At 43.7% G+C, this 57,671-nt stretch carries 39 protein-coding genes (2 of these 39 only partly in view); 28 read left to right on the top strand and 11 right to left on the bottom strand.

The window, feature by feature from the left end; translation table 11 throughout:
- The 14 genes from BUB99_RS10145 to lysA all read left to right on the top strand — a co-directional run.
- Positions 1-1,120: the 3' end of a SusC/RagA family TonB-linked outer membrane protein gene (locus BUB99_RS10145; protein WP_170863775.1), read on the top strand. Its footprint begins 1,964 nt before the window's first position; 1,120 of the gene's 3,084 nt are visible here — the last part of the coding sequence; its start codon lies beyond the left edge, outside the window; it ends in the stop codon at positions 1,118-1,120.
- Positions 1,121-1,139: 19 nt separating this feature from the next.
- Positions 1,140-2,639: a SusD/RagB family nutrient-binding outer membrane lipoprotein gene (locus tag BUB99_RS10140; protein WP_073122137.1), complete on the top strand. Its 1,500-nt coding sequence runs from the start codon at positions 1,140-1,142 to the stop codon at positions 2,637-2,639.
- A 29-nt stretch (positions 2,640-2,668) separates the two neighbouring features.
- The gene (locus tag BUB99_RS10135) at positions 2,669-3,439 is read left to right on the top strand and encodes a hypothetical protein (protein ID WP_073122135.1); all 771 of its coding nucleotides are present in this window, start codon (positions 2,669-2,671) and stop codon (positions 3,437-3,439) included.
- 27 nt (positions 3,440-3,466) lie between these two features.
- Positions 3,467-5,116 carry a PKD domain-containing protein gene (locus tag BUB99_RS10130; RefSeq protein WP_084190492.1) on the top strand — a complete coding sequence of 550 codons (1,650 nt, stop codon included), beginning with the start codon at positions 3,467-3,469 and terminating at the stop codon, positions 5,114-5,116.
- Positions 5,117-5,244: 128 nt separating this feature from the next.
- Positions 5,245-8,007, top strand: a complete 2,763-nt coding sequence (locus tag BUB99_RS10125) for a family 10 glycosylhydrolase (RefSeq protein ID WP_084190491.1) — start codon at positions 5,245-5,247, stop codon at positions 8,005-8,007.
- A 246-nt stretch (positions 8,008-8,253) separates the two neighbouring features.
- The gene (gene nagB / locus BUB99_RS10120; RefSeq protein WP_073122129.1) at positions 8,254-10,161 is read left to right on the top strand and encodes a glucosamine-6-phosphate deaminase; all 1,908 of its coding nucleotides are present in this window, start codon (positions 8,254-8,256) and stop codon (positions 10,159-10,161) included.
- A 5-nt stretch (positions 10,162-10,166) separates the two neighbouring features.
- The gene (locus BUB99_RS10115; protein ID WP_139280964.1) at positions 10,167-11,039 is read left to right on the top strand and encodes a hypothetical protein; all 873 of its coding nucleotides are present in this window, start codon (positions 10,167-10,169) and stop codon (positions 11,037-11,039) included.
- 20 nt (positions 11,040-11,059) lie between these two features.
- Entirely contained in the window at positions 11,060-11,887 is an 828-nt protein-coding gene (gene murQ / locus BUB99_RS10110; RefSeq protein ID WP_073122124.1) for an N-acetylmuramic acid 6-phosphate etherase, read from the top strand.
- A 130-nt stretch (positions 11,888-12,017) separates the two neighbouring features.
- Positions 12,018-12,698 (top strand): N-acetylmuramoyl-L-alanine amidase, encoded by a 681-nt coding sequence (locus tag BUB99_RS10105; protein WP_073122122.1) that lies wholly within the window; start codon positions 12,018-12,020, stop codon positions 12,696-12,698.
- 12 nt (positions 12,699-12,710) lie between these two features.
- A complete protein-coding gene (locus BUB99_RS10100; protein WP_073122537.1) occupies positions 12,711-14,171 on the top strand; it encodes a M14 family zinc carboxypeptidase in 1,461 nt (486 codons plus the stop codon).
- Between the two features lie 10 nt (positions 14,172-14,181).
- A complete protein-coding gene (locus tag BUB99_RS10095) occupies positions 14,182-14,871 on the top strand; it encodes a M15 family metallopeptidase (RefSeq protein ID WP_084190490.1) in 690 nt (229 codons plus the stop codon).
- Between the two features lie 483 nt (positions 14,872-15,354).
- Positions 15,355-16,614 (top strand): NAD(P)/FAD-dependent oxidoreductase, encoded by a 1,260-nt coding sequence (locus tag BUB99_RS10090; RefSeq protein WP_073122119.1) that lies wholly within the window; start codon positions 15,355-15,357, stop codon positions 16,612-16,614.
- Positions 16,615-16,629: 15 nt separating this feature from the next.
- Positions 16,630-17,646: a dipeptide epimerase gene (locus BUB99_RS10085; protein WP_073122117.1), complete on the top strand. Its 1,017-nt coding sequence runs from the start codon at positions 16,630-16,632 to the stop codon at positions 17,644-17,646.
- A gap of 61 nt (positions 17,647-17,707) precedes the next feature.
- A complete protein-coding gene (lysA, locus tag BUB99_RS10080; RefSeq protein ID WP_073122115.1) occupies positions 17,708-18,871 on the top strand; it encodes a diaminopimelate decarboxylase in 1,164 nt (387 codons plus the stop codon).
- A gap of 6 nt (positions 18,872-18,877) precedes the next feature.
- Here the strand turns inward: lysA and BUB99_RS10075 are convergent, their stop codons facing one another.
- The 3 genes from BUB99_RS10075 to BUB99_RS10065 all read right to left on the bottom strand — a co-directional run bounded on the left by BUB99_RS10075 (position 18,878) and on the right by BUB99_RS10065 (position 21,695).
- Entirely contained in the window at positions 18,878-20,014 is a 1,137-nt protein-coding gene (locus tag BUB99_RS10075; protein ID WP_073122113.1) for an acyltransferase family protein, read from the bottom strand.
- Between the two features lie 243 nt (positions 20,015-20,257).
- Positions 20,258-20,758 carry a hypothetical protein gene (locus BUB99_RS10070; protein ID WP_073122111.1) on the bottom strand — a complete coding sequence of 167 codons (501 nt, stop codon included), beginning with the start codon at positions 20,756-20,758 and terminating at the stop codon, positions 20,258-20,260.
- Between the two features lie 7 nt (positions 20,759-20,765).
- The gene (locus tag BUB99_RS10065) at positions 20,766-21,695 is read right to left on the bottom strand and encodes a glycerophosphodiester phosphodiesterase (RefSeq protein WP_073122109.1); all 930 of its coding nucleotides are present in this window, start codon (positions 21,693-21,695) and stop codon (positions 20,766-20,768) included.
- Positions 21,696-21,862: 167 nt separating this feature from the next.
- Here BUB99_RS10065 and BUB99_RS10060 point away from each other — a divergent pair, with 167 nt between their 5' ends.
- Together BUB99_RS10060 and BUB99_RS10055 are read left to right on the top strand one after the other, a co-directional pair.
- Entirely contained in the window at positions 21,863-24,652 is a 2,790-nt protein-coding gene (locus BUB99_RS10060; RefSeq protein WP_073122107.1) for a FlgD immunoglobulin-like domain containing protein, read from the top strand.
- 69 nt (positions 24,653-24,721) lie between these two features.
- Positions 24,722-25,615, top strand: a complete 894-nt coding sequence (locus BUB99_RS10055; protein WP_073122106.1) for a DMT family transporter — start codon at positions 24,722-24,724, stop codon at positions 25,613-25,615.
- Positions 25,616-25,890: 275 nt separating this feature from the next.
- Here BUB99_RS10055 and BUB99_RS10050 read toward each other — a convergent pair whose 3' ends face one another.
- From BUB99_RS10050 to BUB99_RS10035, 4 genes are all read right to left on the bottom strand, one after another.
- A complete protein-coding gene (locus BUB99_RS10050) occupies positions 25,891-26,343 on the bottom strand; it encodes a DoxX family protein (protein ID WP_073122104.1) in 453 nt (150 codons plus the stop codon).
- 63 nt (positions 26,344-26,406) lie between these two features.
- The gene (locus BUB99_RS10045) at positions 26,407-26,973 is read right to left on the bottom strand and encodes a Crp/Fnr family transcriptional regulator (RefSeq protein ID WP_073122102.1); all 567 of its coding nucleotides are present in this window, start codon (positions 26,971-26,973) and stop codon (positions 26,407-26,409) included.
- 824 nt (positions 26,974-27,797) lie between these two features.
- Positions 27,798-28,535: a tetratricopeptide repeat protein gene (locus tag BUB99_RS10040; RefSeq protein WP_073122101.1), complete on the bottom strand. Its 738-nt coding sequence runs from the start codon at positions 28,533-28,535 to the stop codon at positions 27,798-27,800.
- Complete coding sequence (locus BUB99_RS10035; RefSeq protein WP_245816824.1) at positions 28,535-29,131, bottom strand: RNA polymerase sigma factor; 597 nt, start codon at positions 29,129-29,131, stop codon at positions 28,535-28,537. The genes BUB99_RS10040 and BUB99_RS10035 overlap by 1 nt, the downstream gene beginning before the upstream one ends.
- Positions 29,132-29,239: 108 nt before the next feature.
- On the opposite strand from BUB99_RS10035, the gene BUB99_RS10030 reads away from it, so the two are divergent.
- From BUB99_RS10030 to BUB99_RS10015, 4 genes are all read left to right on the top strand, one after another.
- Positions 29,240-30,268, top strand: a complete 1,029-nt coding sequence (locus BUB99_RS10030) for a hypothetical protein (RefSeq protein WP_073122097.1) — start codon at positions 29,240-29,242, stop codon at positions 30,266-30,268.
- 335 nt (positions 30,269-30,603) lie between these two features.
- Positions 30,604-32,598 (top strand): PKD domain-containing protein, encoded by a 1,995-nt coding sequence (locus tag BUB99_RS10025; protein WP_073122095.1) that lies wholly within the window; start codon positions 30,604-30,606, stop codon positions 32,596-32,598.
- A 38-nt stretch (positions 32,599-32,636) separates the two neighbouring features.
- Positions 32,637-35,192 (top strand): CHAT domain-containing protein, encoded by a 2,556-nt coding sequence (locus BUB99_RS10020; RefSeq protein ID WP_073122093.1) that lies wholly within the window; start codon positions 32,637-32,639, stop codon positions 35,190-35,192.
- A 105-nt stretch (positions 35,193-35,297) separates the two neighbouring features.
- On the top strand, positions 35,298-36,098 hold the full coding sequence (locus BUB99_RS10015; protein WP_245816823.1) for a ThuA domain-containing protein: 801 nt from the start codon (positions 35,298-35,300) through the stop codon (positions 36,096-36,098).
- Positions 36,099-36,211: 113 nt separating this feature from the next.
- Here the strand turns inward: BUB99_RS10015 and BUB99_RS10010 are convergent, their stop codons facing one another.
- The gene (locus BUB99_RS10010) at positions 36,212-37,207 is read right to left on the bottom strand and encodes a cadherin repeat domain-containing protein (RefSeq protein ID WP_073122092.1); all 996 of its coding nucleotides are present in this window, start codon (positions 37,205-37,207) and stop codon (positions 36,212-36,214) included.
- Positions 37,208-37,478: 271 nt separating this feature from the next.
- On the opposite strand from BUB99_RS10010, the gene BUB99_RS10005 reads away from it, so the two are divergent.
- From BUB99_RS10005 to BUB99_RS09995, 3 genes are all read left to right on the top strand, one after another.
- Positions 37,479-40,337, top strand: coding sequence for a M16 family metallopeptidase (locus tag BUB99_RS10005; RefSeq protein ID WP_073122090.1), 2,859 nt, complete (start codon positions 37,479-37,481; stop codon positions 40,335-40,337).
- Between the two features lie 236 nt (positions 40,338-40,573).
- A complete protein-coding gene (locus tag BUB99_RS10000; protein ID WP_170863774.1) occupies positions 40,574-40,834 on the top strand; it encodes a DUF4212 domain-containing protein in 261 nt (86 codons plus the stop codon).
- Between the two features lie 5 nt (positions 40,835-40,839).
- Complete coding sequence (locus BUB99_RS09995) at positions 40,840-42,534, top strand: sodium:solute symporter family protein (protein ID WP_073122087.1); 1,695 nt, start codon at positions 40,840-40,842, stop codon at positions 42,532-42,534.
- 326 nt (positions 42,535-42,860) lie between these two features.
- Here BUB99_RS09995 and BUB99_RS09990 read toward each other — a convergent pair whose 3' ends face one another.
- The 3 genes from BUB99_RS09990 to BUB99_RS09980 all read right to left on the bottom strand — a co-directional run bounded on the left by BUB99_RS09990 (position 42,861) and on the right by BUB99_RS09980 (position 49,960).
- Positions 42,861-44,249 (bottom strand): serine hydrolase, encoded by a 1,389-nt coding sequence (locus BUB99_RS09990; protein WP_073122085.1) that lies wholly within the window; start codon positions 44,247-44,249, stop codon positions 42,861-42,863.
- 132 nt (positions 44,250-44,381) lie between these two features.
- Positions 44,382-46,736: a beta-glucosidase BglX gene (gene bglX, locus BUB99_RS09985; RefSeq protein ID WP_084190487.1), complete on the bottom strand. Its 2,355-nt coding sequence runs from the start codon at positions 46,734-46,736 to the stop codon at positions 44,382-44,384.
- A gap of 296 nt (positions 46,737-47,032) precedes the next feature.
- Entirely contained in the window at positions 47,033-49,960 is a 2,928-nt protein-coding gene (locus tag BUB99_RS09980; protein ID WP_073122083.1) for a triple tyrosine motif-containing protein, read from the bottom strand.
- A 246-nt stretch (positions 49,961-50,206) separates the two neighbouring features.
- Between BUB99_RS09980 and BUB99_RS09975 the strand changes: the two genes are divergently transcribed.
- From BUB99_RS09975 to BUB99_RS09955, 5 genes are all read left to right on the top strand, one after another.
- Complete coding sequence (locus BUB99_RS09975; RefSeq protein ID WP_073122081.1) at positions 50,207-51,715, top strand: PKD domain-containing protein; 1,509 nt, start codon at positions 50,207-50,209, stop codon at positions 51,713-51,715.
- Between the two features lie 65 nt (positions 51,716-51,780).
- A complete protein-coding gene (locus tag BUB99_RS09970; RefSeq protein ID WP_073122079.1) occupies positions 51,781-52,890 on the top strand; it encodes a glycoside hydrolase family 16 protein in 1,110 nt (369 codons plus the stop codon).
- Positions 52,891-52,895: 5 nt separating this feature from the next.
- A complete protein-coding gene (locus BUB99_RS09965) occupies positions 52,896-53,708 on the top strand; it encodes a glycoside hydrolase family 16 protein (protein ID WP_073122077.1) in 813 nt (270 codons plus the stop codon).
- Between the two features lie 31 nt (positions 53,709-53,739).
- A complete protein-coding gene (locus BUB99_RS09960; RefSeq protein ID WP_170863773.1) occupies positions 53,740-56,832 on the top strand; it encodes a SusC/RagA family TonB-linked outer membrane protein in 3,093 nt (1,030 codons plus the stop codon).
- 19 nt (positions 56,833-56,851) lie between these two features.
- Positions 56,852-57,671 carry the 5' portion of a RagB/SusD family nutrient uptake outer membrane protein gene (locus BUB99_RS09955; RefSeq protein ID WP_073122073.1) on the top strand. Its footprint extends 731 nt past the window's final position, so the window shows 820 of its 1,551 coding nt (coding positions 1-820); the start codon lies at positions 56,852-56,854; the stop codon falls past the right edge of the window.

The following is a 57,671-nucleotide window of genomic DNA, read 5'->3' as shown; positions in this document are numbered from 1 at the left end:
GGGAGGGTATAAGCATGATTATTATGCGGGTAATCCCTACCTAAGACCAGAATCATTAAAAGCGCTAGAGCTGGGTGTTAATTTGGCTTTCTTTAAAGGGAGAGTTAACCTGGATGTGGCCTATTATGACCAGGGGTCGTATGATATGATCATCCAAAACAGAATCTCAACAGCTTCTGGCTGGGTTATTCAGACTTTCAATACGGGAGATATGAGTAACAAGGGTTGGGAAGTGGTTCTTGATGCGAACGTGTTGAATAACAATGGTCTGCGATGGGATGTCAAAGGTAACTTTTCTCGAAATAGATCGAAGCTATCTAATTTGCCTGGATACATATCTAGACTTCCAGTGACTACAGGGCAGATTATCAATGAAGCAAAGCCGATAGCATTGATAGGTCAACCACTATATGCAATAGAAGGTATTCCTTTCCTTCGCAATCAGGATGGTGATATCGTGATGGATGATAATGGGTACCCGAGATGGGGGACTTATGAAACGGATGAAAATGGAGATTATACCTATGACTCTGATGGCAATATCAATGTGTCACAGGAGAATGTCTTCCTAGGTAATCGTGAGCCTGATTGGTTATTGGGTATTACCAATACATTTAGCTATAAGCGATTTGGTCTGTCATTCCTATTTGATATTAAAAAAGGTGGAGATGTGATCAATGTTACTGCTAGCTCCATGATGAGCAATGGTACGCATGCAATGATCGATGAATATAGAAATATACCTTACCTCTTTAGTGGGGTAGTAGAGACACCTGAGGGGTTTGTAGCCAATGAAGAAGAGGTCGTTTTGGATGACTACTATTTCAGAAATGTCCACCGAAGAGTTGGTGAAAATTTTGTCGAGGATGGCTCATGGGTTAAGCTTAGATATGTCGCTTTGAGCTATGATATGGGTGCGATTGCTGAGCGAATCAAAATGCAAAAATTGAGTTTCTCGGTAACAGGTAGAAACCTATTTATGTGGACCAAGTATTCTGGAGGTGACCCTGAGAATGATTACAGTGGGTCGTCTGTAGGAGGTGCGGGTACTATAGGGGTAGATTATTACAATGTACCTACGACACAGGGGATTACCTTCAGCCTAAAAGGAACTTTTTAAATAAGTAATGCGAACAACGATGATGAAAAATATACTTACATATTTCATGGCTTTCACTTTGGTACTTAGCAGTGTCAGTTGTGAGGATTTCTTAGATGTTAATGTGGACGAAGATCAGCCAAGTTCGGCTACTCCAAACTTACTGATTTCGCCGATCATAGCGCTTATGTCAACGAACTGCTATGAGCAAGGGGAAACTACGGCATATTTTACACAGCAATTGACGACACTGAGCGGATTTAACTCTGTCAAAGATAGATGGGATTACTCTAGTGTGACTCGAGTAGGATTGTTTAGACGTCATTTTCATGATGTAGCTAGTAATGCTTGGAATTTGATTAGAACTTCTCAAGCGGAAGGGTCAGGAAACTATGAGGCTATAGGTCATATTATTATGGTTTTGTCGACGCAGACCGCTACTGATTTGTTTGGTGATATGCCTTATTCTGAGGCACTCAAAGGAAACCCTTCTCCTCCATATGACGATCAATCAGTTATATATGATGGTATGTTGGAGGAGATCGAACTGGCTATTGATCTGTTAGAATCACCAGATGAAACGGATAGAGCTTTGATTAATGATACAATGTTTGATGGAGATTTGTCTAATTGGTTGGCTTTTGCACATGCTATCAAGGCAAGGATTCTCCTTCATATGACACCAAATGTGAATCAAGACTACCAACCTATCATTGATGAGGTGGATTTAGCCTTGTCGGGTTGGGCTGACCCAGTGTTTGATCTTTATGATTCGTCGGCTAACCTTTACTTAGTTAATCAGTGGGGGCCGATGGCTGCTAACCCAGAATGGGATTATGTTCCAAATATCTTGAACTCCAGTGCGCCGACTACATTCTTTTTGGAGAGCGTGATGGGTTTTGACCCAATTACACAAACGATAAATGATCCACGGATGCCGTTATTGGTTAAGCCAAATGCGAGCGGGGAGTACCTTTCTATCATTGCATCTGAAGGGAAGAATGCTTTGCTAGAAGATGAAGATTACCCTGATCTTTTCGGGAGTTATATGACTAGAAACGATTCTGAGCAGCCTTTTATGACTATTGAAGAGTTATATTTTATCAAGGCAGAGGCTGCTTTTCAGTCAGGAGATAAAGGGATGGCTTTTACAGCTTTTCAGATGGGTGTAGAAGCACACATGAAAAGAGTAGGGGTGGATGCAGTAGATATTGCAGCTTTCATGTCCAGCAGTATGGTGCCTCAGTCAGTGGCCGAACTGCAATTGTCTGACGTCATGATGCAAAAATGGCTGGCTCTTTACTTGCAGGCAGAGGCTTGGGTGGATATGCGCAGGTATCAGTACGATGATCAGGTATACCCAGGTTTGACCAAGCCTGAAAACCTAGCAGTGTTTTGGTCTGATGATGATACAGAATGGATTCAAAGAATAGCTTATGATAATCAGACTGAAGAGATCTATAACAAACCTGAATTGGAACGCTTGGGAGCATTTCAAAACCCTGAGTGGTTAAAGGTGAAAATGTGGTGGGCTCAATAAAATTAATAAAGACAAGAAATACTTATAAGATGAAAAAATCAATAACGATACTTCTTTCTGTACTAGGTCTGATGACTTGGTCGAGTTGTGAAGAAAATAACGTTTTCGATGATCTGGGCGCTGCACAAGGTAGTACGCTTGCAGATGTGTATTTTGAACCGTTTGCCCCTAAGCTACAGGCGGGCGTTGAGGTCGAGAAGTTTGTTCAGTTCTGGTCTGTAGATGACTATTTCGAGTATACTGGATTATGGGAATATGTCTACCTATTTCAAGACATGACTGTGGAAGTAGAAGGCGTGATTTACGAGTCTAGTACGAGCGATGAGTTTGCTGATTGGACAGAGGTTCAGGCTTATCCATTTGACTATGCAGACTTTAATCCAGAGGAAAAAGCGTACGTCAAAACCATTACTTATCAGGTAGATAATGCTTATGATTTGGTGAGCTTGGATAAAGATGATTTGACGGTTACTGAATTTATAGAACAGACTCCAGAGGAGTATCAAGAAGATGTGTTCTCGTTTTACAGTGAAGAGTTAGGCAAGGATGCATTGCAGAACATCATAGTAGGTAATGGACTGATGACGCAGTCTGAATTTGATGCCTTGTATGATGAGAATGGTAATTTGACAGATGCTGGTCAGGCAGAAGTTATTGCCAGTTTTGAGCAACTCGGATTAGCATCTCTGATAGGCGATAGCTATACAGTTGAGAATGAATATCAAATCACCCTAGGCTACCGTGTGACCAATGGCAGTCAGAAGTTTAATGACGCTAGAAGGTCATTTTTAGTATTCTAAATTTTAAACAACTTAAATTTTATTTTTATGAAAAGTGTTTACACTCTATTGAATAAGGCAACCATTGTGTGTCTTGTATTAGGATTGGCGCTATTTAGTGCTTGTAAGGATGACGCAGAGTCAGTTCCTGATTACCGCGTAGCGTTCTCGGTTAGCAATGAAAACCCACAAGCGGGCGAGGAAGTTACTTTTACTAACGCCTCTACTGGTGGTGATAGTTTCGAATGGACTTTCGGGGATGGTGGAACGTCTGGCGATAAGAACCCAGTTTATACATATGAGGAGTCAGGAGCTTATACTGTTACGTTGATGGTAGATGGTTTTGAGGAATTGTCTGCTACTAAGGATATCACTGTAGGAGATCCTGTGCCTGTGATCATGATGTCTGTAGAGACTATCGAGGCAGGTGCTGAAGTGGTTTTTACTGCTGAAGTTTATAATCCAGATGGAGAAGAATTGACATATGCATGGGATTTTGGTGCAACTGCTACAGGTGCTGATCTAGTGGATGGTATGACTACTGTTGCTGCTCCAGCTGTTGCATTTACTGAAGCAGGTGCAGTTGAAGTGATGTTGACAGTGACATTAGCAGGTGAAGAATTATCTACTAGTGCAACGTTAGATGTTAAAGCTCAGTTGGCTAAGACACTTATCTTCACAGTAGTGGATTACGAATCTGGTGATGGTTCATTGTATTGGAAAAAACTATACACAGGAGATGCTGTTTCTGTAGCAGAGGATATGAATGTGCCTACTGCGTCTCACCCGTTGACGGTAAGAATCCATGACAACAGAGTGTATGTTTTTGATGCAGGTTTGGGTATTGCATTTTCTTCTGATGAAGCCGCTGAGGCTGATGGTACGATCTATAGTGTAGATTTGGACGACCCTACTGATTATGTGTCTATTATGGATTTTGCTGGTGGTTCTGGTGACTATACAACTGATCCGTTTTTCGGAGATGTGTCGGATACCAAAATTTACTTCGGAGACAGAAGAAATGGTATAACTGCTATCGATATTACTACTGAAAATGCAACTTATACTACAGCTGATTATCCATACTGGGTAGCGAATAACCAACTCGGATATTACTCAGCATACAGAACAGATGGTGGACCAACTTATGGATGGGGAGCACTCAATGGTTCTTTCTATGTTAGAGACAATGGAGGTAGCGAAGAATTCTGGTGGGCTAAAAACTCTAACCACAAAGGGTTGTGGAAGTTTGAAGCTGGTGATATCACTGATTTAGAATCTGCTACACCTGCTGTACCTGCATTGGGAGGTATTTTGACTAGCGAAGCAGTAAGAGCCTTTGAGGTAGATGAGACGAATCAGAAGGTTTACTTCTCTATTAATTTTGTAAACGGTACCAATGAAATGGGATTATATAGAGCTGATCTAGATGGCACGAACATTGAATTGATTGATGACACGAGATGGCATTCAGAAGGTGGTGACAGTGAGAGAACTGGTATCACTGGTATCGCTGTAGATGCTGAAGGTGGATATGTGTACTGGGGGTATAGAGCACCAGCAGATGCTGATCCTGAGGTTAATCCACTAGAAGTGAATAGTGTGAAAAGATGGAAAATCGATGGGTCAGGTGACGTTGAAATTTATGTTGCTGACGTATGGGTATATGGTCTAGCTATTGATCAAGTTAAAAAATAATGCTCATTAATATTAATGACAAGGTTACTGAATAATTAAATATAGAGTCGACCTGAGAGGGTCGACTCATTTTTTATCCTCCGATAATGCCAACTTTCCTTTCCAGCTAAAAAGAAAATAGTAATTAGATGAAAAAACACGCTTGCTTTCGACAAAGTATTACCCACTATAGTCTTTGTACTATAGCTATTCTATTGCTGATGATGTGCTCACTCGAGGCATCATGGGGGCAAACTTACAAGGCTGAATACCGTGCGGTGTGGGTAGCGTCAGTTAGTAATCTCGACTGGCCTAGTTCTGCCAATCGTACTAATATGGAAGCACAGAAGCAGGAATTAATTGATATCTTAGATTCGGCAGCTGCTTGGAATCTCAACGCAATATTTCTGCAAATAAGACCGCAGTCCGATGCATTTTATGAGTCAGCACTTGCCCCTTGGTCGGAGTATGTGTCAGGCGCTAGAGGGACTAGCCCAGGATATGATCCTTTGGCTTTTGCAATCGAAGAAGGCCACAAACGTGGTATAGAAATTCATGGATGGCTCAACCCTTATCGTTATGAAACCTCTCTTGGCAAGAATGACGGAAAACCAGGCGACTACAATGCGGATCATCCAGAGTGGATGCTTCGATACGAAACTTCTAGAATTTTCAATCCAGGTGTTCCAGAAGTAATGGAGCATCTCAAAGATGTTGTAGGAGAGATAGTGAATAACTATGACATAGACGGGATACACTTTGATGATTACTTCTACCCATACTCGGGCACGAGCAACGAAGATCAAGCTACCTACGAAACCTATGGAGGGGATTTTGATGATATAGGGGATTGGAGAAGAGATAATGTAAATACCATGATTGGAATGGTTAAGGATACCATCGAATCTCTAAAGCCTTATGTACGGTTTGGGATCAGTCCATTTGGTATCCATGGCAATGGCGAAAATCCTGAGGGAATCTCAGGTCTAGATGCATACAATGCAATCTATACCGATGCTGAGCAGTGGTTGAGTTCTGGCAATATTGACTATGTGTGTCCACAGCTATACTGGCCTACAGGTGGAGCACAAGACTTTGCGACATTGCTCCCGTGGTGGGCAGAGCTTGCTTATGAAAATGATCGTCACGTCATGGCAGGGCATGGAATATACAGGTATGCCAACAATCCAGATGTTTCGGCTCGTGGAAGAGCCACAATTCATGAAGATAAAAAATATTTTGATGTTGATGATCCGAACGGGCGTACTCTAGCGGATCCATGGACATTGGAGCAGATTTCGACACAGATCGATATCGTACGGGACAACAGGGATATCAATGCCTTGGGTGGATGTTTTTTTCGCTACCAAGATTTTATCCGTGTCAATGGAATCAAAGATCAGATAGTCGAAAATCACTATCAAGATGTAGCATTGATGCCATCTATGACGTGGAAGACAAGCGAAACCCTAACCGCTCCTGCTAACCTGCACTGGGATGAAGACGAATCAGGTATATACTTTTTGAGTTGGGATGAGGGGAATAGCGCAGATAGATATGTGTTGTACGCATCCTCTACTGACTCACCTACAGAAGCGTTTTTTGAAGACCCTGCAAATATTTTGCGAGTTGTATATGGTGACTATTACTATATAGAGGATGGGGATATGAATAGTGATGTACGTCCGTACTTGTTCATGTCAACCTACGACCGCTATGGCAATGAAAGTACTGAGCGATCGATGATTGAAGTAGATGCTCCTGTAGGTGTGCCGACATTGGCGAGTCCAGAGGATGAGAGTACTAGTCAGCCTACGGATTTTGATTTTGAGTGGACATCAGTCCCTAATACTCAGTCGTATTTGTTAGAACTATCTCTTTCAGAGGATTTTGCTCAGATTGATTTAACTCAGACGGTTTCAGGAACTTCTTTTAATGCTACAGGTATAGAGCTTTTGGGTGATACGCAGTATTATTGGAGGGTTTCTCCTGTCAATTTTGCAGGTACTGGATCGGCGAGTGTGGTCTACTCGTTTAGTACAGGGTTCCCTTCTATACCTAGTATCGTATCTCCTGTGACTGGTTCAGATTTGATCCCATTGAAACCACTGTTCGAATGGAGTCAAGATGATTTGGTTACAGGAGTCACTTTAGAGATAGCACGCGGGGGAAGCCAATTCGAAAGCTACAATGTGGTTTTCACTGAAACACTCGGAGGAGTGAGTGAGTATCAAATGACAGAGGAACTCGACGAATGGACAACCTATCATCTACGACTCAAGGTGTTTAATGATTTAGGAGAGAGTATTTGGGTCTACAGTAGTTTCAAAACATTGATCGTACTCCCTGAGCCTTCCGTGATTTATTCACCGCTCATGCAGAGTAATCTATTAGAGGGAGATGTTTTAGAGGTGGAATGGAGTAAATCTGATTTGGCTAAGGGATATAAGGTGACGATTTCATCGGACGCTGAGATGTCTACTGTTATTGACACTTTTGAGAGTTTTTCAGTGAATGATACTACCACGTCTTTTAGTGGTTTGATGGGAGGTGATTATTATGTATCGGTTCAGGGTAAAAATGTCGGTGGGTATGGACAACCTGCACAAGTATCCATTAGCATAGATAAAATCTTAGGGGTGTATGATGACTTGTCAGATGAAATAGCGCCAGCAATGCAGGCTATTTATAGCATGTCTGGTGATGTGAAAGTGGTATTTAGAGATGCCGATGTAAGCGTATCTAATCTGGAACTGTATAATGTGCTAGGGAGGAGGCTTTCGATCCCAGATCTGAACTATGATGTATCGAATGCCCCTGTGTTGAGGTTAGAAGGTCAAATGCCAGGCACTTTGATTTTAATACTGAGAACTGATAGTACCTATGAGAGAATTAAAGTGCTAATAAGGTAGTTCTAACGATTTGCATGCTTTGTTTTTGATTTGTTGCATGTTTTTGGTTTTAAACGTGCAATAAAAATGCAAATAGTGATTTTATTTTGCGTTAATTGTGTAAATTTGCATTAGTTAGTAATTGTTTTAGAACTGTGGTTTTTTATTCGCACTATGACCACAGGTTAGTATTAGAGTTTGAAATTGTTAGTCATCAGAGGAGTGGATCATAGTCTAAGCTCCTCTGATCTAATTTTAGATCCAAAAATGGAAAAAACGAGTATAGAAAGTCCAATAGAAATTTTTGAACATTCCCTAGAGGCTTCAAAGAAGATAGCGAGTAGAATCGCACAGTTGATTATAGCAAAGAAGGAGGTAGGTCAGATGGCTGTTTTGGGGTTGGCTACAGGATCATCTCCGATAGAGGTTTATAATGAACTGGTACGAATGCATCGTGAAGAGGCATTGAGTTTTCAGAATGTCATTACGTTTAATCTTGATGAGTATTTTCCAATGGCACCTGATCGTGAGCAGAGTTACCATCGGTTTATGAACGAGTACTTGTTTGATCATGTAGACATACTTCCAGAAAATATCCATATCCCAGATGGAACCTTGACTAGTGTAGAGTCAGTGAATAAATATTGTCAAGCGTATGAGGAGAAAATAGACGAAGTAGGAGGAATAGATTTACAGATTTTAGGGATTGGACGTACGGGGCATATTGGTTTTAACGAACCTGGGTCAACTTTAGAGTCTATTACTAGACTGGTGACCTTAGATAACAAGACTCGTGTAGATGCAACCAAAGACTTTTTCGGCAAACACAATGTACCCAAAAATGCCGTTACCATGGGGATCAGTACGATTCTAAAATCGAAACAGGTTGTACTCATGGCTTGGGGGGAAGGTAAAGCGGAGATCGTAGAGCGTGCGATCAATGGTCACATGTCAGCGCAAGTACCAGCGACCTTTCTACAAAACCATATGAATGTCACTTACTATTTTGACATGCCGGCAGCATCAGAACTAGCCCAGGTGAAGACGCCTTGGTTATTGGATTCGATCACATGGGATGCCCTAATGGTTAGAAAAGCAGTTGTATGGTTGTGTGAGATACTAGGGAAACCGATTTTGACCTTGACCAATGAGGACTACAATGAAAACGGCCTTAGTGAGTTGCTGACCAAACGGGATTCAGCCTATAAGATTAATATTGAAGTTTTTAATCAACTGCAGCATACGATTACTGGATGGCCAGGAGGCAAACCTAATGCTGATGATAGCCAGAGACCAGAACGAAATACGCCTTTTCCTAAGCGCACACTTATATTTAGTCCACACCCAGATGATGATGTGATTTCTATGGGAGGGACTTTGTTGCGGTTGGTAGAGCAAGGGCACGAAGTACATGTTGCTTACCAAGTGTCTGGTAATATCGCTGTGTTTGACGAGTATGCTTACAACTATCTGGATTTTATGTGTGATTACAATCAGATGATAGATGTAAAAAACGAAAAACTGATAGCACTCCGAGACGAGGTTCGTGACTATATGCAGTCGGATCAAAGTGGTAATAAGGCACCAGATGCACTAAGGGAGCTCAAAGGGCAACTTAGAAAAAATGAAGCCAAAGCGGCATGTCGTTATTGTGGTGTCGATGAGAAGAATTTGCATTTTATGAACCTACCGTTTTATGAGACGGGAGAGGTGAAGAAGAAGCCTTTGGGCGAAGAAGATATTCAATTGACGATGGATCTACTCCAAGAGCAGCAGCCTCATCAGGTGTTCTTAGCAGGTGATTTGTCTGATCCACATGGTACACATAGAGTGTGTTTGGAAGCCATCTTTGAAGCTATGCGCCGTCTCAAAAATGAAGCTTGGACGGACAACTGTAAAGTATGGATGTACCGAGGTGCGTGGCAGGAATGGGATATTGCTGATATAGAGATGGCAGTACCGATTAGCCCTGAGGAGCTGATGAAAAAGAGGCAAGCTATTTTTAGACATCAATCTCAAAAAGATGGAGTGGCATTTCCTGGTAGTGACGCACGTGAGTTTTGGCAAAGAGCTGAGGATAGAAACAGACATACCGCTAGACAATATGATAAACTAGGGATGGCACAGTATGAAGCCATGGAGGCTTTCGTAGAATGGGATTTTAAAAACGAATAGAAAGGTTGAATAGTCATAAGCAAATGATTTTGTTGGCAGAAAGTGGTTCGACCAAGACCAGTTGGAAATTGATAGATCCAGACGGATCAGTTAAGTCTTTTTCCAGTCCAGGGATCAACCCTGTCTTGCAACGTAGTGGTCAAATAGAAGAGGATCAGGCTGGGTATTTATCTCCTATCCATGGAGAGCAGGTAGATGAGGTCTATTTCTATGGTGCAGGCTGTGGAGGAACAGAGTCCAGCGGGAGTGTCAGAGAATGGTTGTCATCACTGTTTCCATCAGCGACACTGACGGTGGATAGCGACCTGATTGCTGCAGCTAAATCTTTGTTCGGGGATGATAATGGTGTAGTAGCGATACTAGGTACGGGTTCCAATTCTTGTTATTATGAAGATGGGGAGATAAAGAGAGGAGTACCTAGTTTAGGTTATATCCTAGGAGATGAAGGGAGTGGTAATCAGATAGGTAGTCAGTTGATCGCTGACTACCTCAGAGGAGTCATGCCTACCGAAATTCAAAATTTCATAAGAGAACAATTCAATATTACGGAATCGTCCGTATTGACACAGGTTTATTCACAGCCATATCCTAATCGATATATGGCAAGTTTCGTGGCTCCTATATCTAAAGCTTTTGGGGATCATCGTTACTTTCAAAACGTTTTAGAGTCACAGTTTAGAGCTTTTTTTGACAATTGTTTATCCAAATATAGTGAGTTGGGCTATTGTCAAATAGGGTTTGTTGGATCCATTGCATATCATTTTAGAACCATGTTGAAAAAACTATGTGAGGTCTACGAGTTTGACTTGCGAGCAGTGAACGAGAAACCTATAGATCAATTGATCGAGTATATTAAAACCAATCAAAAAACACATTAATACACATTAAAAGAATAGATATGACGATAACTGAATCACCATCTAACTTTAGTGATCTTGATAAAATGAGTGTATTAGAATTACTGTCTAATATCAATAAAGAAGATCATGGAGTATCCAAAGCTGTAGAGAAAGTAATACCTCAAGTCCAGCTATTGGTCGAGGGTATAGTTAGACGAATGAAAAAGGGAGGAAGGTTATTCTATATAGGAGCGGGTACTAGCGGTAGACTAGGTATTCTGGATGCATCAGAATGTCCACCTACCTATGGCGTCTCTCAGGGATTGATTGTCGGGATCATCGCTGGAGGAGATCAAGCGATTAGAGTAGCTGTTGAAAATGCTGAAGATGATGAGAATCTGGCGTGGGAAGAACTATCCAAGTATGATATCAATGAGTTAGACTCAGTGATTGGGATCGCTGCGTCAGGTAATACTCCCTATGTAGTAGGTGGTGTGAAAAAAGCCAAAGAGATGGGGATATTCACTGGAGGGATTTGTTGCAATATTGATACCAAACTGGTGGCTGTCGCAGACCATACGGTCGAGGTGATTGTTGGTCCTGAGTTTGTTACAGGAAGTACACGTATGAAAGCAGGGACTGCTCAAAAACTAGTGCTCAATATGATTTCGACTTCTGTCATGATCAAGCTGGGCAAAGTAAAGGGCAACAAAATGGTGGATATGCAATTAAGCAATAAGAAACTGGTAAAGCGCGCTATTCGTATGATTATCGAAGAAACTGGCGTAGAACACGATGTTGCGGCAGAACTATTGGATAAGTATAAATCCGTAAGAAATGCTGTGGACAACTATAAGGGCGTAACGCAAGGGGTATTAAGTAAGTAATGTGTTCAGGCTAAGGTTCGTTATAGTATTTTGGTTTTGTCCTGACCTTTTAATTGGCGATGTTTCGGTGATTAAAAGGTCAGGACAAAATTCTTTTTAGTACTTGCGATACAATTTAATATTTGTTTAAATGAGAAATGAGATTTGTCTTTGGGTATTGGTATTGATGGTCTTTGCTTCCTGTGAGGAAAACAAGATAGTGGATAGACCGGTTAGTTTTGATCAAGAGCGAGTGGATTTGACTCTGCAGTATCTCGACGAACACTATGGTCTGGTACAGGAGAAGCCGACGATCGATCCTAAGATGATTGTAGTCCACTATACGGTGATTCCTACATTAGAGAAGTCTATAGCAGCTTTCGAAAATTCTAAGTTGCCCAACTGGAGGCCAGAGATTGCAGGAGCAGGAGCACTGAACGTATCTGCTCATTTTTTGGTCAATCAAGATGGGACTATATATCGCCTGATGCCAGAGAACTACATGGCAAGACATGTCATAGGACTCAATCACTGCGCCATAGGAATTGAGAATGTAGGAGGTACGGATGCAGTACCGTTAACTCCCTCTCAGGTCAAAGCCAATGTATGGCTCGTTTCGTATCTCAAAGAGAAGTATGATATTCAATATTTGATTGGCCATGACGAGTATACATTGTTCGAAGGGCATGATCTGTGGTTGGAAAAAGATGCTGGTTACCGTACCGTGAAGTCTGATCCAGGCAAAGCTTTTATGGCTGCAATTAGAGAGCAGACGGATGATTTGGGATTCTTGCCATTGCCTGAGCCAAAGTTGAAAACACCTCTACAATAGTTGTCTATAGATATGATAAAGAGATTTTATTTAGTCCTATTCTTCTTGCCGACATTAGCGATGAGTCAACCGACTTTTGACAAGTTATACGAGGGATATGAAGACTATCGTGAGCCGACGCTGACACATCTAAGATTCAAACATGCGGACATACAGCCGCTCATTGAACAGTATAAAGAGATCAAAGGATTCGAGGTTAGTGTATTAGGGCATTCTATCGATGGACGTAGTGTCTCTATGATTTCTGTAGGTACTGGAGATACTGATATTTTGCTATGGTCTCAGATGCATGGTGATGAATCTACGGCTACTATGGCGATTTTCGATATGCTTAACTTTTTGTCGGATAAAAAATCGTTTAAAAAAGAGAAAAAAGAATTGCTGAAACAGGTGCGGTTGCATTTTGTGCCTATGTTGAACCCAGATGGTGCTGAGGTATTTCAAAGGCGCAATGCGCTTGATATTGATATCAACAGAGACGCGCTACGTTTGCAAACATCAGAGGGACAAATCCTCAAGGCGGTTCGGGATAGTTTGGATGCTGAGTTTGGGTTTAACCTTCACGACCAAAGTCGCTATTATAATGCTGAGCGCACGGCTAAACCAGCTACGATTTCTTATTTAGCTCCTGCTTACAATTATGATAAGGACATCAACGATGTCCGAGCCAATGCCATGAAAGTCATCGTATTGATGAATGACATTATCCAAAAATATGTACCTGGTCAAGTAGGACGTTATTCGGATGATTTCGAACCTCGCGCCTTTGGAGACAATATTCAAAAATGGGGGACTAGTGCTATTTTGATCGAGTCAGGAGGTCAGTACAATGATCCCGACAAGCAGGAAATTCGCAAACTCAATTACATGTCTATTCTTGCTGCTATTTTCAGTATAGCGGACGAGAGTTATGCTCAGGTGTCTATAGACCGTTATGAAGAAATACCTCAAAACGACAGAAAACTATTTGATCTAAAAATAGAAAATTTGACTTACGTCCGAAATGGAAAGCCTTACCGGATGGACGCTGGGATACATCATTATCAAATCGATAATGAGGCACATGATGATTATCATTTTGTGGGAAAAATTTCCGAGGTGGGAGATTTGTCAACCTATTATGGCTTTGAGACTTTGGACGCTACAGGATTGACCTATCGAGAGGCAGGAGTGGTAGACGGGTCGAGCGATAGTTTAGCGATCAGTACGGATGAGTTGCTAGGCTATCTGAGAGAAGGTAAAGCGTGGATCAAAACAGATTCTATCTCTGCAGAGACTAAGTACAGTGAGTGGCCGATCAACCTGACAACTACCGCTGATATGGATAAACTAAAAGCTGATTTGAAGCTGAGAAGTGGTGCTACATTTCTGCTGATGGAGGACGAAAATGTTCGCTATGTAGTGCTTAATGGTTTCTTGTATGATGTGAAATCAAATCAGCTCAAGATAAAAAATGGTGTGATTGTTCGGTAGTTTTTAGCGTATGTGTAGGGTAGACATAGCAAAGGGGTTTTGGGTGATGGTCATGTCATTGATCTTAAGCTTGTCTATGTCGGTATCTGCACAATTACCCAATGGCTTTGTGTATGTACAGACACTCGATTCTACTATTATGCTTGACTTGCGGTATTATTCTACCAATAACTTCGTAGGAGATACCATCGATGGGTACGAGGCTCCAGTATTGATTCTGTCTCAGAAGGCAGGAGAGGCACTTGCACAGGTGCAGCAGGATTTGAATGGGCGTGGTTATGGCCTAATCGTATATGACGGCTATCGACCACAGCGTGCGGTTAATCATTTTTCTAGGTGGGCATCCGATCTTAGTGATCGTAGAATGAAATCTGTGTTTTATCCTCATGTTCAAAAGAGTCGGTTGTTTCAGTTGGGATATATAGCCCATAGATCTGGACATTCTAGGGGTAGCAGCGTGGACTTGTCTTTGATCGATCTGTACACGAAGCGACCGTTGGATATGGGTAGCCCCTTTGACATGTTTGATGTTCGGTCTCATCATGAGGCGATGGTTTCCAAAACACAATTAGCCAATAGAGAATTACTGAAAGCTACGATGCGGGAATATGGATTTAGGCATTATCGTAAGGAGTGGTGGCATTATACATTAAACCAAGAGCCTTTTCCTAATCAGTATTTTGATTTTCCTGTTCGTTGATTTTTTGATCCATACCATCCTAGTGTTGCTTATTTTTTTCATGTACTAATGATGTACTTGAATGTTTGATTTTGTGAATGCCACAAGTATTCATTGATCCTGAATTATGCAATCAGTGAATTATGTATTGAAAAATTAGAGAGTTAAATGTAAGGTGGTCTATGAGGTAAACAGCGTTTTATTAAGCATAAGATTTTAACCGATAATAGGGTTAAACTATAACTGAGATTCAGTTCTCAAAAAGCCCAAACCCTATTAGCTGTTTTTCTTTTTCTATTAACGTTGATGGTGTTATTGCATCACTCGGGTTTATGCTCTTTTTTGACGCTGATTGACAGGTATCTTCGGTGAGTTCTTTATATGTGTCTGTGATGTGACGTGTGTAATTAATTGTCTTTCAGTTGATATGGGTTGTGATGGGGAAATTGTGTGACTCCTTTTTGTAAAGATTGACTCACTTAAAATTGTTATAGATAATAGTATATGAAGAAAAACATAGATACGATAATCATAGGAGGAGGGATTGTAGGACTCTCTTGTGCATATTATTTACAAAAGGAAGGAGTAGAAGTCGCAATCATAGAAAAGGGTGCGCCCAAGGATGCCTGTTCTCATGCCAATTGTGGTTTAGTCAGTCCTAGCCACGCGCTTCCTCTCAATAGTCCGGAACTGATGATGAAAGCCATGAAATGGCTTTTTCAGAGTGATTCTCCATTTTATATCCGTCCTCAGTTAGATGCCAATTTTATCTCATGGATGTTGGGGTTTGGTCTCAATGCTCGTGCTGATAAGGTGCAAAAAGCCATGGAGGGGCGAAATAACTTGATGCTAAGTTCAAAGGCATTGTTTAAGGATATCATTAAGGAGGAGAATATTGATTGTAATTGGTCTGATGAGGGGATTATGTTTGCTTTTGAGTCGGAAAAAGCATTTGATAAGCATGCTGCGATCAATCGTCGATTGACGGACTTGGATATGCAGCTGATGGCAGATCCTATGGTGGGTGATGCATTATATCAAAAAGAGCCAGCATTGAGTGAAAACGTACATGGAGGATGGTGGTATCGGTTCGATGCATCCATTAAACCTGATCTGATGGTAGCAGGACTCAAGAAAACACTCAAACAAAAAGGAGTTCAGTTTTTTGAAGAAACGGAAGTAGTGGGGTTTGAAAGTGCTAATTATCAGATAACAGGAATTAATACCAACCGTGGGGATTTCAAAGCTAAAAATATAGTGCTAGCGACAGGAGCGTGGTCTCCCAAAGTAGTTGATGATCTAGATTTGAAAATTCCCATTGTCCCAGGTAAAGGATATAGTATTACAATGAAGTCTCCTGGTTTTAGTCCCAAAATGCCCTGTATCATGGAGGAGAAAAAGGTGGTTGCTACACCATGGAATGGGAGCTATCGCCTAGGAGGTACCATGGAGTTTGCGGGATACAATACTGAGCTGAATAAGGTTCGGTTCAATGCACTTAAAAAGGCAGCGAATATCTATTTGAGAGATCCATACACAGATGATGTATTGGAACACTGGTATGGCTGGAGACCGATGACCAACAATGGCTTACCTATCATAGATCATGCCCCGAAGTATAGAAATATGCTTATGGCCTGCGGTCATAATATGCTCGGGCTCAGTATGGGACCTGCCACGGGTAAGCTCGTTTCTGAGATTTTGACAGCTAAAGAGACACACATCGATCCTAGCTATTATGCGCTGAGAGGCAATTTTAACTAAACCAACACAAAGTAAATGAAGCTAATATTACACGAGTATGATTTGAAGCTGAAACACAGGTTTAGCATTGCACACGATTCTAGAGATATTCAGAAATCCTTGATTTTGGAGTTACGAGATGGGCAGTTTTCAGGTTTTGGAGAGGCGACAGCTAGCAAATATTATGGCTATAGCATAGAAGAGATGAGAGCCATACTGGAAGTCAATCGTGAGCAGATCGAGTCTTATCAGTATCAAAGCCCTGAGGAGTTTTGGGTAGATATGTCTACTGAGATGTCTGTTAATTCTTTTGCTCAGTCTGCTTTAGACGTAGCTGTCAATGATCTCTATGCCAAATCAAAAGGAGTCTCGCTGAGCAAACTATGGGGGGAGGAAAGCTCACATAACCTGGTGTCTAACTATACGATTGGGATAGATACAATAGAGAAAATGGCTCAGAAACTGGAGGAGTTCCCATGGCCTAGTTATAAAATAAAACTAGGTACCAAAGAAGATATCGCGATCATCAAAGAGCTCCGAAAGCTCACAGATGCGAAGTTTCGGGTGGACGCCAACTGTGGGTGGGGAGTAGAAGAGACGCTCATTAATGCCCGCGAGATGATAGGGCTAGGTGTAGAGTTTATAGAACAGCCTTTGGTAGCTGACGATTGGCTCGGGATGAAGACTTTGTATGAAAAAAGCCCTTTGCCCATCATCGCTGATGAGAGTATTGTAGGCGAAGGTGATATCGAGCGGTGTTATGGTTTCTTTCACGGCGTGAATATCAAACTCATGAAGTGTGGGGGATTGACACCAGCCAGAAGAATGATTAGTAAAGCAAAATCCTATGGAATGAAAGTGATGGTGGGATGCATGACAGAGTCATCAGTAGGTATCTCGGCTATAGCTCAGCTATTGCCGTTGCTAGACTATGTGGATATGGATGGTTTTTTGCTGCTAGAAAGTGAGATCGCTGATGGTGTACGTTTGGCTAACAATACCATCGTGGTGCCAGATTCGGCAGGCATAGGAGTCTCTTCTTTGATTAGTTGAGATTGCCAAGACGACTTAATAGTCTTGAAACCTTATTTAGAATAAAGATTGAAACCCTAAAATGCAAAAGATACAAACACCTTTTTATTACTACGATTTAGACTTATTGGATCAGACGCTATCCAAGATGGTGCGTGCCAGAGGGGATAGTTCTTTTCATGTACACTATGCTTTAAAGGCGAATGCCGAGGCTAAAATCTTAGCAAAAATGAAAGCTACCGGACTCGGAGTAGACTGTGTCAGTGGGGGTGAAGTTAGGTATGCGTTAGAACAGGGGTTTGGTGCGGATCAAATTGTCTACGCAGGAGTGGGTAAGACGGATTGGGAATTGGAACTAGCCATATCGAGTGAAGTACATGGGATTAACTGTGAGTCGATAGAAGAGCTGGTAGTGATCGCCGAGGTGGCTAATAAATTGCAAAAATCAGCGAATGTTTACTTGAGACTCAACCCAAATATAGATGCGAAGACTCATCCAAATATCACAACGGGAACTTTACGTAATAAATTTGGTATTCCCGCAAATGAGCTGTGGCTAGCGCTGGAAGAACTAGCGAAATACCCTTGTTTGGTTTTTGCAGGGCTACATTTTCATATAGGCTCTCAGATCGAAGACTTATCTCCTTTTGTAAGATTATGCACAGAAGTTAATGTCTTGCAGAAGGCACTTCGTGACAAAGGATATAATCCAGCCAATGTCAATGTTGGTGGGGGATTGGGTATTGATTACAAAAAACCTGATGCGAACCCAATAGCGGATTTTGACACTTATTTTGAAAACTATAGACGGTACCTTAATATTTATGATAACCAGCAAGTTCATTTTGAACTGGGTAGGTCGCTTGTCGGGCAGGTAGGGTATTTGTTTTCGGAGGTGCTTTACATCAAGAAGACTAAGGAATTGGATTTTGCAATCATAGATGCGGGAATGTCAGAGTTGATGAGGCCTGCCTTGTATGGTGCCAGGCACGTGATTCAGAATGTGAGTTCTGTACTTCCAGATCATGAGTATGAAGTCGTAGGGCCCATTTGTGAAAGCACAGACACTTTTGGGAAACATGTTTTGCCTACAACACAAAGAGGTGATTTGTTGCAGATACGTTCGGTAGGAGCCTATGGCAGTGTCCTATCGACCCAGTATAACATGAGAGGTGAAAACCAACCCATGTTCTCTGACGAAGAAAATGCACAGCAGTTTTTTTCGGCGCTACACGCTGAGGTGTAGGACGGGCTAAACCTTGATAAAAATTTTCTTTCGGTACAGTACATAGCCAAATGCCCAGCAGATACTGACCACTGTCATGGCAAAACAGAGGGATGCGAGTTTGGCTTGATTAGGAAACGCTCCCATATAGATGGTTTCATAGCACCAGCGGTAGAACCTCACCGTTTCGCCCTCAGCGTCTTTCCATGTGATGATGTAGACCATTACCTTGGATAGTACTCCAGAAAAAACAAAAATTATCATAGGGTTCATCCCGAAAACGATGAAGGGCTTGGTCCACCTGTTGTAGCCTCTAATGTCAATGATCTCTATTAATAGTGCCAGTGTAATGCACGCTATACCGCCAGCAAACAAAACATAGCTGCTAGACCAAATAGGTTTATTGATGGGGAATACTGTATCCCATACCAGTGCAAGAAGTACAGTGCTCGTTCCTATTAAGAGTAGATTTTTGACTAATAAATTCTTGTCATTGAAGGACTGTACGGTGTAGCCGGCTAGATAGCCAAACATCGCAGTGACAATGGCAGGTAGGGTACTCAATAGCCCTTCAGGATCGAATGGGATTCCGAACCCTTTGTAGATGTGGTTTTCTCCAAGTATGGCTAAATCCACTGCGGTAGTAATGTTTCCTTCTAGAGAGAAAGGTTCAGCCCCCCCCAACCAATACAGCAGCCCCCAGTAGGTCAGTAGTATTCCTGTACCGATTTTCCAAATCGACTGGATAGATACTGAGATGCAGATCAAGGAAGCAGCTCCATATACTAGTGCAATTCGCTGTAATACCCCCATGATTCGCAGCGTGTCTAATGAGCGATTGAAAAAAGGGAAATAGTTGAGCAAAAGCCCAATCATGAATATAGTAATCGTTCGCTTGATGATTTTCTTCGTCAGTTCAGAGGTCAGGCCTTGATCAAACTTCGAGAAGGAAAAAAACATAGACACACCGACAATGAAAATAAAGAATGGAAAAACCATATCTGTAGGAGTCGCCCCATGCCAAGATGCGTGGAGCAGTGGCGGGAAAACATGCGACCAAGATCCAGGTGTGTTGACCAATATCATAAAAGCGATGGTCATACCTCTAAATACATCTAACGCAAGTAAACGTTGGTTTTTTTGGGGAGCTATGTTTTGTGTCATGCGATTTATACTAGTTAATGCTTTATGTGCAATATGCATGTAAAAGTGCATAAAAAACGCAATTAATTGAGTGTATCTAAGTGTAAAATCATATTTGTTGAGGGTTTTAACTTGTTTCGAGTGGATTACATTGTTTCTGTGAAGGGATTGAGCGGTTGCAAGTACAGTCAGTGGCCAGTGTTGTTTGACCGAACGTTGTTCTGTCAAAAGATTCATGTTTCGTGAAAAAGAGAGAAGTTCGACTTAGACGATTTCTTCTTTGTTTACAATGATCTTTTCTTCCTCTGGATTGAGTTTCAGTTCCTCGATAATGAGGTTAAGAGTCGGACGGCTCAGGGATAGTAGAATCATGGAGCCAACATAGGTCATGATAAACAAACCACTTCCTGTGATATACAGCATGATCGTAGAGCCCATGTTGATACCTGCGAATATCCAAAACCGCTTGTATAGTGTAGCGTAGTAGGCTGATAGTTTAGCTCTTAGCGTTGATTGCTCTTTGGCGATTTCTTTTTCTTTTTGATGTACTTGTTGTGTACGCCAAGTCAAGTAGGCTAGAGTCGCTATTGCAGGAAGCGAAACAGCCCAAAGCTGCCATGAACCTAGAGACATCACGCCAAGATTGCCACTGTGCTTTTCTAGGACTAAATACCCAAAGGGGAGCAGCGTGATCGCTACTGTGAGATTAAATACTGTATATATTTTATTGTAGTATTCTTCTCCGTTTTTGAATCGAAGTGCCAAATCTGATTTAATCTTTAGAGGCTCGAATTTGATCCAGCTGTTCGAGTTCTTCTCTGATCTCTACCATACGGTCTGGGAAGTCGGTGATGATTCCGTCTACTCCCATATTGAGCATTTTGATCATGTTCTCACGCTCATTGACGACATAGGTAAACACTTTGTATCCACGGGCCTTGAAGCGAAAGAGTCTGCGCTGTGAGAGTGTCGTGAAATGTGGGTTGAGTGTATTATAGAATTCGTGTTTGTTACGGTGATCGGTAAATGATTTAGCATTGATATAAAATGCTAGAATGTGAGTTTCCTCTTCACCCATCATGATTTTTTTGAGCTGTACCGTAGAGTCTGCCTCGTAGGCTTCTTCGAGATACGCTTCGTCATAGGCTTGTACGATCGCCCATTCTTTTGCCTCGTACTCGTCAATGATCTCAATGACTCGTGCTGCAAAGCCATCGTAAAACTCGTGTCCTTTGGATTTGATATCAATGACGCATTCCATTTTGCCATGGATGAGTTCTAGTGTCTCTTGTAGGGTAGGGATTTTTTCCCCTTTGTACTGTTCATGATCTCCGAACCATGAGCCTGCATCTAGTTGTTTGACTTCAGCAAGAGTCATTTTGTGGATTTTTCCTGTGCCGTTGGTGGTACGGTCCACATCTTCATCATGGAATACGACCACTTCGCCATCTAGCGTATAATGTACGTCGATCTCTACCATGTCTGCTCCCATATCCATGGCCTTTTGAAATGCCGCTAGCGTATTCTCTGGAGCTACACCAGAGGCACCTTTGTGTCCTACGATCTTGAAGTTCCTTTTTTTGATATCTTCTATATCGTCACTTACCACATAGCGTTGATAGAACCATGGTTCATAGAGCCACATCATGGCAAGAAATAACATCATTGGGAGTGCGTACCAGATAAAGTTGCGACTATTCATACGTTGCTTTCAGAAAGTTGAACTATTTGGGCTTAAAAATACTACAAGTATACTAACTTAAAAAATGCGCGAAGGTATAGGATGGGCATTTGAAATGGTAGTCTTTTATTAGTTTGCCTGCTAGCTTTTTAGCCCTTTTGAATAGGGGAGTATCAGAACGAATTTTCATGCAGTATAAACGATTGATTAATTGTCAGATAGCGATAACCGTGACGCTGATCATAGCCTTCGCATCAGGATGTCAACAGGAGAGAGTAGAGAGGAAAGAAATAATCATAGATGCCCCCAGTGCGATTGGAACGGAAGAGGATCCTCATGCTCGCGCGGCGTTTGAGCGGATGCAGCTCGTAGACCCTGCGACACATGAAATCCCTGAGCTGATCAATCAGCATCAGGTTAACTATGCGAGGCAAGTATTGGCGGGTCAAAACCACAAAGCCCGAGTGACCGCCTCTGAATGGAGGCCTCTCGGCCCGGTCAATGTCGGTGGACGAACCAGAGCCTTAGCGATAGATGTGACGGACGAAAATATCTGGCTCGCAGGTGCTGTATCAGGCGGGATGTACCGTTCGACGGATCAGGGGATCAACTGGGAGCGAACGACTCATCCAGCCATGCTCAACAGTGTGACGTGTATCGCTCAGGATACCCGTCCGGGTTTTGAGCATATATGGTACTACGGCACAGGTGAGCTACGTGGTAGTTCGTCCCGTGCATCAGGAGCGCCCTATCGTGGAGATGGCATCTACCGATCGGTAGATGGAGGTGAGACTTGGGATGTGCTCGTGAGCACGAGTATGAATCGACCTGCGGATTTCGAGAGCCCGTTCAACTATGTCTGGGATATTGTAGTGGATCAGTCCGGTAGCGTGTATGCGGCATTGTATGGCTGTGTCGTCAAGTCCGACGATGGAGGGCAAACTTGGGATGTGGTGTTAGGACCTGATCTTTTGCATCCCGAGCTCTTCGTACCACCGATAGAGGATCTTAATGAGTCTGGCGCGCCATTCTATACCAGTGTGCTCCTCACAGATGCGGGACAGCTGTATGCGAGCATGAGTTCTTTTACGGCGCTGGGGTATCGGTCGCAGTACGCAGGAGTCTATCGTAGAAATGCCGTAGACGTGTGGGAGGAAATCACGCCATTTGGCTTCCCGATAGAGCATGACCGCACGGTGATGACTTATAGCCCTAGTCAGGGAAATTGGCTTTATGTACTGACCGAATCTGCTAGTTTGAATTTCTGGAGGTTTGATGGGACGAACTGGCAGAATCGGTCACAATATTTGCCAGCAGTCCAAGACACCTTACCTGCTATCGATACCCAAGACTCCTACAATGTCCTAGCGAGAGCGCACCCCCTAGATCCTAACATCGTGTTTTTGGGAGGGACTAATCTTTACCGCTCTACCAACGGGTTTAGTTCGTCGGATCAGACGACATGGATAGGGGGCTATGACCCAGATGGGACGACTGCTGCCAAATACCCAGGGCATCACCCTGATCAGCATGAGTTGTTGTTTATGCCTTCTGACCCGAATCAGGTTCTCTCTGCCAATGATGGTGGTGTGCGCTATACGTCCCAAATCTTAGCGCCTAAGGTGACCTGGCAGGCTCGCAATAAGGGCTATGTTTCCTCACAGTTTTATACCATAGCACTATCCAAAGACGAAGAGAGCAACAAGGCGATTGGCGGTATGCAGGACAATGGTACCTATATGAAGGTTTTTGCGAGTGAAAACTCATCTTGGAAGGAAATATTAGGTGGAGATGGCTCTTATGCGGCCACTACACCAGAAGAAAAGTTCTGGTACGTCTCCTTCCAAAGTGGTCAAACCTATAGACTGACACTCAACAAAGAGAATGAGTTGACTTCTTTTGCGGAGGTAGACCCAGTGGGGGGAGAGGGCTATCTTTTTATCAATCCATACATGCTAGACCCCAACAATTATAACCGCATGTATATGGCGGCTGGTAGAGTCGTCTGGCGCAACGATAACCTCCAACAAATCCCTAGTGGTAAGCAGAACCCTACATCAGTCAACTGGTCTCAGATCGCAAGTACCGAGGGGTCGAGTTCTGCCGTTTCGTCACTCGATATATCTACGCATCCTGCGCATGTACTTTATCACGGTACGTCTTATGGAGCAGTTTTCAAGACCATATATACCAATACCGATACCGCACAAACAGACTTTGTGTACCAACATGTGATTCAAGATGATGCTGGTAGAGAGTCTAGTGGATATATATCGAGCATAGCGATAGATCCGACAGATGCTCAGCGTACGATGTTTACCTACTCCAATTATCATTTTCCGAGTGTGTTTTTTACCCCGGATGGGGGACAGACCGTAGTGGATGTCAGTGGCAACATGGAGGAGAACCCAGATGGCAGTGGAGGTGGATCGAGTGTGCGCTGGTGCGAGATTGTTCCGTTACAAAACGGCAGTTACTTGTATTTCTTGGGTACAAGTACAGGTCTGTACAGTACTACAGCCCTAGATGGCGCGCAGACAGTGTGGGTCAAAGAGGCTGACGAATCTATTGGGAACTCGGTCGTTAGTATGCTGGATTACCGTTCGTCAGATGGCAAACTCATCGCAGCGACGCATGGCAATGGCACCTTTGAGACCAATATAGAGGGGACACTGGAGATTACCCCAGAACCAGTGGAAGGTAGTATAGAGGTTCTGACTGCCTACCCGAATCCTTTTGAGGATCAAGTGACCCTGTTGTTTAGTATCCCTGAGTCAGGAAGGGCAGTGGTACAAGTACTCAATAGTGCAGGACAGTTGATCAAAACCATCCTCAATGCAGAGCAGTTTGCTGGGGAAGTGTCGGTCACATGGGATGGAACCAATGCTACTGGCACACCGGTCGATCCAGGGATGTACTTCTACCGTGTCTATTATGATGGTGCCTTGAAATCTGGAAAATTACTTTATAGGAATTAATACCACTATGCAGGAAACTTTTTGGGTCTACTGCGTAAGAGTATTTTTCATTAACCCAAAACTGAAACCATGCCCAATAGAAATTTTCTTCTCTATGCTGTTCCAGCGTTGATCTGGGGATCGACGTGGTTTGTCATCACCTTTCAGCTCGGTGTAGTGGATCCCTTGATATCGGTCGTCTATCGCTATGTGCTGGCAGGAGTGATAATGATGCTCTATTGCTGGATTCAGAAACTGCCCATGCGGTTTTCGGGACGGCAACATTTTTTTATGGCACTACAGGGCGCTTTTCTTTTTGGGATCAACTACTGGATGGCCTATAAGGCCGAAGAGTATATCCCTAGCGGGCTGATGGCGGTGGCGTTTTCTACCATTGTATTTGCCAATTCTATCCTCGGTTATCTACTCATGGGCAAGCCGATCAACCGTGGTGTCATCATCGGTGCGTTATTTGGGTTGACAGGTACCTTGCTCATCTTTAGCCGTGAGTTTTTCTCAATGGCATTTTCTGATCAGATACTTTGGGGTGCTGGGATTGCGATGGGCTCAGTACTGTTGGCATCTCTGGGCAATCTCGCCTCTGCCAGAAATACCGCCGCAGGCGTACCCGTGATTCAGGCCAATGCCTACAGTATGGTATATGGTGCCGGGATGATGGCGCTACTCGGTCTAGCGCTGGGCAAAGAATTCGTCTTTGTCTGGACGACTCAGTATGTGTTGTCTCTGCTTTATTTGTCCATATTTGGTTCCATCATCGCCTTTGGTTTTTATCTGACCCTAGTCGGGAAGATCGGAGCAGACAAGGCTGCCTATGCTTTGGTGGTGATCCCGATCATTTCTATCGTACTGTCCACGCTTTTCGAAGGGTATCAGTTCACCGCATATTCCTTTGGAGGTATTGCCTTGATTATACTAGGCAACCTGTTCGCACTGCGCAAAAAGAAGGTGGTGAAAGTGGCTTGATTGGTTTTGTAACGTATCTGCTCTATCTAGTGTCACGCCATTGCAACCTATTTTCTTGACATACCATTACACCCTATATACACTCTAGCATCTACTAAACAATCAATAGCAGTTGTTTTTCATAGAATGACCAGCCGTTGCAAAACGAGGGATTGGGAGGGGTGTTGTGACTAGTCATGAGGAGAAGAAAGAGTGATGCTTCAATAGCATCATGCGTTTAGCCTTTTTGGCGTAATGCGTGTTACCTTCTGGTCTTAGATTAAGAGATAGCGATGCTAAGCTCGTATGTTGCTAAAATATGCCCATAAAATGAATAGGATCTGCAGAGGGATTCTAAACCATAAATAGAGGAGACCATACCCATCGAATGTTCCTTTCTGGTAGTTCACGTGATGAATGGATGCATATATATTGGCAGGAAGCATGAGTAGTAGAAAAACAATTAGTACCCATCCTGTGATCGTTTTTAGCTGAGGGATAAGTAAGCCGATGGCGAGTAGGATCTCAAAAACACCAGTGAAGTAAACTATGCTTTCGCTAAAGGGAATAAATGGTGGGATCATCATAGACATGCCCTTGGTAAATGCAAAATGTCCTATCGCAGTAAAAGCTAGCATGATCGACATAGCTATTCTAGCAGATAGGCCAAAATCATAGTCTTTTTGGGTGATTCTAATTGCTACAATGGAAATGGCAAAGCTGAGTATAAGTACAATGAGTGGTTTCATGTTTGTCTGAATAATTGAAATGCAAAGTTCAGAAAGCATGCGCGCAGAAACAATGAACCCAGGTTAAGTAATGCGCTTTCTGATTCTGCTCAATGCCTGTGGTGTCACGCCGATATACGAGGCGATGTATTTTAGTGGGATTTGCTGCAGTAGCTTTGGTCTGTCGGAAAATAGATCTAGGTACCGTTCTTCTGCCGTTTTGCTCAATAGAGCAAGTTCTCTTTTGGACTTGATCAAAAACATCTTTTCAGCCATTTTGCGTCCAATGATGTTGCCACTGTGGGTTTGCTCGTACACTTCGTGTAAGTCTCGATGCGATATTCTCCACAAAGTGGTTTCTGTCAACGTCTCTATTTGGTATTCGGAGGGCATTTGTGTCAAAAAGGAATCGTAGGCAGTCACAAATTCATTTTCGAATAAAAAGCCAAAGGTTAAATCTTGTTCTGCTCTGGGGATGTAGAGTCTGACTATTCCTTTGGTAATAAAGGATAGTGCATTTTCTGTTTCTCCCATCTCCAAAAGGTGTGTGTGTTTGTGAAGGGTTATAGTTTTTAGTTTGGAAGAGAAAAACTGCCAATCACTATCATTCATAGGCGTAATGCGCTCAATAAACTGTCTAATCTGGTTCATCTGTAGTTTTTGTTGTAACAATTTGATCTTCTACCCAAATCGTCCTCGTTTGTAACGAGGATGGTATGGTTTGAGCATTTGCAATGCGATCAGAGCAGAACATGTAGTATATAAGAACCCGCTGTTCGACTTTTGTAAAGTCGAATACCTGTTGTTTTAGGTCTTCCGCAGGGCGACTGAAAATCAATCCTATAAAAACAGTGTCTCCGACACGGATCAGCTACTCGATCACCTCTATTGACAGCAAACCTTTCCGAGCTGCATATTCTCTTGCACTACGATACAGATATGCTGCTGGTTCATCAACTATCCGTGAATTTATAAGCAGACCTCAGCATGAAGGTAGAAAAATCCTGCTAGACAAACCCTGTCGGAGACTCTATTGATTATGTAAAGGTTGATTGAAGACAATGTGCGATTGATGCATTTCAGACAAGGTTTTAATAAAGTTAAATAGTACGAACCCTAAGACTGAGAAGACTTCAAGCGGCGATCTGGCCTTGCGCAAGGTCGACTCTCTCCTTGCGCAAGAGGGAGCCTGTGCTTGTGCAAGCTCAACTGTCTGCTTGCCCAAGGTGGACCTTCTGCTTGCGCAAGCAGAAACCCGAACCTTTATTACTTTCCTCAAAGCGATCTGAAAGCCTTTGATCCACTACCTGTACTTTGATCTTAAAGACCCGCTCGGTCGCATTTCCGATCGAGCTGAATATTTGTAATACGAGAAGTGGGTATAACGGTACCAGAGGCTATGCAGGGTTGATGACCTTATGGATTTCTAACAAAGTCTATAGGATACCTGTCACTCGTTTCTACCCTCTCTCGTCTCACATAGCCTCTAAGAGATCTTGCGCTTGTTGATAGTCTTGCGCTTCTACTGGTATCTGCTCTAGCAATTGTTTGCATTCATCCATTTTATTTTGCTTGAGATAGCAAAGTGCACGAAACCAAGTTGCTCGGTGTTTGTACACAGATGTGCCATTTTGCAGTTCGGTCAGTAGCGTATTGGCGAGCTGATAGTCTCCTGTTTCTATATAGCTGAGCGCTAGGTAGAACAAGGCCTTGACACTGTCATTCTTATCGCTGATCTGTTTGAGGTAGTTGGCCGACGCAGTGTAGTCGCCCGCATTAAAAGCCGTTTCTGCTTTCTTTCTCAAGGCTGCATCGGGATCATCACTTCTTAGCGAGAGGCTCAAGGCGTCATACCGTGCATAGTCACCGTACTGCGGACTACCCATGTTGAATACATACACTGCAGCTACCAGCAAAGCCACTACTGCTGCGACTGCCAAGTACCATGGTCTTTTGGGTTTTAGTACAGGTGTGTCTTCTGCTTTCGCAAAATAGGCTTGGGATGCGAGTTGCAGGCTGTTCTTGAGCTCTGATTCGTGAGCTTCTCGCTGGATGCTTGATTTGAGGCTTTTCCAAGTCTCCTCATACACTCGGTATTGTTCGGCTAGCTCAGGCTCAGTGTTTAGACGCTCTTCAAACGCCTTGCGTTCTGAGGCTTCCATATCCCCCTGTATATAGGACTCTATCAGTATATAATTTTCTTCCTGGCTCATTATGTGTTCAAGTTTTTATATTCATCAGAGGTGCGTACCATTTCGGTAAGACTCCCCATACAGGTAGATTTTTTCTTGCGGGCATAGGCGTAGCTTACGCCGAGTTTTTCTGCTACCTCTTTCATCGAGTCTAGTTTCAGTGAGAGACGAAGCAATTCTTTGCACTTATCACCCAGTGCTTCAAATTTTTTCTCAAACAGTGTACATTTTGCTTCATGTACTTCGCTGAGTGAGACGAGCTCGTCTTGCCCTTCGTTTATAGATAGCGTTTCGTCCTCGATTGTTACCTCTGTTTTTCGACTTTTTAGTTGATTCCACCAGCGTCGTTTGCATAGCAATAGAAAATAGGCCTCAAACGGACAGGTCAGTAGTAGTCCCTTGTCCTGTGCCTGACGGTAGATCACGATCAGTGTGTCCTGTATCAGATCACTGGCAGACGATTCATCTCCCTGATTGCTTTTCACGAAGGCTACCACCTTAGGGGCAAACTTTTCATATATCTCCTGCACCAGATGCCGATCATTCTCTAGCAGTCCCTGAATGTAGCGTTGGTCACTATGTTGGTCTTCTGTCATGTTGGTCGTTCTATTTATCAATAGAGGCGGTTTTTATTCTGAAAAGGCAAATTATGAAAAAAAAATTGAGAGAGGGGGTAACAAACTGGGGAAGTATTGATCTAGGAGTGTAAACCAAAAACGAACATTATGAAAACGAACAAATTTATTTCATTCTTGAAAAAGCCAGTAGTAGTACTAGGTATTGCAGCAACGGCTATGTTAGGTGCCTGTGAGAATAAAGGCGAAGATATCTTGGATCCAATATTGCCTGAGCCAGATGGCCAAGCACTCAATGAGAGTTTCACTGAGCAGCTGAATGAACGCAAAGAGACGTTTGCGTTCGATGTAGCAGAAGGAGGCTCATGGAGCAGCAAAAGCGGAACAAGTACACTGTCCATCCCTGCGGAGGGGTTAGTGGATGCGAATGGTGAGCCAGTGACAGGTTCTGTGGATGTGACTTTTATAGAAATATTCGGACGCGCAGATATGCTGCTGGGCAATAAGCCCACCATGGGCCAAATGGGAGATGGTACCCGAGCTACGCTCATCTCAGGTGGAGAATTCTATATCGAAGTGAAGCAAGATGGCGAAGCGGTATTTATGAAAGAAAACATGGGCTATCAGCTACAGGTGAAAACCGACTCACTAGACATGGACATGCGCATATTTGGCAATGCCAATGAAGACTGTGAGACGGCGGACTGTGATGTAGTCTGGGAAGAAGAGAAAAACCGAGGATTGGAAGCAGTCGGTCAGGGTGCAGATGGCACGGGCGGTGGACAACATGCCGGGACTTATTATGCCTTCCTCAACGATTTCGGTTGGACCAACTTGGACAAATGGTATAGCTCTGACCTACCTAAGACGACTGTGTTCGTAGATGTGCCAGAGGGCTATGATGATACCAACTGTGCAGTGTACTTGAGTTATGACGGGGAACCTGCTGCATTGGCGCGTTTCGACACGTACTTCCCAGAGGACGAATTGTTCTCAGAACACTACGGGATGATGCCGATAGGGATCGATGTACACTTCATCGTAGTGTCCATCGTGGATGACGAGTATCACTATGCGATTCAATCCGCCACTACAACCGAAGATCATGTCGAAGTAGTGGATGCGCTGATGCCTACTACCGAAAGTGAACTCACACAATTGATCAATGATCTACCCTAAGTAGATCTCTTTGACCAGCTCAAGATACCACCTCTGGATTGCCAAGTGGTATTTTGTTTTTGGTAGTCACAGAATAGAGGTGAAAGCATGTTTTAATCTCCATTCTCTTTTTAGACAACATTAACCCTACTATCATGAAACGCAACACGATAATAAATCTGATTACACGCTTTCTTCTTTTGTGCGTGCTTTTTACTGCGCTGCTTATAGCCTAAATGTTAATTCTTAACTAGAATAAAATTGTATCTAATAAAGAATCAATTATACTTTGGTACTTTTGAGTGCGTTTGGTTCTATAAGTATCACAGACACATAACCTACAATCCACCCCATCTATGCGAAAGAATTTACCCTTCCTTTTATTGATACTATCAGTTGTATATGGCACGGCTAGTCAAGCACAAAGTCCCATCGCTACAGATAGTCTTAGAGAAGCCAATATACTGATCGAGCAAGATCAAAATAAAGTCAAGCTCTCAGCAGATACACCACCTTTGATTCAAATACCCGGTGCACCAGAGCCTTTCTATACTTATTTCTGGGAGTTTGGAGACGGGTCGTATAGTATGGACGAAGCGCCAGAACATACCTATGAAAACCCTGGAGAGCAGGAGGTTCATCTTCAGGTCACCAACAACTATGACAATGGAAAAGCACCACCTAGCCGTCCCAAAAAAGTAACCGTAAACCAAACCTCTTATGAACCTGTCAAGGATAGTACTTATGAGAGTTTTGGAGGGATAGCGATGCTCAAAAACCGAGAACCCGTACCTAATGAACAGATGGTGGTGACGCTGCGCTACGAAAACACGAGCCAGCAGATTAGTAGTGGCAAATTTTATGTCTACTACAATGAAAACAAATTTAGAGCAGACAACTTCAAAATGGTCGATGTACGCACACATCACGGAGAGCGTACCATCGAATCACCGATGCTGTCAGCACTGTTCAATTCATCGGATTTTCAAACCGATAAGTTATGGGTAGGGATGGGGAGTCCTGCGGGGCTCTATGCCGATGGTGGAGGGGACTCTACTGAGCATCCACCCTTGATTCAGACTTTAGATAAATCAGAGCATACGTTTCGCGACAGGCTTATCTTGGAGTTTGGAGACATGAGGCCAAATGAGCAGCGTAACTTTTTCATGACACTAGAGACTACACCTGACATGCTGAAGGATACCAGTGCGATCATCAAGGTACGTGGTATCTATGTGCCAGATCGAAGTAGCAGTGCACACAAAGTGGAGGATCTAGAGATGGAAATCACCACTTCGCATGACCCCAACAAAATGGCTGTATCGGATACTCGACTCAACTATCGATTTGCCAAGAATAAAAAGCTCAAGTACAAAATTCGTTTTCAGAACAATGGCGAAGGACCAGCCAGTAAAATCCGTTTGGATGTAGACGTGCCTGAGCATCTGGATCAATCGACGCTAGAGGTGCTGGATATGCATCCACCGTGTCCGATCTGTCCTGATGGATCCATGCCTATTACCATCAGTTGTTTGGATACCATTCGGGGCGAAAAGCAAATGTCATTTGTCTTTCGAAACATATATTTGCCAGGGAGTAATCAACCCGGAGTGTCAGAATATGACTCGACGAAGGGATTTGTAAAATACAAGATTGCGCTCAAAAAGGATGTGCCTAAAAAGAATACAGTCAGTCGTACCGCCATCATTTTTGACAAGAACGAGCCCATCCTGACTAACTACAGCAAGTCGTATTTCAAACCGGGTATATCCATCGGTGCGGTGATGGGTTATACTGCTATTCCTTCCCTCAGTGCGAGTCGCCAATACTATGCAGGAGCGACGATAGCTCCTTATAAACCCGACCGAGGTTACCTACAAGCCGAACTGCTCCTAGGCAAGGGGAGCTATGAAAGCCAGAGTCAGACCCGAACAGAGACAGAAACGGATCGCCAGGCGATCACGGAAATAGAGGATATATATGAGGAGTCTTCTTTTGATTACCTGACGATGACTTTGATTCCAATATCGTACCGTTACAATCTGGCCAACTTTGTAAGTTTTGGTGCTGGGATTCAGTTCAATATGAAACTAAAAGAGACGGAGGATTACGAGCGTGCGTATGATTACTATATTCGGTTTGAAGGAAGCGATCAACTGGAGCCTAATCCAGATCTAAGTAGGGTAGATGAGGGAAGTGCTGATACGGGGGCGCAACGAATTGTTCCTGGTGCATTCGTGGATGTCAATCTCGGGTTGGCACGGATAGGGCCTAGTGCTGGTTTTCGTTACTCTTACCTGCTCAATCAGCCGAATCATCAGTGGTCGATGTATCTGATATGGCGATTCTAATACGGGAATTTTGCTTGCTGTTCCTATGTCTTTTGGTGATGCAGGTCACGTGGGCGCAGGATACTTTTCGATCCCAAGACGATCTAGAAGGTTTGATCTATGCGACCTTAGATGAGTTTTTGGCACACCCTACGAAAGAGAACCTCAGTATTTTTGATGCCATAGAAAACAACAGTTGGCGACCTGCCACGCAAGCGGATGAGCATCTGGCGCTTTGTGTGCTGTATAGCAATGAAGGCTACTATCGAATGAAGTACGGGCAAGTGACGCAAGCGATACAAGCGTATGAAAAGGCTTGGATAGAAGGCAAGGGTCAACCTGTCGAAAGCTATGACTTGATTGATTATGTGCTGATTCCTCTAGCCAATGCCTACAGTATGATTGGTGACTACAGTAGCGCAGAGAGTATCATTCAGCTTTATCTCCAAAAAGCACAAAAAAACAAAAGCCGAGAGCAACAAATCACTGCTTTGATCAACCTGTCGATCGTGTATAAATCGACGGGTCGAGTGACGAATGCCATTGATCTACTGCGGCAAGCGGAGTTTTTGATCGCTCCAGAGCAAGTGGATCAAAAGGTCAGAACTCTTGTCAATCTATCTCATGCCTATCTGCTAGATCAACAACTAGAATTGGCTCAGCAAATCAGTGCGCAAACGCAAACCCTTTTCGAGCAAAATAGTGTGTCTGATCTGCTACAGGCTGATCATTGGTCTAATCAGGCTTCTCTGTATCTACAGTTAGAAGATACGGTCAGTGCCATCGCTGCGACACAAAAAGCCTTAGCGCGCTGTAAAGAACTACAAGAGATAGAACCACGACGACTGGCCAAACTGCATGTCCAACTGGGGCAGTTGCTCATGAGTACGAGACGATGGGTTCCGAGCAAAGAGAGCTTCGAAAAGGCGTTGCATCAGTTGATCCCAGAGTGGAATAGTGGTTTGCCTCATGATTCTTTGCTCTATGCAGAAAATACACTTAAGGCAGCTATGGATGGTATGGCTGATGTTTTGGTGCGTCTCGGACAATTCAAATTGGCCATGGGTTACTACCACAAAAGTGCTAGGGTGGAAGATCAGTTAGCGCAGCATTACAATTATGGAAAGTCCATTCTCCTACAGCAAGGAGAAAGAAGACAACGGACAGAAAAAATCTTGTATCTACTCTATCAGCAATATCAGGTAGTCCCTCAGACCCAACTGGCAGCACTGGCACTGCAAGTAGCTGAGCATACCAAAGCTGTAGAACTACGGCAGCAGATTGCTAGCTATGATGCTGATTCGTCGCGAAGAAAATGGGTGCGACGACAGGCTAAAATCGAAGGGGAGTTGGCACAAGCTCGAGCCAAGGGGTCTGGAGCGAGACTAGAAGAGATACAGCAACTCATCGATCAGCAAAACCATATCCGGCTTGAGGCCAATACGAATGGCTCCTTTCAGGGTATTTTGAAGCGTTCATTACTCGATCTTGACAGTTTGCAAAAGCGGTTGGATCGGGAGAGACTTCAACTCTGGGCATATTTTGTAGGTAAGCAGGCTTATTATCGATTCGAAGTGACACCTCATTCGGTCACGATGCACCGTGATACCGCTGTGTACCAACTCAAAGAAGACAGTAAGTCTTTGTTGCAGTTCTTTTCTAGCCCCGAACACATCAATGAACGACCTATGGAGTACGCTCAAGTAGCGGAACGGTTAGGTAGTCAATTGCTCGGAGATACAACTCCTTCGCAGCTGATGGTGGTAGCGGACGGCTTACTTAATTTTGTACCGTTTGATGCTTTGCTGACCGAGACAGCAGTCGGGATGAACTATGCCCATTGGCCCTGGTTGCTTCGCCAAACGACTTTGCTTCATCACTATTCTGCCCAACTTTATCAGCAGCAACGGACTAGTACATCGGGAGATCATAAGCTATTGGGGTTCTTTCCTGAATTTGCTGGCACGAATCTTCATCTGCAGTACAGTGCGCAAGAAGCGTCCGCAATTAGGGAACAAATCAAGGGGCAGTACTATAGTAAGGAAAAAGCGACCAAACGACGATTTATGGAGGAGGCTAAAAACTATGGAATCATTCATCTCTCGACCCATGCTTCTGGGGGCTATCTGCATGATCCGCCTGCGATCCAGTTTATCGATTCTACGCTTTATTTTCCAGAGATTGGCAGTATGGAATTGTCCGCTTCGCTCATGGTACTAGGTGCCTGTGAGACGGGTTTGGGACTGCTCTATCAGGGAGCAAGTCCTCAGAGTCTGGCGACTGCTTTCGTGCAAGTAGGGGTCAAAAACGTACTACTCTCTCTCTGGAGAGTCAATGATCAAGCCACTGCGGAGCTCATGAAGAGGTTTTACCAACACTACCACGACAATGCATATCCCTATCAAGCGATCCGTCAGGCCAAAATCAACTACCTCGATGATACCAAACTGAGCCAAGAGAAAAAGTCTCCTTACTATTGGGCATCCTTTATTTACCTCGGTGCACCGGACCAAATAGCTCCTGCTACTTCTATGACCTGGATCTGGTTGAGTGTTGTATTAGGCGGTTTGCTGTTGCTTTTGGGATGGTATGTTTATAAAAGAGGTCTTATATAAACAATAAGCTTAGTGTGGTTTAAATGGATAATGGAGGAGATTAAAAGCACGAACTCAATTATTCTTGTTAATTTTCGTTTTAGTAAGATTTATAAAAAGACTAACATGATGATGAATAAGATTTCAATGGTCGTCCTCGCACTTGTGATGACTACCTTTTATGCACAAGCACAACAATTCAAAGCCCTGTTGTTTACCAAAACGGATGGCTGGCACCATGGCTCGATCCACGAAGGGGTCACAGCGATACGTGAGATTGCTGAGCGAAACGATTTTCAACTTGATTGGTCCGAAAATGCAGGGCTGTTTTTTACCGATAAGAGACTGGCGCAATATAGTGTGGTGATATTTCTCAATACCACTGGGGATGTACTTAACGAAGAGCAGCAGGCAGTTTTCGAGCGATTCATACAGTCAGGTAAGGGGTATGTAGGGATTCATTCTGCTTCAGATACCGAGTACGATTGGCCATGGTATACCCAGTTGGTGGGACGTATGTTTCACATCCACCCGCACAACCAGACGGCACTGCTCAAAGTAGAAGACCGTAACTTCCCAGGGATGCAACTCATGCCTGATACACGCTGGTGGACGGATGAGTATTATGAGTTTTTGGAAGAAAAGGCAGACAATCTGCAGTACCTGCTGACAGTGGATGAGTCTACCTATGATTACAAAGCCCAATGGGGAGAAGGTAGAGTCGCCAAAGGCATGGACGGCTATCACCCCATGTCTTGGTATCATACGCACGATGGTGGACGAGCATTCTACACGGCACTAGGACATCTGCCAGGGACATACAGTGATGCGATTTTCCAAGAGCATATTTATGGTGGTATCTTTTGGGCTGCCACGGGCAAAGGGGCTTTGGCTCAAGAGGAAGTTACTAAGAAGAAAAAGAGATAAAAGATACAGAGAATCGCATATGGAAGTATGGATTCTACCCCCCCTAGTAAACAAAGAAGTGGCTACTATACGGTAACCACTTCTTTGTTTATTATGGGTTCTGTACTTAGCTATTAATTGAGGTCATCATCTTCTACTTCTTCAGAGGTGTCGCCGCTGACGACTTTAAAAGGGGCATCATAAGTAAACCTCATATGCCTTTCTGTATTGGGGACTATATCATTTTCATATAACCAGTTTAGCTCTGGATCGAAATCTATCTGTGAAATAGTAATGTCAAACACTAATTTATACGTATTGCCTTCGGTAGAACTTACCTCCACGGTACCAGACGTTGCTAGATATATGATGTCTTTCTCTACGTCATCCTCGTTGGTTAAGGTCGTTCCATTGTTATTTCCATCAATAGCAAATGCTAGTTCTCTAAAGAAGTATTTACCGTCAAGTTCTTCTGCTGTGGCGTCTCCTGAAGCGTGTTCGAATGTGCCCAAGTTAAAAGATTCAGTTCCTGGAGAGTAGAGTTCTGTTGCAAAAAGCAGAGTGATGTTTGTAAATTCAAAGTCCTCTTCGTTTTCTTCATCTTGGGTTAGATCTCCTTCTGCGAAACTGAAGTTGTAAACAAAGTGAGTATTGTTGCCATTATCGAAAGGGTCAGATGCACCTTCGTCCAGAAGAATACCTTCATCGCCAAATTCGTATGTGATTCCATTGAGGATTAAGATGCCTGTTTCGTCCACATCCGAGACATTGATTGTGACGATTGTCTCATCGGAAGATACATCATCTGAAATCTCAACAGTTAGTTCATAACTATCGGTTTCTTCATAGTCTAGAGATATACCATCAGCCAATGAAATCTTGCCATCATTTGACATGTCAAAGATCTCTGCATCGTTTCCAGATAAAATATTAAAACTTAACGAAGAGGTTTGCGCATGGTCGACTTGGATTTCACCAATTAGATCACCTGATTCAATATCTTCTTGTACAGTGAGTGTTTGATCTGGAGCATTTAATGAGGTACTTCCATCATCGCCGCTACCGCATCCTGATAAAATACATAGATTAATTAACAATAGTAGAGAAAGTAGTGGGTTGAGTTTATTCATAATATAGTTACATTTAAATATTATACATGACTATTTGAATTGTAAATAGTGTTTATCAAAGACACGGTACTCCCTAACATGGTTGTAATTGGGATAGAAATTTTGAGTAGTTTGTAATAAACTGACCAGTTAGTGACACTAATTGACGAACTGAAGATCGTAGGTAGCGGTATTGTCTGTTGAGGACTTTATTATCTCTGATGATTTCTACATATTACAATACAATCAACCTATGGGCATTCCATAATTTAATTCAATTAACAATTCCAAAATGAAATATCTACTATTAGGATTATCCCTCCTGGTGTCATCAGTGGCGTTTTCACAAACCAAGCTGATCGAAAAAGTCACCAAAAAAGGCGATGAAGTCATTATCCCTTATGAAAAATATGAATTGGCCAACGGCCTGACACTGATCATCCATGAGGATCATTCCGACCCGCTCGTACATGTCGATGTGACCTACCATGTCGGCTCAGCACGAGAGGAGTTGAACAAGTCTGGCTTTGCTCACTTTTTTGAGCACATGATGTTCCAAGGATCGGATCATGTGGCAGACGAAGAGCACATCAAAATCGTGACCGAAGCAGGTGGTACCATGAACGGGACGACCAACCGCGATCGTACCAACTATTTCGAAACCGTACCTAGTAACCAGCTAGAGACCATGCTGTGGTTAGAAGCCGATCGCATGGGTTTTTTCCTTGATGCAGTGACCCAAGAGAAGTTTGAAGTACAACGTGCTACTGTGAAGAATGAAAAAGGCCAGAACTATGATAACCGTCCCTATGGCAGGTGGAGAGAAATCAACGCAGCTGCACTTTACCCGTATGGACACCCTTATTCTTGGTTGACGATCGGTCGACTAGAGGATTTGGATCGAGTCGATGTGACTGATCTCAAAAAGTTTTTCATGCGCTGGTATGGACCTAACAATGCGACACTGACTGTCGGTGGAGATGTCAAGACCAAAGACGTGATCGCCAAGGTTGAAAAGTATTTTGGGGTGATCCCTAGAGGTCCAGAGGTGACAGATATGAAGCTAGCGATGCCTACGCTGGATGAAGACCGCTATGTATCGTATGTGGATAGCAATATTCGGTTCCCAGCGTTGATGTTCACCTTTCCTACTGTTCCTACTCGCCATCCAGATGAAGCGCCGCTGGATTGTCTGGCGGAGATATTGGGTACGGGCAAGAGTTCATATTTTTACAAGAAGTTTGTGATGACACAAAAGGCCATTCAGGCATCTACTTTTCATCCATGCAGTGAGTTGGCAGGTGAGTTTACCATGTTTGTATTGCCATTTCCGGGGCAGACTTTGTCTGATTTTGAAGGCGAGATGCGTACCATCTTAGAAGAGTTTGCCGAAAATGGGGTGACAGATGATGATATCACCAAGTTTAAAGCCAATCGTGAGGCCGATATGATCAATGGTTTGGCGAGTGTTAGCGGAAAAGTAAGTCAGCTAGCGAGCTACGAGACTTTTACGGGTAATCCCAACTATATCAAAGAGGACTTAGATAGGTACAATAGCCTGACGAAAGAAGACGTAATGCGTGTATTTAATCAGTACATCAAAGGGAAACCAGGCGTGATTCAGAGCGTAATCCCAGATGAAAATACGGCTAAGGCCAAGCCTGACAACTATGTCCCACAGATGGAAGGAGATAGTCCTTTTCCTACGACAGACTATGATAGGGTGGCTTACAATAAACCTGCTCCTGATAATTTTGATAGAAACGTGAGACCGCCGCTAGGACCTAACCCTGCGATCAAGGTGCCTGATTTCTGGAAAGATAAAATGGCCAACGGAATCAAGGTCATCGGTGCAGAGTCTAATGAAATCCCGACCGTGACGCTACAGCTCACGATCAATGGCGGACACAAAATGGACGCCTATGCGCCTACTAAGTCTGGTCTGGCGAGTCTAACTGCTGCGATGATGAACGAATCTACGGAGAATTATAGTTCGGAAGAGATTCAGGAAGAGTTGAGGAAGATCGGTAGTGAAATCAACGTCTCTAGTAGCACGACCATGACGACCATGACGATCAATACCCTCAAAAAGAATTTGACTAAAACCCTCGAACTGGCGGATGAGATTTTGAAGCGGCCAGCCTTTACGCAGGAGGATTTTGATAGACTAAAGAATCAACAATTGGAGGGAATTAAGTCTTCTCTGAAGGACCCGTCTAGTATTGCTGATTTGGTGTATGACCGATTACTCTATGGAGATGAACATATTTTTTCTGTCCCTAGAGAAGGGATAGAAGAGACTGTAGAGGCGATCACGGTAGAGGATGTAAAGTCATTTTATGAGAAATATTACTCACCGTCTATCTCTGAACTGGTTGTAGTAGGAGATGTGACCGAAAAGGAAATCAAGAGTCAGTTGGGCTTTTTGAAATCATGGAAGGCCAAAGAAGTGAAGTTGCCAGAGTTGCCAGCAGCCAAAGCATCTGCGAATACTGCCATCTATCTAGTGGACAAAAAGGATGCACCCCAGTCTGAGATTCGTATCGGGTATGTCACGGACATGGCTTATGATGCGACAGGGGATTATTATAAAGCGTACCTAATGAATTTTCCGCTCGGTGGAGCATTCAACAGCCGCATCAATCTGAACCTGAGAGAGGACAAAGGTTGGACTTATGGAGCTAGAACGTATTTCCATAGTGAGGATGAGCCAGGTCCATATACTGCACTGGCAGGGGTAAAAGCGGACGTCACGGATAGTGCGGTCTTTGAGTTCATGAGAGAGATTACAGGGTATCGTGAAGATGGAATCACGGATGAAGAACTAGCGTTTATGAAAAAGGCCGTTGGCCAGCGTGATGCACGTAAGTATGAAACACCACGTCAAAAAGCGAGCTTTCTTCGAAGGATCAATCATTTCAACCTATCAGAGGATTTTGTAGATCAACAAAACGAGATCATCGCAACAGTCGGTAAAAAGGACTTGGATAAGCTGGCGAAGAAGTACTTGGCGGAGGATAAGTTCTACATCGTAGTAGTGGGCGATGCAGCCACTAATCGATCGAAACTCGAAGCACTTGGGTATGAGGTCATCGACGTGGATGAGAAAGGTCAAGTGATAGAAGAAAATAAAATTGACCGAAATAAATAATCAAGTTTTGTGTTTCAGGGACTGAGAGAGTACCGTCAGAAACTCTTCATCAGGAAAATGAAAATGAGTCCTCATCGGTTCTAATCGATGAGGACTCATTTTTTATAGGGGGTAAATCGATCATTTATGCATCTAAATGTTTCGATCCTTGGTTTTGTCGACTGACAAAACCTGATTCATTTTATATATTGTGGATTGAACTCAGCATGATGGAGTTCGAAAATTTAGACATGATTATGAAAGACAATGAAGGACACAAGCGCTACTGGAAGACTAATCTCCGGTATCTAGTCATATTACTTGTGATATGGTTTTTAGTTTCATTTGGTTTTGGGATTATCTGGGTAGATGAGCTCAATACGATTCGCCTCGGAGGGTTCAAACTCGGTTTTTGGTTTGCACAGCAGGGGTCGATATACGTATTTGTGGTTCTCATATTCACTTATGTGTGGTTGATGAACCGCCTAGACAAAACTTCTAACCTAGACGAAAACTAATCGCTATGGATATTCAATCTTGGACATTTATTATCGTAGGGGCAACCTTTGCACTCTATATCGGGATCGCGATCTGGTGCAGGGCTGGGTCTACCAAAGAATTTTATGTGGCAGGTGGCGGGGTGCATCCTTTGACCAACGGACTAGCCACTGCAGCGGACTGGATGTCAGCGGCATCTTTTATTTCCATGGCGGGACTGATCTCGTTCATGGGCTATGACGGAGCGGTCTACTTGATGGGCTGGACGGGTGGTTATGTGCTATTGGCACTGCTGTTGGCTCCCTACCTGCGCAAGTTCGGCAAGTTTACCGTGCCGGACTTTATCGGAGATCGGTATTACTCTAATGTTGCCAGGACGGTGGCTGTCATCTGTGCGATCATCGTGTCGTTCACCTACGTGGCAGGGCAGATGCGTGGAGTCGGCGTGGTGTTTGCCAGATTCCTCGAAGTGCCGATCAATACAGGCGTATTCATCGGGATGGGCTTGGTGTTTTTCTATGCGGTGCTCGGTGGGATGAAAGGGATTACTTACACACAGGTAGCACAGTACTGTGTTTTGATCTTTGCATTCATGGTGCCTGCTATTTTTATTTCCATCCAGTTGACTGGAAACATCATCCCGCAGATGGGATTCGGTGGTACGATAGAGGATGGGTCTGGGATGTTTTTACTAGATAAGCTTGATCAGCTGCATGTTGAGCTTGGTTTTCAAGAATACACTACAGGAGCAAAAGGTAGATGGGATGTCGCTGCGATCACGCTAGCACTGATGATGGGGACGGCAGGATTGCCTCATGTGATCGTGCGATTCTTCACTGTACCACGAGTCAAAGACGCACGTATCTCAGCGGGCTGGGCATTGCTCTTCATTGCGATACTGTACACGACTGCTCCGGCTATATCTGCTTTCGCGCGTACCAACTTGATTACGACGGTCTCTGAGAAGAGCTATTCCGATGTACCGGAGTGGTTTAGCAACTGGGAGTCAACGGGATTGATAGCCTATGAGGATAAAAACAAGGATGGATTGATCCAGTATGTCGCTGACCCTGCGGTCAACGAATTGACTATCGACAGAGATATTATGGTTTTGGCCAATCCCGAAATCGCACAGTTGCCCAACTGGGTGATCGCATTAGTTGCAGCAGGTGGACTGGCAGCAGCGCTTTCTACAGCAGCAGGTTTGTTGTTGGTGATCTCTACGAGTGTCTCGCATGACCTGATCAAGAAGCAACTCAAGCCTAACATCTCGGACAAGGAGGAGTTGATGTGGGCACGTGCTGGCGCAGCAGTAGCTGTGGTAGTAGCGGGCTACTTTGGGATTAACCCTCCAGGGTTCGTTGCTGCGACGGTGGCACTGGCTTTTGGTCTGGCAGCTGCGTCGTTTTTTCCTGCGATCGTGATGGGGATCTTTGACAAGCGTATGAACAAGGAAGGTGCTATCGCTGGGATGGTAATCGGTACGTTGCTGATGCTGTTTTATATGGTCAAATACAAACTGCAAGGTTTTGGAGGTGGTATGCCTGAGGATTGGTGGTTTGGGATATCTCCTGAGGGTTTTGGTTCAGTCGCCATGGTGGTGAATCTCGTGGTGTCACTGGTGATATCTCGTATGTCTCCAGCGCCACCTGAGGAAGTGCAAGAGATGGTCGAGAGCATTCGTTACCCACGCGGAGCAGGTGCCGCACAGGATCATTAGCATAGCAGTATGCTGATCTAGATAGAGAAATTCAAGAGCCTAGGTTCGTGATGCACGAATCTAGGCTATGTATAAACCGGCTAGGTTTTTCTTTTATAAACTGGATCTATTGATCATTGCTGAAGCTTGCGCAAGCAAAGGGTTCAACTTGGGCAAGCATGCCCTTTTGCTTGCGCAAGCTGGATCGTGTGTTACACTTACTGCAACTCCCTGCTTGCGCAAGCTCAAGGACTTTGGTATCCAACCATTTCTATTTTTGTGCTGTACACATGCTAAATCTTGAGTTAGGATTACGATTTAGCATGTATACGGAACAGCAAAACGTATTACAACGCTGGGAAAATGTAGTTCTCTAACATGTCGTCCATCTGGTCGATGTAGATAGGCCACTTGAGGTAGTTGCCTTGGGTCATCACGACGACCATGTTTTGCTGAGGAAACACATTGATGAAATTGCCCCCATCTCCCTCTGCAGATAGGTAGTTGATCCCATCCAGTGATCTTAACCAGAATCCATGACTATACTCGCCCGAGTCGGTGTTTTCTTGTACTTCCAGGCATTGAGCGACCCATGCTTGGGGTATAACTTGTTGGCCGTCCCATTGTCCGTTATTGAGCAGGGTGATGCCGATTTTTAACATATCTCGCGGTCTGAGGTACATGCGTGCGGATCCTTCAGGCGTACCGTCAGGCTGTGACTGCCATTGGTAATCAGTGATACCGAGTGCTTGGTAGAAGTTGTCGTCCGCCCAGTCTCTGATGTCCTGATCGACGATGTTGCTTAGCGCTTTGAGGATGAGGTTAGGCAGGGCACTGTTGTATCGCCACTCTGAGTCAGGCGACATATTGTTTCGGGATAGGACAAATTCGGCAAAGTCCTGTGACTTCCAGAGGTCTTTGAGATCATTGCCAGACCACTCATCCCATTGGAAACCTGCCGTCATGTTGAGGCAGTGGTGTAGGGTGACTTTCGCTTTGTTGGGGTCCGTGAAATAAGACGCATAGTCGGGTAGATACTGCGAAATAACTTCATCTGTGCTGATTCCTTTTTCTGCCAAAACCATTCCTGCGATCGTACCCGTGAGGGCTTTGTTGGCAGAGGCTACATAGTGCTTGTCTTCACGAGACCACTGGATAGGGGCAGGTTGATGATCGACCGTCACACCGTTTTCAAAGTCGATGGTGTCATTGTTGCCATAGTAGTACTCCTCGACTACCAGCATGTCATCTTTGTAGATTAGGAGACTGTGAATCTCTTTGTATTCATCTCTGACCAGTCTGTCCATCAGGTTTTGAATGAGCTGCTGATCCATATTCTGATCCTGAACGGTACCTGTAGTGATGCCATCGCTCAGCTGTACGGGCTGATTGTAGTAGTAGACGGGGATGTCAGCTGGAGATAGTTGGATGGTATTGTTGGTGTCTATGGTAGCGTTGATTTCTAGCGGTCGATAGTCTGCTAGGGTCAACTTTAGTCCCACCTGTGCCTCAACTAGAGTGGTAATGTCCATTTCTGCGAATTTGAAACTCCCATTTTCATTCGTCGTGACAGATGTGCCCGTTTCTATCAGTAGAACTTGTACGCCTGACAATGGTGCGCCGGTGTAGGCATCCATGACTTGTCCTTTGAGTTGTTCCTTGCTTTCTTCTTTGCACCGCGAGAGTAGCAGTGAGAGTGCAATTAATAGGGGTATAATCCGTATCGTGTTTTTCATGCTTGTATCGTTTGGGGGGCTAAAGAAGCAATTTCATCATTATATAACCTGATATAATGTGGCACACAGACTATGTATTAGCCAGTGTGCCACATGCCAAGGAATAACGGTCTAAACTAAGAGCAAATTTGTTTACTGAACAACCTCTGCTGTCAATAGGAACGTCTCTGTGAGTAAGTCCGTAGAATTGGTACCGACCATCACGTCAAACATGCCGTCTTCTACTTTGTAGTTGCCTTCATTGTCATAGAAACCCAATTCTTTTTCAGTGAGAGTGAAGGTTAGGTTTTTGGATTCTCCTGATTTTAAAGTCACCTTTTGAAAGCCTTTTAGTTCTTTGATGGGTCTCACCAGACTGGCAAATTGATCTCGGATATAAAGCTGTGCGACCTCTGTACCGGTAACTGCTCCTGTGTTCTGTAGCGTCACCGAAACTTGAATTGCGCTTGGATCACTACTATCTACAGCTAGGTTGTCATATTTGAAATCTGTGTAGCTAAGTCCATATCCAAAGGGGTATAAAGGTGCATTGCTTTGGTCAGTGTAGTGTGACCAGAATACCTCGTTCTTAGGGCCAGGTCTGCCAGTGTTCATGGCGTTGTAGTAGATAGGGATTTGTCCGTTGCTCCTAGGGAAAGTCATAGGAAGCTTGCCAGATGGATTGTGATCACCAAATACGACATCTGCTATGGCATGACCCGCCTCTGAGCCCAAGAACCATGTTTCTAGGATTGCTGGCGCTTTGGCGTCTAGCTCTGGGATCGCTACCGGTCGTCCGTTCATCAGTACGATGACAATGTTTGGGTTCACGGCATAGATCGCGTCGAACAGTTCCATTTGTAGGCCTTTGAGCCTGATGTCCGCTTGGCTTCTGCCTTCTCCCGATTGGAAACAATCCTCACCAATGGCTAACAATACAATTTCGGATTTTTTGGCGGCAGCCACTGCTGCTGCGAATCCAGTACGATCTGTCGTATTGAATTTGATTTCACCTGCAAAATTTCTTTCGCTGGTGACGAGATCACAGCCTTTGGCATAGTTGATCGTTACGTCTTTTCCAGCTCTGGCTTTGATGCCTTCTAGTACAGATACTGCCGAGTTGGCGACAGCATCGGCTCTCCAGTTGCCTAATGGAGCATCTTTGTCATCTGCTAGTGGGCCTACGACTGCTATGGATTTGATTGATTTGCTGATCGGGAGTTTATTCTCCTCATTTTTTAACAAGACGATAGACTCTCTGGCCACTTTGCGCGCGGCAGATTTATTGCCGAGACTGTATAGTGTGTTTTTCTCCCATTCTTTGTTGGAGTACTTGTAGGGGTCTTCGAAGAGCCCAAGACGGTATTTGACAGTCAAGACACGTTTGACCGCATCATCGATGATCTTGATATCTACTTTGCTTTCTTCCACCAGTTCTGCGAGGAAGTTGGTGTAGGCATTGCCCTCCATGTCCATGTCCGAACCTGCATTGATCGCCATGTTGGCGGCTTCTTTGAGATCGCGTGCCGCACCGTGAGCGACCATCTCTCCGATGCTGTTCCAGTCAGAGACGACAAAGCCATCAAATCCCCAGTCACCTTTGAGCAATTGTCGCTGGATGTACTCGTTGGAAGAGGCGGGGAGGCCTTGGATGGTATTGAAGGAGTTCATATAGGTCGCTGCACCTGCTGCGGTACTGGCTTTGAACGGGGGTAGGATGACGTTGTGTAGTGTAGCGTTGCTGATGTCTACGTTGTTGTAGTCTTTGCCTGATTCGGCAAAAGCATAGCCTGCAAAGTGCTTGGCACAGGCCGCAATCGTTTTTTGGTCTGCTAGATTCTCTCCTTGAAAGCCACGTACTCTGGCTGCTGACAGGATACTGGCAAGATAGGGGTCTTCACCTGCGCCTTCCATGACACGACCCCATCGGGCATCTCTACCTACATCCATCATCGGTGCAAAAGTCCAGTGAAGACCTGCTGCCGCAGATTCTAAAGCGGCAATTGATGCGGATAGTTTGACGACCTCAGGATCCCATGAGGCAGCTTCACCGAGTGGAACGGGAAACATCGTGCGGTAGCCATGGATGACATCATACCCAAATATGAGCGGAATGCCTAGTCTGCTGTTTTCAACGACTAATTTTTGTGCATTGAGCGTAGCTTCTGCTCCAATGACATTGAGCATAGAACCGACGAGCCCAGACTTGAGTCTTTCTTCATGTCCTTGGGCGTACTCTGGAGCAGGGCCTGTCATATTCCATTGACTGGTGATCTGGTGGAGTTGACCTATTTTTTCTTCTAGGGTCATTTTGTCTAACAGCTCTGAGACGAAAACTTCTTCTTCGTTGTTTTCTACTTGTTTGGATCCACACGAGAATAAGAATAGACTCACGGTGAGCGTCACAATGGTTTTGGCTAGCCATTTTATCTTGTGTGTGTTCGATTGGTATTGAGAGGACGCCTCATGCAGCGTCACGGACGGATTGGTCTGTTTACTATTGTTCATAATCAAGTCATTTCGTAATGAGTGCTAGCGACAAAGCTGTTTTGAACGCTTGCATCTTGATACAATAATCAGTTTCTATAACTTGAAACCGAAATTATTCGACCCTACATTAATACATCAAAGCTCTTGTGTGCGCTACTTCAAAAACACTACAATTGGACTTAAATGAGTGTTTTTGAGCTGTATAGGTGTTTTCGGTGTACAGTAGGGATAAAAAAATGATTACATCAGACCTGTTGGTTGATAGCACTGATTATACATCTTGAATTAGAGGTTTAGTTTTTTGATCTACGGGTTTAAAATCTGCCTATGAACTCTGAAAGATTCACTTCTCTATCAAGGTTTAGTTTTTTTCTGAGTCTGTAGCGTGCTATTTCTACTCCTCGTGTAGTGATATTCATCAACTGAGCAATCTCTTTGGTAGATAGACTCATTCTTAGATAGTTGGATAGTTTGACCTCCTGAGGAGACAGGTTGGCATAGGCTTGTCTGAGTCTAGTCGTAAAGTCCCCATGTACCTGATCAAAGTACTGTTGGAAGTGCTCCCATTCGTCATCGTGTGTGATACTGCGGTCAATCTTTTTGAGCATTTCTTTGAGCGAACGGGTATTGCTGTTTTTCTTGTCTTGATCCAGGATGTGCTTGATGTCATTTTTGAGACCTGTCAAAAGCTGGTTTTTATCAATCAGGTTCATGGTAGAGCTGGCGAGTTCTTTGTTCTTGGTGTTGATTTCCAATTCTAAGTTCTCGTTTTGAAGCTTCATGATTTCTGCTTTAGACTTTTCGGATAGCTCTACGATTTCATTGTCTTTTCGGATCAATTCTCTCTTTTGAGTCAGTTTCATCACTTTCTTCTCTTTGGTGTGTACTACATTTTGCGAAATCACGACAGTACTGATACTCCCGACGAATAGCACAAAATATAAGAAGTAGGCGATTTTGGTGCGGTACCAAGGAGGGTTGATACTAAAGTGGTAGCTGGCGATTTCACTTTCTATGTCATAGATGTTTTTGGCTTTGACGGTGAACTCGTATTCCCCCTCACGGAGATTGGTGTATTCCTTTTCTGTGTTTATAGTCCATGCAGACCAGTTGTCCTCGTACCCTTTGAGATAGTAGCTGTACTCAGTTTTCATGTCTTCGTCTACAAAGTTGGAGCTAAATTGAAAAAGCACGGAATTCTCACTGTAACTGTACTCGGGTAGTACAGAGGCTGGTTGACTGGAGACTACCTCACCTTTGGTCTGGAAGCTACCGTCGAAGAGGATCAAGTCATCATTGGTAGATAAAACACGTCGGATCAGTACTTTGATGGGATTTAGTAGGACGGATTGTTTTTGGGGATCGAAATGAATGAACCCTTCGTGCGCACCAAATAGTACATTGCCAAAGTCCAATACAGATATGTCTTCCAAATCATCATTCAGTTTGCTATGAATCTTGTTGAAAATCTTGGTATCAAGGCTGTAGTCATTGAATTTGTCTTTGGTCAAGAGGCCTGAAAAGTTTGAGGCGATGAAATATATATTGCCATTGGCGTCCTCTTGCATTTCACGGATATGAATTTTAGATCCAAAGATGTCTGTGAACTTCTCGTGTAGGACGAATTTGTCACCTTCTTTGTCATAGCGATAGATTCCTTCTCCAGAGCAGAATATATTCTCGTTGTTGATGCTGAAGACATTGATCAGCCGGTTGGTAGCAAAACCATTTTTTTCGCCGTAGAACCGTACTGAGTCTATTTTGCTGTAGTCTTTGGCTGGATAGATTTTAAAAACGCCTTTATAGCCATGCGTCATCCAGATAGAACCGTCCACGTTCTCAATAAAAACACGTGAAGATTCCCTAAGACCTTCGAGTAGCCCATTGCTTTCCCATTGTCCATTTTCTTTTCTATAGACTTTCATTCCTAGATAATTTCCTTCGAGGAGTAGGGAAGAGTTGTTTTGTGGTGTGATGAATTTCCATGCACCTTCTGTGGTAGAGAACTGATTGACCACTCCGTGTTCTAAAAAGGTAGCCCCATCTTCATGCCCGAGAAGGATTTTGTTTTCTAGTTCTCGAATAGAATAGATTTGACCATTCATGGGCTTGCTGGTGCTGTAGTCGTTGAGATTGTTCTGGGTTTCTTTGTTGTTATTTATGAGGTAAAGTCCATTGTTAGTACCCAAGTACAGACCGTCTTTGTTGGCATAACTGCAGTAGCCAGCTCCCTCAAGATCAAATTGCTGGCTGATGTAAGTGAAAGGAGAGGAGATTTCGATTTTGGCTAGTCCATTGTTTTGTCCTACCCACAGGTTGCCAAATTCATCTTCCATGAGACCGAAGATGGCTTTGTTGTTGAAACCTCTTTCCTTGTCTAGTTTGGCGAGAATCTCACCTTCATTACTGATGAGGAATATACCGTTGTTGCGCGTACCGATCGCAATGGTATGGTTGGATAGTGACAAGACAGTCTGGATAAAGACCGAGGTGAGCAAGCGGCTCGCGCCAACTTTCCATTTTTCAAATTTGCTCCCGTTGTAGTAGTACAAACCGTTTTCTTCGGTGCAAACTAAAAACCGATCATTGGCTAGGGGCAGAAGCCCAGCGATACGTTTGTTGATGAACCTCTCACTGCCATAGACCATGATTTGGTGGTCTTTTTCGATGTAGTACAGCCCTTTGTTTTCTTGGTAGATATAGAGTTGGTTGCCAATCACAAAAGAAGAGCCGATTTCTATATCCTGTGCTACTATAGAGACGGATCGACCATCATACTTGTAGATGTGTGTGTCTGTGCAGAAGTATATGTTTTTTTCGATCACATAGCACTTCCATACTTCTCCTATTTGCTGTTGATTGTCTGGGAGTAGGTCAGAGAGTGAGTGGTAGGTCATGAGACCCTCTTCGTTAGGAAAGAAGTAACCAAACTGATTTTGTGCACCTACATATATACTACCATTGGCGTGTAAGGATACGGATCTGACCTTCGTACCGTTGCTGACGGAGTAGATACGCCATCTGCTGCCATCATACTCTAGTAGCCCGTAGTTGTTGGCGATGTAGATGACTCCCCGCTGATCCTGTAGTAGGTCGTTGTTTTGCATTCCCGCATTGTATTGCTTGGGGAGATAGGTGGTGATGAAGGGGATCCCCTTGTAATCATCGGCGGTAGCCGAAGAGCTGAATAGAGATATGAATAACAGGATGGCGCATAGCAGTGATGTAGTCGCTTTGTTCATTGTCGGGAAAATGTAAATTAATCTTTCATGATAAATATGTGGATTATTTGCTTCAAAAGCTATTATTGACTCTCATTGATGAGTTTTTGATGTATTCTATTTTTGATGTTGATGTATTATTGTGCAGGCTCTATTTTGAAGTGCTGTGATTTAGTTTCTCATAATTGTAACCATGGATGAGGCGGGAAACCGAAAGACTTCTGACCTCTTTCCAAGAACAATTACTAAAAACTAAATTTTCTAAGCATGAAAAAAACAAGACTAATTTACGCACTCATGTCTATGATGATCATGGGCATTGTGATGATGGGATGTTCTACTGATGAAGGCGGAGAGCCAGAGGCAAAAGATCCCATCGCCAGCTTTCAGGCTGCTGTAGATGAGGTTGATTTCTTTGAAGTTTCATTTACCAACTTCTCTCAAAACGCAACAACTTACACGTGGGATTTCGGTGATGAGACTGGAACCTCTACTGAGGAAAATCCAGTATACACCTACACTGCTGGTGGAAAATATACTGTGACTTTAACAGCTGCTAACGATGCGGGTGTAGAAGCTGAATTTTCTTCGGAATTGACGATTAAAGATCCTGATGCTCAACTGACCCTTTTAGCAGGTACTACTTCTAAAACTTGGAAATTGTTAAGAGATGGTGCATCGCTAGGAATTGGCCCTGATGAAGCGACTTGGTATTCTTGGTGGGCAATGGTTAACGATGGTTCTAGAAACTGCTTGTATGATGATGAATTCATATTCAGCAGAGATGGCCAATTTGAATACAATGGAAATGGTACTTTTTGGGGAGAGGCTGATTATTATGCTGATTCTGATAAGGCGGATTTAAATGAGACCTGTTTCGAAGAGTCTGTTGCGAACATGACCGTAGATGGTGTTGATTATAGCTCTTGGATGTCGTCTGACACACATAGTTATGAGTACAATTCTACAGAAGGAAGTATAACACTGACTGGTTCTGGAGCATGGATGGGATTATATAAGTTAGGAACTACTGAATACAATATTAAAGGCGTAGTTCCTCCAGCTAGTACTTCATTTTCTGCTACGCTGATGGATGGTGAAGAGAGTGGTGTAGATACACTGCATGTTGGTTTTCAGTATGATGGTCAATATTGGAAAGCAATCTATGTGAGTTATGAAAACCCTGCAGATGAGCCCGATCTACTAACTGAAGCACCAGTTTTTGGTGAAGATTTAGCAGATATTAGTCCAGCAACCATGTCACATTCTTTTGCATCGGCGACTGATTTTGTAGAGTTAGGTGCTATTGCTGGTAATTCGTTGATCACTGTCGGCGCAGATGACCCTGCTGACGCATCGGCAGCTAAAGTAGGTCAGTTCGACCGTGTAGCAGAAGATTATCAAGAGGCACAGTTGATGACGAGTCCTGATGCTAAGGATATCCAGTTCGATAACTTGACGACCATTTCATTAGAGGTCTACTTACCAAGCTCAAACGACTACTCTACTACTTTAACTAAAGTTGTAGAACTAGGAATAGCGGACCAAAGTGCTACTCAAGAATGGTGGAATGCGATTTACAAGTATACTTCAGATGAATTGGAACTTGACACTTGGGTTACTTTGACCTATCAGATTGATACGCCAACTGCTGCTCCAGCAGAGGGGACTTCTCCCAAAGATCGTACGGACCTTGATATGTTCTACATCAACATAGGTGGTGCGGGACATAGTGTAGCAGGTACATTCTATGTGAGGAATTTGAAATTCGAATAAGAACCTTTTCATAATACTCAGCAGTGTACGCGCGCGTACACTGCTTCATTTCTTATTTCAATCCGATGATGAAATTCTACATACCGATATTGATCGCTTTCTTATTTTTAATTTCCTGTGAAGAAGAATCTGGAGAGATAGATACTTCCAACCCTTCTAATCTAGTGATAGACGTCACCGTCTCCGAAGATGGGTCTGGCCAAGTAGATATCGTGGCTACTGGCGACAATGTGACACAGTATCACTATTACATGGGAGAAGATCCAGAGTCATTCGAGTTTAGCGTGGATGGCAAATTGACTTATACTTATTCCACTTTTGGTATCTATGAGATTGAGGTTAGAGCCTACGGAGAATCTGGTCGCTATGTCAGCAAAAGCGAAGAAGTTAATATTCAGGTAGGTGACCAAGGAGGCCCTATTGATTTGGAAGATGGATATTCGACTCCTACGAGTTATGAGGGAATGGATCTGGTCTGGCATGACGAATTCAATGGCAACAAACTCAATACCGCAGACTGGAGTTACGAAACAGGTACAGGTAGCAATGGCTGGGGTAACAACGAACTTCAGTATTATCGTCAAGAAAACGCGACGGTTGGCGAAGGTGTTTTAACCATCACAGCGAAAAAGGAATCATTTCAGGGTAGAGAATATACCTCGTCTAGATTGGTGACAGCCAAGAAGCAAGAGTTCACCTACGGGAGAGTTGACATTAGAGCTTTGTTGCCCAAAGGACAAGGTCTGTGGCCGGCACTATGGATGCTAGGCGCCAATTATCAGACTGTCACTTGGCCGGCCTGTGGGGAGATCGACATCATGGAGTTGGTCGGTGGCACGGACAGAGATGATGAAGTTCACGGGACTGTCCACTGGGAGCATGGAGGCAACTATGCCAGCTATGGCAAAGGGACCAAACTGTCATCTGGGGTTTTTGCAGACGAGTACCATGTCTTTTCGATCGTATGGGATGAGAGCAAAATCACTTGGTATGTCGATGATAAGCAGTTCAATGTAATTGATACCACGTCAGATGAACTGAGTGAGTTTCACAAGGATTATTTCTTCATCATGAACATCGCAGTGGGTGGCAATTGGCCAGGAAGTCCGGACGCTACTACTACATTCCCACAGACGATGAAGGTGGATTATATCAGGATGTTTCAAAACAACTAAGGGAAATGAACAGAATCAATAGCCTTGTGTTATTAAGTCTCATTTGTTTGGGATCCTGTCTATCAGCTACAGATGACAAGGATAAAAAGTACAGTACACTGGTCTGGTCGGATGAGTTTGATTACTCAGGCGTGCCTGATACGACCAAATGGACTTATGATTTAGGTGATGGTTGTCCCAACAATTGTGGATGGGGCAATAATGAATTGCAGCAATACACGAGTGATGCAGCCAATGCCTATGTCGAAGATGGCAAACTGATCATTGTGTTGCGTCAGGATAGTGAAATAGATAGTCTATTCACTTCAGCGCGACTTTTATCTACGGGCAACAAGGGTTGGAAATATGGTCGCTTTGAGTTCAGGGCTAAACTACCTTCAGCGCTGGGGACTTGGTCTGCACTATGGATGCTCCCGAGCGAATGGATATATGGAGGCTGGCCACACAGTGGTGAAATCGACATCATGGAAAATGTCGGTTACGATCCAGATAGTGTGGTGTCAGCAACACATACCGGTATGTATAATGGTGCGCAAGGGACGCAAAAGCACACGGCGATAGCGGTACCAGATTGTGATACTGCTTTTCACAATTACATCTTGGAATGGGACGAAGATGAGTACAGAGTCTATGTGGATGAGAATCTATTTTTTACCTATCAAAACGAAAACAAGTCATCGGCGCAGTGGCCTTATGACCAGCGTTTTCGCTTGCTGATGAACATAGCCTTTGGGGGCAACTGGGGAGGTTTGAAGGGGATAGACCCGACAGCACTGCCAGTCAAAATGGAAGTGGATTATGTAAGAGTATATCAATGAGAATTGATTGCCAAAACAAAATATGAAAGACATGAATAAACGTATACAAAAATATTTAGCAGTGCTGCTGATGACCTTGGTGGCGTCTCAGGTATTCGCTCAAACGAGTATCACAGGGGTGGTCAAGGACGAAATCAACGGGGAGACAATTCCTGGAGCGACAGTCATCGTGAAGGGTACGACCAACGGGACTGTGACAGACCTAGACGGACGTTATACTTTGAATATTTCAGATGCAGCAGAGGCTGTTATTATTTCCTTCGTGGGATATGAAGTGATGGAGTTACCGATCAACGGACGCAGCGTGATCGATGCAAGTCTAGCAGTCTCCATGACCGAGCTGACCGAAGTAGTCGTGATCGGCTATGGTACGCAGAGCAAAAAAGTAGTTACTGGTGCTATTGCCAGTGTGTCTGCCAAACAGATAGAATCTACACCTATTCTACGAGTGGAGCAAGCGCTCCAAGGTAGAACCGCAGGGGTGCAAGTGACCAACCTCTCAGGTCAGCCTGGAGATGCACCTACCGTGAGGATCAGAGGTGCAGGTACTACTGGAGATGCTAACCCGATCTATGTCGTAGACGGCATGGTAGTCGGAGGGATCGACTACCTCAACCCAGGAGATATCGAAAGTATGGATGTGCTAAAGGATGCAGCATCTGCTGCCATCTATGGAGCCAGAGCTGCCAATGGTGTCGTACTGATTACGACCAAATCTGGTGTAAAGGGACAAATGAATGTTACCTATTCGGGCTACTACGGTATCCAAAATGCCGCCAAGAAAATCGACATGCTCAATGCCGAAGAGTATAGAATGATGCAAAACGAAGGAGCTAGAAACGGTGGACTAGATGAGCCATTCGACTTGGCACAGTTGCCTGCACATGATACAGATTGGCAGGAAGAGATGTTTACTAAAAATGCACCAATAAGTAATCACCAAATTCAAATTTCAGGTGGGTCAGAGAAGTCATCATTTACGACTTCCATATCAGCCTTTTCTCAGCAAGGGATCATCGGAGGAGAAAAATCACAGTTCGATAGATATACTGCGAGATTTAACTCTCGTCAGCAGGTGACATCATGGCTTGATTTCGGGAATAACTTGGCCTATACCCGCAAAACAACGAGAGGAATTTCGAGTAATACTTCTTTTGGTGGCGCGTATAGTTCTGCTTTGAATATTGATCCTTTGACTCCTGTCACGGAGCAAGATCCAGATATTTTGTCTCAGAGTCCATATTCTAGCGAACCTGTACTCTACGCTGACAATGGTTTTCCGTATGGAATATCTACCAACGTAGGGTCAGAAATAGTAAATCCGCTAGCACTGATAGACAATCAGCATGGTGAGTGGAACGAAGATAAGCTCGTAGGTGGAGTCTTTGCAGAGTTTCAACCGATCAAAGGATTGAAAATCAGAACGGCCTATTCTATCGATTTGGCGATAGGAATTAACAGTAATTTTACGCCCATATTTTATCTCAACGGGTCACAGGGCAATCTGGAAAGAACCAGTGTGACTAAGGAAGCGCAGAGATGGTTTAATTGGCAATGGGACAATACCATTACCTATTCTAAGAAGCTCGGAGATCACAATTTTGCTGTGCTAGTAGGTACCTCTGCACAGGAGAGAACCTATGAAAATATAGGTGGATCGAAAGACAAGGCACCTTTGCTAGATTATGATCATGTGTACATCGATCAAGCACAAGATACAGTCGCTAATGCATGGGGTGGTGCTACCGAAGATGCACTGTCTTCTTATTTTGGTAGAGTTACCTATGACTTCAAAGACAGATATTCCTTTACGGCTATTTTGAGAAGAGATGGTTCTAGCAAGTTTGGTGACAACAACAAGTATGGCTATTTCCCTTCGTTAGGTGTGGCGTGGGTGCTGAGCGACGAGGCATTTATGCAGAGTTTGGGGCCGATCAATCTATTGAAATTCCGTGCTTCATGGGGGATCAACGGTAACGAATCTATTCCTAGATTCCGTTACGCTTCACCGATGAATTATACACGTGGATATACGCTCGGTAGTGGTTATACAGTAGGGGCTTCTCCCGCCTATGCGGCCAATGCCGATATTCAGTGGGAGGAATCTAATCAGATAGATTTGGCGATTGATTTTGGACTCTTGGACAACCGACTAACAGGTACGGTAGATGTCTACAATAAGACGACCAACAAACTTCTTTACAATCCTGCTATTCAGCCACATGCAGGTATCGGTGCTCCCTACCAAAACGTAGGTTCGGTAGAAAACAAAGGGATAGAGATGTCTTTGAATTTCAGAAATGCAGCTGGAGAATTGAGCTACTCCATTGGTGCTAATGCGACCTACAACAAAAATACGATGACCAAGATTGACGGGACGGGTAACGCCAACATCCCAGGAGCGAGTTGGGCAGTGGCAGGACCAGTGACCAACACGATCGAAGGAGAGCCGATCTCTTATTTCTATGGATATAAGACTGATGGTATATTTCAAAGCAACGCAGAAGTATTTCAGCACATAGGGCCAGGGGGTGAGCCACTCCAGTCTCAGGCTGTACCAGGGGATGTTCGTTTTGTGGATTTGAATAATGATGGCGTTATCGATGACAAAGACAGAACCAACATTGGTAACCCGACACCAGATTGGACTTTTGGGCTCAATGGTTCATTGGATTTCAAAGGGATTGATTTCTCCTTCTTGTTTACGGGGTCTTTGGGCAATGATATTTTTGCGGGACAGCAGAGACGTGACTTGCGCTATACCAACATGCCTACAGATATGTTGGATAGATGGACACCTGAAAACCCAAGCACGAGCACGCCGAGGTTCACATGGACGGATACCAATAATAACAACAGAGTTTCTGATTTGTACATCGAAGATGGATCGTATCTGAGGTTGAAAAACATCCAATTAGGCTACACGCTACCAAATAGTATTTTGGACAGAATAGGTGCCAACACTTGGAGATTCTATGTGTCTGCCGAGAACGTCATTACGCTGACTAACTATAGTGGTGCAGATCCAGAGATCGGTGCGATCAGTGCATTTGATATCGCGATCGATAGAGGTGTCTATCCACAGGCGAGAACCTTCAGAGTGGGTACATCCATTACATTTTAAGGCTAAAAGAATTTGAATTATGAAAACATATAATAAATATATTTTATCGCTGTTGGCTTCATTCATGCTATTGAGTTGTTCGGATGATTTCTTGGATCGACCAGATTTGATCAACCCAGATTCTCAAAATTTTTACCAAACTGAGACAGATGCCATGCAAGCATTGATGTCAGTATATGACGGGATACAGTCACAGGCTCATGCGACGACCTGGGCGCCAGTACTTACGGTCTCTGACGTGTTGTCAGACCATGCTTTTGCAGGTGGGAGTGATGCCAACGATGGATTCAATTATCAGCAGCTCAATACCTTCAATACCCCTGCAGAGAATCCTCAAACAGGCACTATATGGAAGAAAAACTATGTAGGTGTATATAGAGCCAACCTCTTTTTGGAGAAAATAGAAGGCATAGATGCCAGTGATGATTTCAAAGCGAGAACATCTGCAGAAGCTAAATTTTGTCGGGCTTACTCTTACTTTGAGTTGTTGAGGTTTTTTGAGAATATTCCTTTTATGACCGAAACTGTAAAAGGCTCTGATTATAACATGCCTCAAGCAGACCCAGAGGTGGTGTACAATCAGGTCGCGCTTGATTTGTACGAGGCTAGTCAGGATTTGCCAGAGGTAATTGCTGCTGACGAAACGGGACGGTTGAGCAAATGGGCTGCAAAATCTTTGTTGGCAAGAGTATTCTTGTTTTACAATGGAGTCTATGGCAAAGATTTGATTGCAGGTGATGTGACTTTAAACAAAGCAGCGGTTTTGGCTGAACTAGAAGATGTCATCGCCAACAGTGGGCACGACTTGCTAGATGATTACGCCATGTTGTTTAGGTTGG

The organism is Reichenbachiella agariperforans (genome assembly GCF_900142205.1).
Classification (GTDB): domain Bacteria; phylum Bacteroidota; class Bacteroidia; order Cytophagales; family Cyclobacteriaceae; genus Reichenbachiella; species Reichenbachiella agariperforans.
The sequence above is the reverse complement of the archived record's forward strand: the minus strand, read 5'-3'. Positions and strand labels throughout refer to the sequence as shown.

Bases quoted from the DNA above. Each gene is read 5' to 3' on its own strand.
- BUB99_RS10125 (WP_084190491.1), top strand. From the start codon at position 5,245: ATGAAAAAACACGCTTGCTTTCGACAAAGTATTACCCACTATAGTCTT.
- BUB99_RS10090 (WP_073122119.1), top strand. From the start codon at position 15,355: ATGAAGAAAAACATAGATACGATAATCATAGGAGGAGGGATTGTAGGA.
- BUB99_RS10055 (WP_073122106.1), top strand. From the start codon at position 24,722: ATGCCCAATAGAAATTTTCTTCTCTATGCTGTTCCAGCGTTGATCTGG.
- BUB99_RS10130 (WP_084190492.1), top strand. From the start codon at position 3,467: ATGAAAAGTGTTTACACTCTATTGAATAAGGCAACCATTGTGTGTCTT.
- BUB99_RS10075 (WP_073122113.1), bottom strand. From the start codon at position 20,014: ATGACACAAAACATAGCTCCCCAAAAAAACCAACGTTTACTTGCGTTA.
- BUB99_RS10050 (WP_073122104.1), bottom strand. From the start codon at position 26,343: ATGAAACCACTCATTGTACTTATACTCAGCTTTGCCATTTCCATTGTA.
- BUB99_RS10030 (WP_073122097.1), top strand. From the start codon at position 29,240: ATGAAAACGAACAAATTTATTTCATTCTTGAAAAAGCCAGTAGTAGTA.
- BUB99_RS10045 (WP_073122102.1), bottom strand. From the start codon at position 26,973: ATGAACCAGATTAGACAGTTTATTGAGCGCATTACGCCTATGAATGAT.
- nagB (WP_073122129.1), top strand. From the start codon at position 8,254: ATGGAAAAAACGAGTATAGAAAGTCCAATAGAAATTTTTGAACATTCC.
- BUB99_RS09960 (WP_170863773.1), top strand. From the start codon at position 53,740: ATGAATAAACGTATACAAAAATATTTAGCAGTGCTGCTGATGACCTTG.
- BUB99_RS09965 (WP_073122077.1), top strand. From the start codon at position 52,896: ATGAACAGAATCAATAGCCTTGTGTTATTAAGTCTCATTTGTTTGGGA.
- BUB99_RS10085 (WP_073122117.1), top strand. From the start codon at position 16,630: ATGAAGCTAATATTACACGAGTATGATTTGAAGCTGAAACACAGGTTT.
- BUB99_RS10025 (WP_073122095.1), top strand. From the start codon at position 30,604: ATGCGAAAGAATTTACCCTTCCTTTTATTGATACTATCAGTTGTATAT.
- BUB99_RS10015 (WP_245816823.1), top strand. From the start codon at position 35,298: ATGATGATGAATAAGATTTCAATGGTCGTCCTCGCACTTGTGATGACT.
- BUB99_RS09990 (WP_073122085.1), bottom strand. From the start codon at position 44,249: ATGAAAAACACGATACGGATTATACCCCTATTAATTGCACTCTCACTG.
- BUB99_RS10060 (WP_073122107.1), top strand. From the start codon at position 21,863: ATGCAGTATAAACGATTGATTAATTGTCAGATAGCGATAACCGTGACG.
- BUB99_RS10100 (WP_073122537.1), top strand. From the start codon at position 12,711: ATGATAAAGAGATTTTATTTAGTCCTATTCTTCTTGCCGACATTAGCG.
- BUB99_RS09995 (WP_073122087.1), top strand. From the start codon at position 40,840: ATGGATATTCAATCTTGGACATTTATTATCGTAGGGGCAACCTTTGCA.
- BUB99_RS09980 (WP_073122083.1), bottom strand. From the start codon at position 49,960: ATGAACAAAGCGACTACATCACTGCTATGCGCCATCCTGTTATTCATA.
- BUB99_RS10065 (WP_073122109.1), bottom strand. From the start codon at position 21,695: ATGAATAGTCGCAACTTTATCTGGTACGCACTCCCAATGATGTTATTT.
- BUB99_RS10105 (WP_073122122.1), top strand. From the start codon at position 12,018: ATGAGAAATGAGATTTGTCTTTGGGTATTGGTATTGATGGTCTTTGCT.
- BUB99_RS09970 (WP_073122079.1), top strand. From the start codon at position 51,781: ATGATGAAATTCTACATACCGATATTGATCGCTTTCTTATTTTTAATT.
- BUB99_RS10040 (WP_073122101.1), bottom strand. From the start codon at position 28,535: ATGAGCCAGGAAGAAAATTATATACTGATAGAGTCCTATATACAGGGG.
- BUB99_RS09975 (WP_073122081.1), top strand. From the start codon at position 50,207: ATGAAAAAAACAAGACTAATTTACGCACTCATGTCTATGATGATCATG.
- lysA (WP_073122115.1), top strand. From the start codon at position 17,708: ATGCAAAAGATACAAACACCTTTTTATTACTACGATTTAGACTTATTG.
- BUB99_RS10005 (WP_073122090.1), top strand. From the start codon at position 37,479: ATGAAATATCTACTATTAGGATTATCCCTCCTGGTGTCATCAGTGGCG.
- BUB99_RS10020 (WP_073122093.1), top strand. From the start codon at position 32,637: ATGCAGGTCACGTGGGCGCAGGATACTTTTCGATCCCAAGACGATCTA.
- BUB99_RS10135 (WP_073122135.1), top strand. From the start codon at position 2,669: ATGAAAAAATCAATAACGATACTTCTTTCTGTACTAGGTCTGATGACT.
- BUB99_RS10095 (WP_084190490.1), top strand. From the start codon at position 14,182: ATGTGTAGGGTAGACATAGCAAAGGGGTTTTGGGTGATGGTCATGTCA.
- BUB99_RS10140 (WP_073122137.1), top strand. From the start codon at position 1,140: ATGATGAAAAATATACTTACATATTTCATGGCTTTCACTTTGGTACTT.
- bglX (WP_084190487.1), bottom strand. From the start codon at position 46,736: ATGAACAATAGTAAACAGACCAATCCGTCCGTGACGCTGCATGAGGCG.
- BUB99_RS10000 (WP_170863774.1), top strand. From the start codon at position 40,574: ATGAAAGACAATGAAGGACACAAGCGCTACTGGAAGACTAATCTCCGG.
- BUB99_RS10010 (WP_073122092.1), bottom strand. From the start codon at position 37,207: ATGAATAAACTCAACCCACTACTTTCTCTACTATTGTTAATTAATCTA.
- murQ (WP_073122124.1), top strand. From the start codon at position 11,060: ATGACGATAACTGAATCACCATCTAACTTTAGTGATCTTGATAAAATG.